The organism is Streptomyces sp. SYP-A7185, assembly GCF_046103685.1.
Lineage (GTDB): Bacteria > Actinomycetota > Actinomycetes > Streptomycetales > Streptomycetaceae > Streptomyces.
In genome coordinates this window covers 1884619-1939867 of record NZ_CP122310.1, presented here as the reverse complement: position 1 = coordinate 1939867, position 55249 = coordinate 1884619, and the positions used below count along the sequence as shown (strand labels likewise).

The 55249-nt window shown below is 73.4% G+C and carries 56 protein-coding genes and 1 pseudogene (2 of these 57 running past the window's edge); 28 read left to right on the top strand and 29 right to left on the bottom strand.

Annotated elements, in window-relative coordinates:
• Positions 1–240 carry the 3' end of an elongation factor Tu gene (gene tuf / locus QBL25_RS08345; RefSeq protein ID WP_409056383.1) on the top strand. Its footprint begins 930 nt before the window's first position, so only the last 240 of its 1170 coding nucleotides appear in the window; its start codon lies beyond the left edge, outside the window; it ends in the stop codon at positions 238–240.
• Between the two features lie 154 nt (positions 241–394).
• Positions 395–1246 (top strand): spermidine synthase, encoded by an 852-nt coding sequence (locus QBL25_RS08340; RefSeq protein ID WP_409062580.1) that lies wholly within the window; start codon positions 395–397, stop codon positions 1244–1246.
• Here the strand turns inward: QBL25_RS08340 and QBL25_RS08335 are convergent.
• The 4 genes from QBL25_RS08335 to QBL25_RS08320 form a co-directional block, all read right to left on the bottom strand.
• The gene (locus tag QBL25_RS08335; protein ID WP_409056382.1) at positions 1208–2605 is read right to left on the bottom strand and encodes an MFS transporter; all 1398 of its coding nucleotides are present in this window, start codon (positions 2603–2605) and stop codon (positions 1208–1210) included. The genes QBL25_RS08340 and QBL25_RS08335 overlap by 39 nt on opposite strands.
• A gap of 106 nt (positions 2606–2711) precedes the next feature.
• Positions 2712–3758 (bottom strand): hypothetical protein, encoded by a 1047-nt coding sequence (locus tag QBL25_RS08330; RefSeq protein WP_409056381.1) that lies wholly within the window; start codon positions 3756–3758, stop codon positions 2712–2714.
• 99 nt (positions 3759–3857) lie between these two features.
• Positions 3858–4901 carry a hypothetical protein gene (locus tag QBL25_RS08325; protein ID WP_409056380.1) on the bottom strand — a complete coding sequence of 348 codons (1044 nt, stop codon included), beginning with the start codon at positions 4899–4901 and terminating at the stop codon, positions 3858–3860.
• A 78-nt stretch (positions 4902–4979) separates the two neighbouring features.
• The gene (locus tag QBL25_RS08320) at positions 4980–5939 is read right to left on the bottom strand and encodes a hypothetical protein (RefSeq protein ID WP_409056379.1); all 960 of its coding nucleotides are present in this window, start codon (positions 5937–5939) and stop codon (positions 4980–4982) included.
• 81 nt (positions 5940–6020) lie between these two features.
• Between QBL25_RS08320 and QBL25_RS08315 the strand changes: the two genes are divergently transcribed.
• From QBL25_RS08315 to QBL25_RS08305, 3 genes are all read left to right on the top strand, one after another.
• On the top strand, positions 6021–6473 hold the full coding sequence (locus QBL25_RS08315; RefSeq protein WP_409056378.1) for a DUF4442 domain-containing protein: 453 nt from the start codon (positions 6021–6023) through the stop codon (positions 6471–6473).
• Between the two features lie 254 nt (positions 6474–6727).
• Positions 6728–8398, top strand: coding sequence for a carboxylesterase/lipase family protein (locus QBL25_RS08310; protein WP_409056377.1), 1671 nt, complete (start codon positions 6728–6730; stop codon positions 8396–8398).
• Positions 8399–8488: 90 nt separating this feature from the next.
• Positions 8489–9166, top strand: a complete 678-nt coding sequence (locus QBL25_RS08305; protein WP_409056376.1) for a DedA family protein — start codon at positions 8489–8491, stop codon at positions 9164–9166.
• A 2-nt stretch (positions 9167–9168) separates the two neighbouring features.
• On the opposite strand, the gene QBL25_RS08300 is transcribed toward QBL25_RS08305, so the two are convergent.
• Positions 9169–9699, bottom strand: coding sequence for a gamma carbonic anhydrase family protein (locus QBL25_RS08300; protein ID WP_409056375.1), 531 nt, complete (start codon positions 9697–9699; stop codon positions 9169–9171).
• A 133-nt stretch (positions 9700–9832) separates the two neighbouring features.
• Between QBL25_RS08300 and QBL25_RS08295 the strand changes: the two genes are divergently transcribed.
• Positions 9833–10570, top strand: a complete 738-nt coding sequence (locus tag QBL25_RS08295; RefSeq protein WP_409056374.1) for an acyltransferase — start codon at positions 9833–9835, stop codon at positions 10568–10570.
• A gap of 42 nt (positions 10571–10612) precedes the next feature.
• Here the strand turns inward: QBL25_RS08295 and QBL25_RS08290 are convergent, their stop codons facing one another.
• Positions 10613–11476, bottom strand: coding sequence for an EamA family transporter (locus QBL25_RS08290; RefSeq protein WP_409056373.1), 864 nt, complete (start codon positions 11474–11476; stop codon positions 10613–10615).
• 94 nt (positions 11477–11570) lie between these two features.
• Between QBL25_RS08290 and QBL25_RS08285 the strand changes: the two genes are divergently transcribed.
• Together QBL25_RS08285 and QBL25_RS08280 are read left to right on the top strand one after the other, a co-directional pair.
• A complete protein-coding gene (locus QBL25_RS08285; protein WP_409056372.1) occupies positions 11571–12155 on the top strand; it encodes an XRE family transcriptional regulator in 585 nt (194 codons plus the stop codon).
• 56 nt (positions 12156–12211) lie between these two features.
• Entirely contained in the window at positions 12212–12769 is a 558-nt protein-coding gene (locus QBL25_RS08280) for a YbaK/EbsC family protein (RefSeq protein WP_409056371.1), read from the top strand.
• A 23-nt stretch (positions 12770–12792) separates the two neighbouring features.
• Here QBL25_RS08280 and QBL25_RS08275 read toward each other — a convergent pair whose 3' ends face one another.
• From QBL25_RS08275 to QBL25_RS08265, 3 genes are all read right to left on the bottom strand, one after another.
• Positions 12793–14004 carry a CaiB/BaiF CoA transferase family protein gene (locus tag QBL25_RS08275; RefSeq protein ID WP_409056370.1) on the bottom strand — a complete coding sequence of 404 codons (1212 nt, stop codon included), beginning with the start codon at positions 14002–14004 and terminating at the stop codon, positions 12793–12795.
• 67 nt (positions 14005–14071) lie between these two features.
• The gene (locus tag QBL25_RS08270; protein WP_409056369.1) at positions 14072–15613 is read right to left on the bottom strand and encodes a histidine kinase; all 1542 of its coding nucleotides are present in this window, start codon (positions 15611–15613) and stop codon (positions 14072–14074) included.
• A gap of 117 nt (positions 15614–15730) precedes the next feature.
• Entirely contained in the window at positions 15731–16387 is a 657-nt protein-coding gene (locus QBL25_RS08265; protein WP_409056368.1) for a response regulator, read from the bottom strand.
• Positions 16388–16632: 245 nt separating this feature from the next.
• Between QBL25_RS08265 and QBL25_RS08260 the strand changes: the two genes are divergently transcribed.
• The 5 genes from QBL25_RS08260 (at position 16633) to QBL25_RS08240 (ending at position 20401) form a co-directional block, all read left to right on the top strand.
• Entirely contained in the window at positions 16633–17460 is an 828-nt protein-coding gene (locus tag QBL25_RS08260; RefSeq protein WP_409056367.1) for a GNAT family N-acetyltransferase, read from the top strand.
• Positions 17457–18248 carry a lysophospholipid acyltransferase family protein gene (locus tag QBL25_RS08255; protein ID WP_409056366.1) on the top strand — a complete coding sequence of 264 codons (792 nt, stop codon included), beginning with the start codon at positions 17457–17459 and terminating at the stop codon, positions 18246–18248. Before QBL25_RS08260 ends, QBL25_RS08255 begins: the two co-directional genes overlap by 4 nt.
• A gap of 166 nt (positions 18249–18414) precedes the next feature.
• Entirely contained in the window at positions 18415–18657 is a 243-nt protein-coding gene (locus QBL25_RS08250) for a hypothetical protein (protein WP_409056365.1), read from the top strand.
• Between the two features lie 183 nt (positions 18658–18840).
• Entirely contained in the window at positions 18841–19614 is a 774-nt protein-coding gene (locus tag QBL25_RS08245; protein WP_409056364.1) for a hypothetical protein, read from the top strand.
• Positions 19615–19807: 193 nt separating this feature from the next.
• The gene (locus tag QBL25_RS08240; RefSeq protein ID WP_409056363.1) at positions 19808–20401 is read left to right on the top strand and encodes a sigma-70 family RNA polymerase sigma factor; all 594 of its coding nucleotides are present in this window, start codon (positions 19808–19810) and stop codon (positions 20399–20401) included.
• Positions 20402–20458: 57 nt separating this feature from the next.
• On the opposite strand, the gene QBL25_RS08235 is transcribed toward QBL25_RS08240, so the two are convergent.
• Together QBL25_RS08235 and QBL25_RS08230 are read right to left on the bottom strand one after the other, a co-directional pair.
• Positions 20459–20950: a hypothetical protein gene (locus QBL25_RS08235; RefSeq protein WP_409056362.1), complete on the bottom strand. Its 492-nt coding sequence runs from the start codon at positions 20948–20950 to the stop codon at positions 20459–20461.
• A gap of 4 nt (positions 20951–20954) precedes the next feature.
• Positions 20955–21848 carry a MarR family transcriptional regulator gene (locus tag QBL25_RS08230; protein WP_409056361.1) on the bottom strand — a complete coding sequence of 298 codons (894 nt, stop codon included), beginning with the start codon at positions 21846–21848 and terminating at the stop codon, positions 20955–20957.
• Here QBL25_RS08230 and QBL25_RS08225 point away from each other — a divergent pair.
• The 3 genes from QBL25_RS08225 (at position 21829) to QBL25_RS08215 (ending at position 23849) form a co-directional block, all read left to right on the top strand.
• Positions 21829–21954 carry a hypothetical protein gene (locus QBL25_RS08225; protein WP_409056360.1) on the top strand — a complete coding sequence of 42 codons (126 nt, stop codon included), beginning with the start codon at positions 21829–21831 and terminating at the stop codon, positions 21952–21954. The genes QBL25_RS08230 and QBL25_RS08225 overlap by 20 nt on opposite strands.
• A gap of 150 nt (positions 21955–22104) precedes the next feature.
• Positions 22105–23004 carry an ABC transporter ATP-binding protein gene (locus QBL25_RS08220; protein WP_409062579.1) on the top strand — a complete coding sequence of 300 codons (900 nt, stop codon included), beginning with the start codon at positions 22105–22107 and terminating at the stop codon, positions 23002–23004.
• Entirely contained in the window at positions 23001–23849 is an 849-nt protein-coding gene (locus tag QBL25_RS08215) for an ABC transporter permease (protein ID WP_409056359.1), read from the top strand. The genes QBL25_RS08220 and QBL25_RS08215 overlap by 4 nt, the downstream gene beginning before the upstream one ends.
• 116 nt (positions 23850–23965) lie before the next feature.
• Here the strand turns inward: QBL25_RS08215 and QBL25_RS08210 are convergent, their stop codons facing one another.
• From QBL25_RS08210 to QBL25_RS08200, 3 genes are all read right to left on the bottom strand, one after another.
• Positions 23966–24370: a CoA-binding protein gene (locus tag QBL25_RS08210; protein ID WP_409056358.1), complete on the bottom strand. Its 405-nt coding sequence runs from the start codon at positions 24368–24370 to the stop codon at positions 23966–23968.
• Between the two features lie 36 nt (positions 24371–24406).
• Positions 24407–24982: a TerD family protein gene (locus QBL25_RS08205; protein WP_409056357.1), complete on the bottom strand. Its 576-nt coding sequence runs from the start codon at positions 24980–24982 to the stop codon at positions 24407–24409.
• A 238-nt stretch (positions 24983–25220) separates the two neighbouring features.
• A complete protein-coding gene (locus QBL25_RS08200; RefSeq protein WP_409056356.1) occupies positions 25221–25676 on the bottom strand; it encodes a tellurite resistance TerB family protein in 456 nt (151 codons plus the stop codon).
• Between the two features lie 92 nt (positions 25677–25768).
• Between QBL25_RS08200 and QBL25_RS08195 the strand changes: the two genes are divergently transcribed.
• The 3 genes from QBL25_RS08195 to QBL25_RS08185 are packed head-to-tail and all read left to right on the top strand — an operon-like array spanning position 25769 to position 29600.
• Positions 25769–26446 (top strand): transcriptional regulator, encoded by a 678-nt coding sequence (locus QBL25_RS08195; RefSeq protein ID WP_409056355.1) that lies wholly within the window; start codon positions 25769–25771, stop codon positions 26444–26446.
• A gap of 56 nt (positions 26447–26502) precedes the next feature.
• Positions 26503–27954 (top strand): APC family permease, encoded by a 1452-nt coding sequence (locus QBL25_RS08190; RefSeq protein WP_409056354.1) that lies wholly within the window; start codon positions 26503–26505, stop codon positions 27952–27954.
• 17 nt (positions 27955–27971) lie between these two features.
• The gene (locus tag QBL25_RS08185) at positions 27972–29600 is read left to right on the top strand and encodes an amidohydrolase (protein WP_409056353.1); all 1629 of its coding nucleotides are present in this window, start codon (positions 27972–27974) and stop codon (positions 29598–29600) included.
• Here QBL25_RS08185 and QBL25_RS08180 read toward each other — a convergent pair.
• Positions 29575–30255 (bottom strand): 4'-phosphopantetheinyl transferase, encoded by a 681-nt coding sequence (locus QBL25_RS08180; protein WP_409062578.1) that lies wholly within the window; start codon positions 30253–30255, stop codon positions 29575–29577. The two genes, QBL25_RS08185 and QBL25_RS08180, sit on opposite strands and share 26 nt — an antisense overlap.
• A gap of 99 nt (positions 30256–30354) precedes the next feature.
• Between QBL25_RS08180 and QBL25_RS08175 the strand changes: the two genes are divergently transcribed.
• From QBL25_RS08175 to QBL25_RS08165, 3 genes are all read left to right on the top strand, one after another.
• A complete protein-coding gene (locus QBL25_RS08175) occupies positions 30355–30981 on the top strand; it encodes a YigZ family protein (protein ID WP_409056352.1) in 627 nt (208 codons plus the stop codon).
• Between the two features lie 234 nt (positions 30982–31215).
• The gene (locus tag QBL25_RS08170) at positions 31216–32379 is read left to right on the top strand and encodes an exonuclease SbcCD subunit D (RefSeq protein ID WP_409056351.1); all 1164 of its coding nucleotides are present in this window, start codon (positions 31216–31218) and stop codon (positions 32377–32379) included.
• Positions 32376–35444: an AAA family ATPase gene (locus QBL25_RS08165; protein ID WP_409056350.1), complete on the top strand. Its 3069-nt coding sequence runs from the start codon at positions 32376–32378 to the stop codon at positions 35442–35444. Before QBL25_RS08170 ends, QBL25_RS08165 begins: the two co-directional genes overlap by 4 nt.
• Positions 35445–35482: 38 nt before the next feature.
• Here QBL25_RS08165 and QBL25_RS08160 read toward each other — a convergent pair whose 3' ends face one another.
• On the bottom strand, positions 35483–35929 hold the full coding sequence (locus QBL25_RS08160; RefSeq protein WP_409056349.1) for an Lrp/AsnC family transcriptional regulator: 447 nt from the start codon (positions 35927–35929) through the stop codon (positions 35483–35485).
• 94 nt (positions 35930–36023) lie between these two features.
• Here QBL25_RS08160 and QBL25_RS08155 point away from each other — a divergent pair, with 94 nt between their 5' ends.
• A complete protein-coding gene (locus tag QBL25_RS08155) occupies positions 36024–36605 on the top strand; it encodes a rhodanese-like domain-containing protein (protein WP_409056348.1) in 582 nt (193 codons plus the stop codon).
• Positions 36606–36684: 79 nt separating this feature from the next.
• Here QBL25_RS08155 and QBL25_RS08150 read toward each other — a convergent pair whose 3' ends face one another.
• Together QBL25_RS08150 and QBL25_RS08145 are read right to left on the bottom strand one after the other, a co-directional pair.
• Positions 36685–38415 (bottom strand): DUF885 domain-containing protein, encoded by a 1731-nt coding sequence (locus tag QBL25_RS08150; RefSeq protein ID WP_409056347.1) that lies wholly within the window; start codon positions 38413–38415, stop codon positions 36685–36687.
• Positions 38416–38450: 35 nt separating this feature from the next.
• Positions 38451–38963: an Lrp/AsnC family transcriptional regulator gene (locus QBL25_RS08145; protein ID WP_409056346.1), complete on the bottom strand. Its 513-nt coding sequence runs from the start codon at positions 38961–38963 to the stop codon at positions 38451–38453.
• Positions 38964–39023: 60 nt separating this feature from the next.
• Here QBL25_RS08145 and QBL25_RS08140 point away from each other — a divergent pair, with 60 nt between their 5' ends.
• On the top strand, positions 39024–40352 hold the full coding sequence (locus QBL25_RS08140; RefSeq protein ID WP_409056345.1) for a trans-sulfuration enzyme family protein: 1329 nt from the start codon (positions 39024–39026) through the stop codon (positions 40350–40352).
• On the opposite strand, the gene QBL25_RS08135 is transcribed toward QBL25_RS08140, so the two are convergent.
• Both QBL25_RS08135 and QBL25_RS08130 read right to left on the bottom strand, forming a co-directional pair.
• Positions 40273–41760, bottom strand: coding sequence for a GNAT family N-acetyltransferase (locus QBL25_RS08135; protein WP_409056344.1), 1488 nt, complete (start codon positions 41758–41760; stop codon positions 40273–40275). The two genes, QBL25_RS08140 and QBL25_RS08135, sit on opposite strands and share 80 nt — an antisense overlap.
• Before the next feature lie 153 nt (positions 41761–41913).
• Positions 41914–43497 carry an alkaline phosphatase D family protein gene (locus QBL25_RS08130; protein ID WP_409056343.1) on the bottom strand — a complete coding sequence of 528 codons (1584 nt, stop codon included), beginning with the start codon at positions 43495–43497 and terminating at the stop codon, positions 41914–41916.
• Between the two features lie 289 nt (positions 43498–43786).
• Here QBL25_RS08130 and QBL25_RS08125 point away from each other — a divergent pair, with 289 nt between their 5' ends.
• Positions 43787–44197: a VOC family protein gene (locus QBL25_RS08125; protein ID WP_409056342.1), complete on the top strand. Its 411-nt coding sequence runs from the start codon at positions 43787–43789 to the stop codon at positions 44195–44197.
• Positions 44198–44261: 64 nt separating this feature from the next.
• Here the strand turns inward: QBL25_RS08125 and QBL25_RS08120 are convergent, their stop codons facing one another.
• From QBL25_RS08120 to QBL25_RS08100, 5 genes are all read right to left on the bottom strand, one after another.
• Positions 44262–44558 carry a hypothetical protein gene (locus tag QBL25_RS08120; protein WP_409056341.1) on the bottom strand — a complete coding sequence of 99 codons (297 nt, stop codon included), beginning with the start codon at positions 44556–44558 and terminating at the stop codon, positions 44262–44264.
• Between the two features lie 15 nt (positions 44559–44573).
• Entirely contained in the window at positions 44574–44828 is a 255-nt protein-coding gene (locus QBL25_RS08115) for a hypothetical protein (RefSeq protein ID WP_361840816.1), read from the bottom strand.
• A gap of 13 nt (positions 44829–44841) precedes the next feature.
• Complete coding sequence (locus tag QBL25_RS08110; protein WP_409056340.1) at positions 44842–46557, bottom strand: S8 family peptidase; 1716 nt, start codon at positions 46555–46557, stop codon at positions 44842–44844.
• A gap of 106 nt (positions 46558–46663) precedes the next feature.
• A complete protein-coding gene (locus QBL25_RS08105; RefSeq protein WP_409056339.1) occupies positions 46664–46966 on the bottom strand; it encodes a hypothetical protein in 303 nt (100 codons plus the stop codon).
• 107 nt (positions 46967–47073) lie between these two features.
• Positions 47074–48498 carry a PLP-dependent aminotransferase family protein gene (locus QBL25_RS08100; RefSeq protein ID WP_409056338.1) on the bottom strand — a complete coding sequence of 475 codons (1425 nt, stop codon included), beginning with the start codon at positions 48496–48498 and terminating at the stop codon, positions 47074–47076.
• Between the two features lie 135 nt (positions 48499–48633).
• Between QBL25_RS08100 and QBL25_RS08095 the strand changes: the two are divergent.
• A pseudogene (locus tag QBL25_RS08095) lies at positions 48634–49422 on the top strand (EamA family transporter); the annotation flags it as partial.
• A gap of 72 nt (positions 49423–49494) precedes the next feature.
• Here QBL25_RS08095 and QBL25_RS08090 read toward each other — a convergent pair.
• Positions 49495–50340 carry an alpha/beta fold hydrolase gene (locus QBL25_RS08090; protein ID WP_409056337.1) on the bottom strand — a complete coding sequence of 282 codons (846 nt, stop codon included), beginning with the start codon at positions 50338–50340 and terminating at the stop codon, positions 49495–49497.
• Positions 50341–50522: 182 nt separating this feature from the next.
• Between QBL25_RS08090 and sigJ the strand changes: the two genes are divergently transcribed.
• Both sigJ and QBL25_RS08080 read left to right on the top strand, forming a co-directional pair.
• On the top strand, positions 50523–51413 hold the full coding sequence (gene sigJ, locus QBL25_RS08085; RefSeq protein WP_409056336.1) for an RNA polymerase sigma factor SigJ: 891 nt from the start codon (positions 50523–50525) through the stop codon (positions 51411–51413).
• A 243-nt stretch (positions 51414–51656) separates the two neighbouring features.
• Positions 51657–52418, top strand: a complete 762-nt coding sequence (locus QBL25_RS08080) for a GntR family transcriptional regulator (RefSeq protein WP_409056335.1) — start codon at positions 51657–51659, stop codon at positions 52416–52418.
• An 85-nt stretch (positions 52419–52503) separates the two neighbouring features.
• Here QBL25_RS08080 and QBL25_RS08075 read toward each other — a convergent pair whose 3' ends face one another.
• The 3 genes from QBL25_RS08075 to QBL25_RS08065 form a co-directional block, all read right to left on the bottom strand.
• The gene (locus tag QBL25_RS08075; protein ID WP_409056334.1) at positions 52504–53661 is read right to left on the bottom strand and encodes an ROK family transcriptional regulator; all 1158 of its coding nucleotides are present in this window, start codon (positions 53659–53661) and stop codon (positions 52504–52506) included.
• A 109-nt stretch (positions 53662–53770) separates the two neighbouring features.
• Positions 53771–54433: a response regulator gene (locus QBL25_RS08070; protein WP_409056333.1), complete on the bottom strand. Its 663-nt coding sequence runs from the start codon at positions 54431–54433 to the stop codon at positions 53771–53773.
• A 14-nt stretch (positions 54434–54447) separates the two neighbouring features.
• Positions 54448–55249 carry the 3' portion of a sensor histidine kinase gene (locus QBL25_RS08065; RefSeq protein ID WP_409056332.1) on the bottom strand. It continues 416 nt past the right edge of the window, so the window shows 802 of its 1218 coding nt (coding positions 417–1218); its start codon lies off the right edge, out of view; its stop codon occupies positions 54448–54450.

Here is a 55249-nt window from a genome sequence, read left to right as displayed (position 1 = left end):
ACCAAGGAGGGCGGCCGGTCGACGCCGATCGCGACCGGCTACCGGCCGCAGTTCTATCTGCGGACCGCGGACGTGGTCGGTGACGTGGACCTCGGCGAGGCCGCCGTCGCCCGGCCCGGCGACACCGTGGCGATGACGGTGGAGCTCGGCCGCGACATGCCCCTGGAGCCGGGCCTCGGCTTCGCGATCCGCGAGGGCGGGCGCACCGTCGGGGCGGGCACGGTGACCGCGGTCGGCTGACGCCCGCTGCCCGTCTCCTCCGGGGATCCACCCCGGGGGAGGCGGGCACAATGGAGCGGTGACCGAGGACGAGAAGACGGACGAGAGCGCGGACGGCGGCGCGGACGAGGCCATAGCCGTCATCAGGGACGTCGACCACGGCACCGCCAAGCTGATGCCGGACGTGGACCGGCGCCGCGCCTGGCTGCTCACGGTCGACGGGGCGCCCCAGTCCTACGTCGATCTGGACGCGCCCACCTACCTGGAGTTCGAGTACGCGCAGCGGCTCGCCCACGTCATCGACACCACCGGGACCGACACCACCGGAATCGACGCCACCGGAATCGACGCCACCGGGACCGACGCCACCGGAGACCCCGGCCGCCCGCTGGACGTGGTCCATCTCGGCGGCGGCGCGCTCACCCTGCCCCGCTACGTCGCCGCGACCCGGCCCGGCTCGCGGCAGGACGTGGTGGAGGCGGACCGGGGCCTGCTCGACCTGGTCGCCGACCGGCTGCCGCTGCCCGCGGGCTCCGGCATCACCGTGCACGGCGCCGATGCCCGGCAGTGGCTCGAACAGGCGGCCGCGGACAGCGCCGACGTACTCGTGGCCGATGTCTTCGGCGGCTCGCGGGTGCCGGCCCACCTGACGTCGGTGGCGTACGCGCGCGCGGCGGAACGGGTGCTGCGGGCGGGCGGCCTCTACGCGGCGAACCTCGCGGACGGCGCGCCCTTCGCCTTCCTGCGCTCCCAGCTCGCCACCTTCGCCGAGGTGTTCGAGGAGGTCGCGCTGATCGCCGAGCCGAGCGTGCTGCGGGGCCGCCGCTTCGGCAACGCGGTGCTCGTCGCCTCACACGGGCCGATCGAGATCGAGGCCCTGGCCCGGCGGACGGCCTCCGACGTCTTCCCGGCCCGCGTCGAGCACGGCCCGGCGCTGCGCCTGTTCATCGGCGACGCGCGCCCGGTCCACGACGAGAACGCGGTCCCGTCACCCGAACCGCCGGACGGAGCCTTCAGCATCGGCTGAGGGCTCGGCCCCCGGCTCGTCCATGGCGCCGGGCCGGTCCGGCAGGGGATCGGCCGACGGCTCCACCGGGAGGCCGGTCGCCAGCTCCGCCGAGGGTTCCACCAGGGGAGTGGCCGCCTTCGCCACCTCCGTGGAGCTCGCGCGCCGCGTCAGATTGCGCACGTCCGGCACGAACAGGACCAGCGCCGTCACCACGACCACCAGGACCGCGCAGCCCCACAGCGACGCCGAGCGGCCGAAGGCGAGCTCCGCCGGGCCCGCGAGCGCCGTGGCGAGCGGAACCATCGCGATCGAGCCGAACCAGTCGTACGCCGCGACGCGCGACAGCTTCTCCTCGGGGATCTCCTGATGCATCGCCGTCATCCACGAGACGCCGAACACCTCGATGGCGACGCCGCTGACGAACATCACCGCCGCGAGCCCCCACACCGGCAGCGGCACCGCCAGCGCCGCCGAGGGCGCGGCGAGCGGGAAGACGCAGAGGGTGCCGGCGAGCAGCAGGCGCCGCGGCTTCCAGCGCATCATCAGGAACGCGCCGCCGACGGTGCCCGCGCCGAACGCGCCGAGCGCCAGACCCCAGGGCCCCGCACCCCCCAGCTCGTCCCGGGCGACCAGCGGTCCGAAGACCGCTTCGGCCGCGCCCACCACCGCCACCACCACGGAGAACTGCGCGACGATCGCCCACAGCCACGGCCGGCCGATGAACTCCTGCCAGCCCTCCCGCAGGTCGGAGAGGAGGCCGCCGCCGGGTGCGCGTGCCGGGATGTGGCTCACGTCGAGGAACGACCGCAGGGCTCCGGCCACCGCGAACGCCGCCGCGTCCACCGCGAGCACCCAGCCGGGGCCGATCGCGGCGACCATCAGACCGCCGAGCGCCGCGCCGCCGAGCCCCGCTCCCTGCATCGCCATGCGGTACAGCGCGAAGGCGCGGCCGGCCTGTTCGCCGCTGACGGTCGACATCAGCATGCCCTCGGCCGCCGGGCCGAAGAACGCCTGCCCGGTGCCGCCCAGGGCGGTGAGCAGCATCATCGACCAGAGCGGGGGCGCGCCGGAGATCACGAGGACCGCGAAGACCGCCTGCGAGACGCAGTTGAGCGCGTTGGCCGCGACCATCACGTGGTGGCGCGGCAGACGGTCGGCGACCGCGCCGCCGATCAGCAGGAACAGCACGAGCGGCAGCGTGCGCGCCGCCGCCACCAGACCCACGTCCCCGCCGTCACCGCCCGTGTCGAGGACGGCGAACGCCGCCGCGATCAGGGCGCCGTGGCTGCCCAGATTGGTCACGATCGCGGCGGCGGTCAGCAGGCTGTAGTTGCGGCCGGCCCAGGAGGGGCGGCGCACGTCGGCGGGTGTGGTCACCAAGGGACTATGGCCGCAGGGACACCGACTTGCCAAACCGTTTCCGCGCAGGTCCGGCAGCCCGTGGAGCGTCAGCGGTCCCGTGGCCCCGCGGCGGCCCGGCGGATCAGGACTCCGAGGGGTCCCCGTGCAGCCGTACCGTGCTCAAGATCTTCTGCACCGTCGCGTCGGGGATCTCGCCCTTCACGCCCTTGGCGCCGTACAGCGACCACGCGACGTACTCACCGTCGCCGTTCTTGAAGGAGAACGTCGTGGCCTTGCCGTCCGAGTCGCACTTGTCCTCCTTGACGACGCCGGACGTCGTGGAGGTGGCGACACTGCCCTTGATGCCCGACGCGGTGGTGTACGACTTCACCTTGCCGATGTCGATCCGCTTCTTGTCGGCCTTCTTCTGGCCGGTGTAGCCGCCGAAGACCCACCACGCGGAGTCGTTGCGCGCGACGTCCTTGGTGTTCTTCGCGCCGTTCTGGCCCTTGGTGCCGACGGCGCCGAGGGCGGTGTCGTCCTTCGTGCCGTCCTTGTCGTCGTCGGAGGAGCACCACTTCGACTTGTAGTGGGCGGGCGCCGACATGCCGATGAGCACGCTGCCGTCACCCTTCTCCTCGTCCTCGAAGCCGATGAACGTGTCCGGGGTGTCGACCTCCCAGTCGGCCGGGACGTCGAAGGCGGTGCCCCACTTGGGGTTCACGACGACCTGCCAGCCCTTGATCGTCGGCTTGGGGCCGTTGCCCGTGCCACGCTCACTGCCGCCGTCGTCCGTCGCGGTGGGGCTCGGCTTCGGCGAGGCCGACTTGGCGGGGGACTTCTTGTTCGGCTTGCCGTCCGCCTCGTCGTCCTTGTCGCCGCCGAGGACCAGGAAGCCCGTCACACCGGCGGCCACCAGGACGGCCAGCGCCGCGACGATCGCGGTGATCTTCGTCTTCTTTCCGTCACCGCCCTGCCCGCCACCCGGCTGGGGCGGCATGGGCGGCTGCGTCGGCGCGGCCCACTGCGGCTGCTCGGGCTGCGAGAAGGCCCCCGAGTGCGGCGGCTGCTGCTGGTATCCCGGCTGCTGGTACGGGTTCGGCTGCTGGTACCCCGGCTGCTGGTACGGATTGGGATTCTGGTCCTGCGGGTTCTGCTCGCCCCCGGGCGGCTGCTGTCCTGGCCACATGGGCAGTAACCATAGAGGGGCTTGTGGCCGGATGTCATCGCTGCCCCCGCAGGGGGCCCGGCACATCGGGTCACAAGCCCCGGTGGGGCACGAAACGCCTCAGGACTCCGTGGGATCCCCCGAGAGACGGACCGTGTTCAGGATCTTCATCACCGTCTCCTCGGGAATCTCGTCCTTGACGCCCGTCGCCCCGTAGAGGCTCCAGGCGACGTACTCGCCGTCGGAGTTCTTGAAGCCGAAGGTGATCGCCTTGCCGTCCGAGTCGCACGTGCCGTTCTGCGGCGTGTTCTTCGACTGGGCGCGGGCGATGCTGCCCTTGACGCCGGTCTTGGTGGTGAAGGGCTTCGCCTTCTTGTCGAAGGTGAGGCTCTTGCGGTCGGGCTGGGTGTAACCGCCGAAGACCCACCAGGGCACCTGGTTCACCGCGACCTCGTCGGTGCTCTTCGCGCCGTTCGCGCCCTTGGTGCCGACGGCGCCCAGGGCGGTGTCGTCCTTCGTGCCGTCCTTGTCGTCGTCGGAGGAGCACCACTTCGACTTGTAGTAGGCGGGCGCCGACATGGTGATCAGCGGCTTCGCGTCGGCGCCCTTGGCGGCGTCCTCGAAACCGATGAAGGTGTCGGGGGTCTGCACCTCCCAGTCGGCCGGGACGTCGAAGGCGGTGCCCCACTTGGGGTTCACGACGACCTGCCAGCCCTTGACCACCGGCTTGGGGCCGTTGCCCGTGCCGCGCTCGTCCTCGCCGCCGCCGGTCGCCGGGCCGGTGCCCGGCTCCTTGGAGGCGGCGCCGGCGGGGGACTTGGACGGCTTGGCGTCCGCCGAGTCGTCCGTGTCGCCGCCCAGCACCAGGTAGCCGGTGACGCCTGCGGCCACCACGACCGCGGCGGCCGCGACAAGGGCGACCAGCTTGGTCTTGTTGCCGTTCCCGCCGTTCCCGCCGCTTCCGCCGGGCTGCTGAGGCACGCCCATCGGCGCGGTCGGAGCGCTCCACTGCCCCTGCGCCGGCTGCTGCTGGTACGGGTTGGGCTGCTGATACCCCGGCTGCTGGTAGGGGTTCGGCTGCTGGTACCCCGGCTGCTGGTACGGATTGGGATTCTGGTCCTGCGGGTTCTGCTCGCCCCCGGGCGGCTGCTGTCCTGGCCACATGGCGGGAAACGATACGGGGTCAGGAAACCGGAGCGGCGCGACAACCCCTGGTCACGGGGCCCGTGGTGGTGCGGTGGCTCAGGACGCGGAGCCGTCGTCGTACTCGCGCACGGTGCTGAGCATCTTCCTGACCGTCGCGTCGGGCACTTCGTCCTTCACGTTCTTGGCGCCGAAGAACGACCAGGAGGCGAACTTCCCCCGGGAGTCCTTGAATCCGAACGTGGTCGCCTTGCCGTCGGTCCGGCACTCGTCGGTCTTCTCGATGCCCGAGACCGAGGAGGTGGCCACGCTGCCGGTGAGGCCGGAGGCGGTGGTGTAGGGCTGCGCCGCGCTGGTCTTGACGCTCTTGCGGTCGGGCTGGGAGTACTGGCCGTACACCCACGTCGCCGAGTCCTTCACGGCGATCTGCTCGGTGCTCTTCGCGGTGCGGTTGCCCTTGCTGCCGGCCTCCGCGAGCGGCGTGTGGTCCTCGACGCCGTCCCGGTCGGGATCGCTCGCGCACCACTTCTCCTTGAGCGCGGCGGGCGCCACCATCGCGATCAGGATGCTGTCCTCGTCGTCGGCCTCCCCGACGGCGTCCACCCAGTCACGCGACTTGAGGTTCCACTCCGGGGGAGCGTCGAAGGCGATGCCGCGCTCGACGTTCACGACGGTCTTCCAGCCCTTGACCGTCGGCTTCGGACCGCCGCCCACACCGCGCCGGTCCGCGTCATCGGACCCGGAAGGGTCGGCGGACGGGCTCGCGGAAGGACTCGCGGAAGCGGAGGACCCCGCGGGCCCGGCCTGCGCGTCGTCGCCCTCGTCGCCGCCCAGGAGCAGGACGCCGGTGACGCCCGCGGCCACCACGACCGCCGCCGCGGCGACCACGGCGACGACCTTGGTCCTGTTGCCGCCGCCCCCGCCGTCCTGCGGCGCCTGGGGCGTCCCGCCGGGCAGGGTGGGTGCGTTCCACGGCGCCGGCTGCTGGTACCCCGGCTGCTGGTAGAGATTCGGCTGCTGGTTCGGTCCGCCCCCGGGCTGCTGCTCTCCTGGCCACATGGGGAGTCACCCTAGGCGACCGTGATCCAGGTCGAGCCGGCTCCTGGTCAAAGAACGCTACCCGTGGGTAACATTCCAGTCATGAGCGCTGACCAGATGTCGATCGGCGAGATGCTCGCCGCCACCGTGCCGATGGCCCGGACCCTGAACCTCGAGTTCCGCGAGGCCACGCCCGAGAAGGCCGTGGTCGCCCTGCCCGACCAGGCCGAGTACCACAACCACGTCGGCGGGCCGCACGCCGGAGCCATGTTCACCCTGGGCGAGTCGGCGAGCGGCGCGATCGTGCTCGCCGCGTTCGGCGACCAGCTGTCGAGGGCCGTCCCTCTCGCCGTCAGCGCCGACATCGCGTACAAGAAGCTCGCCATGGGGCCGGTGACCGCCACCGCGACCCTCGGGCGCCCGGCGGCCGAGGTCGTCGCCGAGCTGGACGCGGGGCAGCGCCCCGAGTTCCCGGTGGCGATCGCGATCCAGCGCGAGGACGGCGCCGTGACCGGCGAGATGACCGTCGTCTGGACCCTGCGGCCCAATAACTGAGTCGCGTACGGGCGTTCACTTCCGTACGTTCGACGAGCACACGGCATCGCGCCGGCCGGGTCACGGGGGTCCCGGCCGGCGCGGTGCCGTCTCCGTTTTTGCGGCCCCCGCCCCGACTTCGGCCCAGGCTCCGGCTCCGTGACTTTCCCGCCGTTCTCCGCGGCCTCGCGCTCAGGTCATTGACACGAGTCAACGACGGCCGTAGTTTTCCCGCCGCCAGGGGGTCGACGTCGTCCAGCCACGGGAGTCGCCGCATGAGCCGCATCAGTCGTACGAGCCGCAGGAAGAGAACGGGCCGGGGCGCCTGCGCCCTGGTCGTCATGGCCGCCGCCGCGGCCCTGCTCCCTCCGCACACCGCGCGTGCCACCCCCGAGAGCCCGCCCCGGCCGGGCGGCGGCACTCTCGTCCGTACCGACGCGGGCTGGCTGCGCGGCGAATTAACCGCAGAGGGGCGGCAGTTCCTCGGCATCCCCTACGCACGGCAGCCCGTCGGCGGCCTGCGCTGGAAGGAGCCGCGCCCCGCCGAGCCCTGGCACGGCGTACGCGGCGCGACCTCCTTCGGCAACCGCTGCGTCCAGACGGCCAGTTGGGACCCCGGCTACGAGAACCCCAGCCACACCGAGGACTGCCTCGACCTCAACGTGTACGTCCCCGAGGCGAAGGGCAAGAGCGAGCGCCGTCCCGTCATGGTCTGGCTGCACGGCGGCGGACTGACCGCGGGCGCGGGGGAGGACATCGTGCCCGACACCTTCGCCCGCCGCACCGGCACGGTGGTCGTGACCGTCAACTACCGCCTCGGGGCGATGGGTTTCCTCGCCGGGAAGGGCCTCGACGCCGAGGCCTCCGACGGCCAGGTCTCCGGCAACTACGGCATGCTCGACCAGCAGGCCGCCCTGCGCTGGGTGCGCGCCAACATCGGCGCGTTCGGCGGCGACCGGCGGCGCGTCACCGTCGCGGGCGAGTCGGCGGGCGGCCGGTCCGTCTGCACGCAGCTCGCCTCGCCCACCGCCAAGGGCCTCTACCGCGCGGGCATCGTGCAGAGCGGCGCCTACGGGGACTGCGCCGCCCGCGAGCGCGAGGAGGCGATCGCCCAGGGCGCCGCGTTCGCGAAGAAGGCCGGCTGCCCCGACCCCGCCACCGCCCTGGCCTGCCTGCGCGGGAAGCCGGCCAAGGAGATCCTCGCCGCCCAGGCCGGGTTCGACTGGGCCCCGGTGGCGGGCGGCGCCTTCCTGCCGGTCCAGCCCGAGGAGGCGTACCGGAAGGGGAGCGCGGCCCGCGTCCCGGTCCTGAACGGCGCGAACAGCGACGAGGGACGGCTCTTCGCCTACGGGCAGTTCGACGGCCAGGGCAAGCCGCTCACCGAGGCGCAGTACCCCGGCGCGCTCACCCGGGCCTACGGCGCCGAACTGGGCGCCGAGGTCCTGCGGCGCTATCCGGCGTCCGGCCACGCCTCGCCGACGCACGCGTACGCGGCGGCCCAGGGCGACCAGCTGTTCGCGTGCCCCGCGCTGCGCCTGGACCGCACGCTCGCGGGGCGCGGGCCCGTCTACGCCTATGAGTTCGCCGACCGCACCTCGCCGCCCTTCGCCTCGATCCGGGAAGCGGGCAAGACGTTCGACTTCGGGGCGACCCACGTCAACGAAGTGCAGTACCTCTTCCGGCACTTCGGGCTCGTGTCACCCCTGAACGCGCAGCAGCGGGCGCTGGCCCGCCAGATGGTCCAGTACTGGGGCTCCTTCCTCCACGGCGGCGCACCGCGCGCCGAGGGCGGGCCCGCCGCGCCCGACCAGCGCACGCGCCCCGGCCAGGTGCTGGTGCTGCGCACCGCCTCCGCGGGCGGGACCGCCCTGAGCGCGGCCGTGGCCCGTGAGCACCGATGTGATCTGTGGGACCGCGCGGACTCCGCCCCGGCCGACGCCGGGTGAGCGGGTAGGCTGCCCGGCGTGCGCGCTCCGGGGGGAACGCGCGCGCCGGGTACAGACGCACCAGCACAGCCAGCACAGGAGGAACCGGCCTTGCACGTCCAGGAATGGCTCGAGACCGTACCGGCCGTCAGTATCTACGCGCTGGTGGGCGTGGTCATCGGTCTGGAGAGCCTGGGCATCCCGCTGCCGGGTGAGATCGTCCTCGTCTCCGCCGCGCTGCTCTCCTCACAGCACGGCGAGCTCAACCCCGTCGTCCTGGGGATCTGCGCCACGGCGGGCGCCATCATCGGCGACTCCATCGGGTACGCGATCGGACGCAAGGGCGGCAGGCCGCTCCTGGCCTGGCTGGAACGGAAGTTCCCCAAGCACTTCAGCGCCGCGAACGTCGGCAGCGCCGAGCAGTCGTTCCAGAAGTGGGGCATGTGGGCGGTCTTCTTCGGCCGCTTCGTCGCGCTGCTCCGCATCTTCGCGGGACCCCTGGCCGGTGTGCTGCGCATGCCGTACTGGAAGTTCTTGATCGCCAACGTCCTGGGCGGCATCGTCTGGGCGGGCGGCACGACCGCCGTCATCTACTACATCGGCGTCGTCGCCGAGGACTGGCTCAAGCGGTTCTCGTACTTCGGTCTCGCCATCGCCGTGCTGATCGGCGTCGGCTCCATGCTGCTGGTCAAGCGCCGCGCCAAGAAGTCCGCGGCGGCACGCTCGGACGCGGAGGCCTCCGAGACGCGGACGGCGGCCGAGCCGGTCCCCGTTCCGGCCGCCGACTGACGTCACTTGGCGTGGGCGTCCCGGTGGGCCTTGGCCAGCTCGACGTACATCGTGCCGTTGAGGGTGATGCCCGCGCGCTCCTCGTCCGTGAGCGGGCGGCGGACCTTGGCCGGTACGCCCGCGACGAGGGAACCGGGCGGGACGATCATGCCCTGCGGCACGAGGGCCTGCGCCGCGACCAGCGAACCGGCGCCGATCACCGCGCCGTTGAGGACCGTGGCGCCCATGCCGATCAGGCAGTCGTCCTCGACGGTGCAGCCGTGCAGGACGGCGTTGTGGCCGACCGAGACCCGCTCGCCGATGGACATCGGGAAGCCGAGGTCGACGTGGAGGCTGCAATTGTCCTGGATGTTGCTGTCGGCGCCGACGACGATGGGCCCGCCGTCCGCGCGGAGCACCGCGCCGTACCAGGCGCTCGCTCCGGCGTGCAGGGTCACCTCGCCGATCAGGACCGAGGTGGGTGCGGTGAAGGCGTCCCGATCAATCTTCGGGTCCTTGCCGCCGATCCCGGTGATGAGTGCCTCGTGGCCCATCGGATGTCTCCATTCGTACGTGACGCGCGCCTGGCGGAACCGTACGGGACGCGGGTGGGGCCGCCGCCCCGTGGGGTGAAGATCACAGGGGCCCGGGCTCACCGCGCCGCGCCCGGCTGAGTAACGTGAGCGCGTGCCGAAGAACAGGAACACGTTCTCATCCGCGGTCGCCGAGTGGCGGCGCCGCGCGACCCAGCGCGCCGTCCACGCGGGCTGGGCCTGGGTGCAGCGGACGGGCGCGGTCACCGCGCAGCGGCCGGGACGGCTGCGGTTCGGGGCGATCGGCCACGGCACCAAGCTGTCCTTCCCGCAGGGGACCGTCTTCGGTGAGCCGTGGATCCGCATCGGCGACCACTGCATCATCGGCGAGCAGGTCACCCTCACCGCCGGGATGATGCCCGACCTCGACCTCGGCCCCGAACCGATCCTGCGCATCGGCAACGGCGTCGTGCTGGGCCGCGGCAGCCACGTCATCGCCGACACCACGGTGACGATCGGCGACGACTGCTACTTCGGACCCACGGTGTACGTGACGTCGACGAACCACTCGTACGACGATCCGCACACGCCCATCGGCAAGCAGTGGCCCCGCATGGAGCCCGTCGAGATCGGGTCGGGCTGCTGGATCGGCACGAACGCGGTGATCCTGCCGGGGGCGCGGATCGGGCGCAACGTCGTGGTGGCCGCGGGGGCGGTCGTCCGCGGTGACGTTCCCGACCATGCCGTGGTGGCCGGGGCGCCGGCCCGGGTCGTGCGGACGTGGGACGCGGAGGCGGGGTGGCAGCCGCCTCTGCGCACGCCCGCGCCCATACCCATTCCTGACGGGGTCACGCCGGAGCAGTTGCTCGCGCTGGGGGAGTTGGAGGGGTAGTCCGCTGCCTTTGCCGGCCGCGGGCGTGCTCCCGGGGTGTTGCTAGCTCGCCAGCAACACCGTGCCCACAAGGGCCAGGCCCGCCCCCGCCGCCTGCACGCCGCGCAGACGCTCCTTGAGGACCGCACGCGCCGCGATTGCCGTGATCACGGGGTACGTCGAGGAGAGCACCGCGGCCAGGGTGATCGGGCCGTTCTGCGCGGCCAGGGAGTACGTGCCGTTGGCCGCGACATCCGCCAGGCCGACGAAGGCCAGCGCCGGGAGCGCCGACCGGATCAGGCCCATGCCCGTGCCCTCGGGGAGCGCCGTGCCGCCCCGCCGCACGGAGACGAACAGCGCCGCCCCGCCCGCCGCCACGTTCGTCACGCGCTGCACGAACAGCGCGAGGAACAGGCCCGTGAGGTTGCTGGAGGCCTCGGAGATCAGGGCGAGGACCGCGCCGAAGCCGAAGGCCGCGAGGAGGGTGAGCAGGACCGCATGGCGCTGCACGGGGGCGCCCCGCAGCTCGGGGCCGCCCGCGAGCACGATGCCCACGACGGCGACGACGAGCCCGGCGAACTGCGCGACGCCCGGCCGCTCGCCGAGGAAGAGCCCCACCGCGACGGGCACGACGACACCGACGGAGGCGAGCGGCGAGACCACGCTCATCGGGCCGATGGCCAGGGCCTTATAGAAGGCGAGCATCGCCACCGGGCCGAGCAGGCCCGCGGCCACCGCGAACCACAGCTGCGGCCCCCACTCCGTCCAGCCGCCGGTGGCGACCACGATGGCGCCGAGGACGAGCACGGCGATGGTCTGCGAGGCGACGACGACGGTGAGGGCGGGGATGCGCCGGGTCAGCAGTCCGCCGCCGAAGTCGGCGAGCCCGTACATCAGGCTGGTCGCCAGAGCGAACAGTGCGGTCATCGGAGATCCTCGCAGTACAGTGTGGTGAACCATTAAGTGCACCACACCGTAGTGCACTATCGTGAACTCTGTCATCCAATACATTGGACGGAATGTGTCGGACCTCGATCAGCTCACCCAGTCGCTCGCCCGCAACCTCAAGCGCTGGCGCTCGGAACGGGGCTTCACGCTCGACGCGCTCGCGGGCCGCGCGGGCGTCAGCCGCGGCATGATCATCCAGATCGAGCAGGCCAGGACCAACCCCAGCGTCGGCATCACGGTGAAGCTCGCCGACGCCCTGGGCGTCAGCATCACCACCCTCCTCGACTACGAGCAGGGCCCGCACGTGCGGCTCGTGCCGCCGGAGCAGGCGGTGCGCATGTGGTCCACGGACGCCGGCAGCAGCACGACGCTGCTCGTCGGGACCGAGGTGCGCGGGCCCTTCGAGCTGTGGGCGTGGAAGCTGATGCCCGGCGAAGGCAGCGACTCGGACGCCCATCCGCCGGGCACCATGGAACTGCTGCACGTCGCCGCGGGCGAACTGACGCTCCTGGTCGACGGCGTGGAGCACCTCGTGCCGGCCGGATCCGCCGCCTCGTTCGAGGCCAACGTGGCCCACGGCTACCACAACAAGGGTGCCGAACCGGTCGAGATGACCATGTCGGTGTCGGTCCCGCCGGCGCACGCCTCCTCGTACTGAGCCCGCGGCCCGGGCCTCCGTACCTCGGCGCCCGGCCGGTTTGTTAGCGTGCGGCCATGCGTGCACCCATGGGCAACTTCGACGCCGTCCGGCCCGCCCCCGAGGCCCTGGACCTCCTCGTCGCGCCCGTCGCCGACGCCGTGCGCGGATGGAGCGGGTCCGTCCCCGCCGAGCAGGTCCTGCACGTCGACACCGACCCGCAGTGGGCCGACACCGCCACCTTCGTGGAGCACTACGGTCAAGACATCCTGGAGCAGTCCGCGAACTGCGTCGTCGTCGCGGGCAAGCGCGGCGGCGAGACCTCGTTCGCCGCGTGCCTGGTCCTCTCCACGACCCGCGTCGACGTGAACGGCGTCGTGCGCCGCCAACTCGGCGCGCGCAAGGCCTCCTTCGCCCCGATGGACACCGCCACCGGCGAGACAGGCATGGAGTACGGCGGCATCACCCCGATCGGCCTGCCCGCCGACTGGCCGCTGCTCGTGGACGCCGCCGTCGTCGACCTGCCCTACGTCCTGATCGGCAGCGGCAGCCGCCGGGGCAAGCTCATCGTGCCCGGCAAGGCCTTCGCCGAGCTGCCGAACGCCGTGGTGCTCGACGGGCTCGGCGCGGCCTGACCCGGGCGGCACTCACGCGCCGCTCACCGGCACACTCCCCGCGCCCGCAGCCGGGCGATGTCCTGCGGGCCGCGCCCCAGCTCGCCGAGGATGCGCTCGGTGTGCTCGCCCGCGGCCGGCACCGGATCCATCCGCGGGGCCACGCCCTTCAGGTCCGCCGGCGGCACCAGCGCCTGCACGGGCGAGCCGCCCGGGATCGCGACCTCCCGCCAGCGGTCGCGCTCGACCAGCGCGGGATGGGCGAGGAACTCGGCGACCGAATTGACGCCCGCGTTGGCGATGTTGGCACGGTCCAGGAGCTCCATGGCCTCCTCGCTGCCGAGCCCGGCGAAGCGCGCGGAGATGATCGCGTCGAGTTCGTCGCGGTGCGCGACCCGGTCGGAGCCGGTGGCGAACCGCGGATCGCCGGTCAACTCGGGCCGCCCGATGACCTGTTCGCACAGGGCGGCCCACTCGCGCTCGTTCTGCACGGACAGCAGGACGTCCTTGCCGTCGGACGCGGTGAACGGGCCGTAGGGCGCCACCGTCGCGTGCCGGGCCCCGACGCGCGGCGGCTGCGTGCCGCCGTAGCGCGTGTAGTACGCGGGCTGGCTCATCCACTCGGCGAGCGCGTCGAAGAGGGAGACCTCGACGGCCCGGGCGCGCCCGGTGGTCGCCCGGGTGAAGAGCGCGGAGAGGATGCCGCTGTAGGCGTACATCCCGCCCGCGATGTCCGCGACCGAGATCCCCGCCCGTACCGCCTCGTCGGGCGTGCCGGTCAGCGAGAGCAGCCCGGTCTGGCACTGCACGAGCAGGTCGTACGCCTTCCGGTCCGCCCAGGAGCCGCTCGTGCCGTACCCGCTGACCGTGCACGGGATCAACGAGGGGTAGCGGGCCTGGAGCGCGTCGGCACTCAGGCCCAGGCGGCCGGCGGCGCCGGGGGCGAGGTTCTGCACGAACACGTCCGCGCCCGCGAGGAGTTCGTGCAGGATCTCCCGGCCCTCGTCGGACTTCAGGTCCAGGGTGAGGGACTCCTTGGAGCGGTTGAGCCAGACGAAGTAACTGGCCTGGCCGTGCACCGTGGTGTCGTAGCGCCGGGCGAAATCGCCGCCCCCGGGACGCTCCACCTTGATCACGCGGGCGCCCAGGTCGGCGAGCTGACGCGTGGCGAAGGGGGCGGCGACGGCCTGCTCCAGGCTGACGACGGTGATGCCCTCCAGGGGGAGGGGAGCGTCCGGTTCGTGATGCGGCGCCATGACTGCCTCTCGTTCGCGGGTCCTGCCTTGGCCGTAACGATCACACAGGCCGTGGGGGCGGCCTGCGTCAATCGTCCTCGCCCACGACCGCCTTGGACGCGAGCCGTCCGTCGGCGAAGCAGACGCGGTAGCCGTCGTCCGACATCAGGCGGGTGCTGTAGTACGCGCAGTCCTGGCCGCGCGGCACCGCGGGCGCGCCGTCCGGTGGACCGTCCCTGGTGTACTGCGGCAGCCGGGACTCCACGTCGCCCCGCGGCTCCCCGACGCCCAGACCGTCGTACACGTCCCGGTCGAGCACCGAGAGGGACGAGCTGATCAGGCCGAGGGGCAGCATGAGCAGCAGGATTCCGGCGAGTACCGCGAGCGGGGCGACGACCGTCTGCGTGAGCCGGCGCCTGACCTGCCGCCGCGCCAGCTCCAGTTCACGTGCGGAGGTGGTGGGGCGGGGCGTGTCGGCCGCGCGCGGCGCCGCTCCCGCCGCGGGCAGCTCGGCGGTCACCGCGAAGCCGCCGTCGTCCGTCGGATCGGCGCTGAGGGTGCCGCCCGCAAGGCGCACGCGTTCGTCGAGGCCGATAAGACCGCTGCCGCCGGACGCCACCCCGGCCAGGCGGCCCGCGGCCGGGGCCGGGCCGTTCACCACCGTCAGGCGCAGCGTGGTGCCGTCGCGCGCGACGCGGGCCCGGACCGGGGCGCCGGGCGCGTGTTTGGCGGCGTTCGTCAGGGCCTCCTGGAGCACGCGGTGGGCGGCGAGAGCGACCATCGGCGCCAGGTCGTCCGTCGCACCCGACCGTTCGAGCGTGACCTCGACCCCGGACGCCCGTGCGCGCTCGACCACGGCCTCAGGGCTCTCCTCCGACGGCGCCCGGGGCGCCGGTTCGTCGTCGGCCCGCAGCACGCCGATGATCTCCCGCAGCCGTTCGGTCGCCGCGCCCGCGGCAGCGCGCAGTTCACCGACGGCCGCCTGCTGCCGGGCATCGAGAGCGGGATCGACCTCCAGCACCCCCGCCTGGAGCGCGATGAGGGTCAGCTCGTGGCCGAGCGAGTCGTGCATGTCACCCGCGATCCTGGCCCGTTCCCTGATCCTGGTGCGGTCCGCGACGGCCTGCTGCTCGTGTTCCATGCGCTCGGCGAGCCGCCACCCGGCGGCCGTCAGATCCGCGTACTGGCGGCGGCAGCGGCCGAGCAGCCAGGGCAGCACCACGGCGATGAGCAGCGTCAGGAGCATCGTGGGCCAGGCCCACAGATCGCTGGACACGACCGCGCACAGCACCAGACCGGCCGTCGCGACCCCGCCGAAGAACCACAGGGCCGGACGCGCGGTGCCGGCGCGGCTGCCCGCGAGCCAGCCGAAAAGGGCGAGAGCCCCCCAGTACGCGGGCGCAGGCAGCTCCGCGTCCGTCATCAGGCTCAGCGCGACCGGCACCGCGAGCGCAGCCAGCGGCCGGCGCCTGCGGAAGGCCACCGCGACCCCGAGGAGCGGGACACCCGCGGCCGCCACGACCGCGTCGCGTCCGTCGGGACCGAGGGCGACCGAGACCGGTGGCGCGCACACCACGAGCCACAGCCCGATGTCGAGGAGCCGGGGAAACCAGCCGGGTATGCCGCGCATCGCCCCAGCATCTCCGATCACCCCTGGCCCGTTCACCCCTGACCCGTGCCCCTGCCGAGCCCCCGCATCACCTGAACCCCCCTCAGACTCGGGCATCCCGGATGTCATGCGGTGCCCTCACTCCTGGGTGACGAGCCCCGCCTCGTACGCGAGGATCGCGGCCTGCACCCGGTTCTTGAACCCCAGCCGGGCGAGGACCTGGCTGACGTACGCCTTCACCGTGCCCTCGACCACATGCAGCCGCCCGGCGATCTCCGCGTTCGACAGACCGGCGCCGACCAGGGCGAGGACCTCGCGCTCGCGTGCCGTCAGGTCCTCGACGCGGGCCCGGGCGGTGGCCTGCCTGCCGAGCTGTCCGGCGCCGAGGTGGGAGATGACCCGCCGGGCGACCGACGGGGAGAGGTAGGCGCCGCCCTCGGCGACGGCCCGGACCCCGGCTATCAGCTCGCGCGGATTGCCGGACTTGAGGAGGAAACCGGCCGCTCCCGAACCGAGCGCGCTCGCGACGTACTCGTCCTCGGAGAACGTGGTGAGCATCGCCACCGCCGTCCCGGGGGCTGCCCTGTGCAGTTCGGCCGCCGCCTGAAGGCCGTCGAGCCGGGGCATCCGGATGTCCAGGAGGCAGACGTCCGGGCGGTGCCTGAGCGTGAGGTCGACGGCCTCACGGCCGTCCGCCGCCTCGGCGACGACCTCGATGTCGTCGGCCGTGCCGAGGATCGCCCGCACCCCGGCCCTGATCATCAACTCGTCGTCGGCAAGCAGCACTCGGATCATGCGGGCACGCTACCCCGGCCCTCGGCCGGCCTCGACGGCCTTCGGTCCTGTGGCCGCGCCCGCCGTTCACCTGATGCTCATGAGGGTCGTGACCATCGGTCTCGCGGTCATCGTGCGCAGTTCAGCCGGGGCCATCACCGTGCTGGTGGTGCTGCTGTTCACCGTGACGCATCTCTGACCCCGGCCACGGCGGCCGTCCCACGTCGCCGCACGGCCGTCCCTCCCCGAACGGAGCCGGATCTGTCATGCCCTCGACATCGGCCACACCGACACCCGTCACCCCCACCGCCCTCACCGCCCCCACCGTCCCCTCCGCCCGCTCGACGCCCCTCGCCGCCTCGACACCCGCCGCGCCCGGCTCGTACGTCACCTCCATCGCCGACTCCGACGAGCAGATCCGGGCCGCGCAGCGGCTGCGGTACCGCGTCTTCGGCCAGGAGCTGGGCGCCACGCTCCCCACCTCCGTGCCCGGACACGACGTGGACGCCTTCGACGCCCTCGTGGACCACCTGATCGTCACCGACACCACCACCGGCGAGGTCGTCGGCACCTATCGCCTGCTGCCGCCGGGGCGGGCCGAACGGTCCTACTCGGACGGCGAGTTCGACCTCAGCGCCCTGGCGGGCCTCCGGTCCGCCACCATCGAGGCGGGCCGCTCCTGCGTACACCCCCACCACCGCTCCGGCGCGGTGATCAACCTGATGTGGTCGGCGCTCGCCCGCTACGTCCTGCTCTCCGGTCACCGCTACCTCGCCGGCTGCGCCTCGGTGCCGCTGTCCGACGGCGGCCGGGCGGCGTCCAGCGCCTGGCTGCTGGGCACCTCCAAGCACGCGTCGCCGCCGGAGCTGCGGGTGCAGCCCCGACGCCCCTGGGTGCCCACCGGCCCGCCGGTGGAGAGCCCCTCGTACGCCGATCTGCCACCACTCCTGCGGGGGTACCTCCGGCTCGGCGCGTGGATGTGCGGGGCGCCCGCGCACGACCCCGAGTTCGACGTCGCCGACTTCTTCGTCCTGCTCGACATGGACCGGCTCGGTGACCGCTACCGCCGCTATTTCCTGGGGGAGACGCCATGAGCCCGGCGGGGGCGCCGGCGGCGGCGTGCACCCCGGCCTGCGTCGCGCGCTCGGCGGCGGAGGTACCGCCGGCCGAACTGGCCCGCCGGTACGCCGCGTTGACGTACGAGATCGGTCTCGCCGTGGCCCAGGGCGACCGGCTGGCGCGGCCGGGCGCCGTGCGGGCGCGGGCCCGGGGCATCCTGGACGCGCTCGGCGTACGGCTCGACGCGGGCCAGGAGCGGCTGACGGTGGCCGGTCCGGGACCCGGCACCCTGATCGTCGCCAATCACATCTCCTGGCTCGACGTCGTCAGCCTGCTCGCCGTCGAGCCGGTGACGGTCCTCGCCAAGCGGGAGGTGGGCCGGTGGCCGGTGGTCGGCACGCTCGCCAGACGGGCGGGCTCCCAGTTCATCGACCGCGACGGACTGCGCCAACTTCCCCGTGCGGTGGCCGAGCTGGCGTCGACCCTGCGCTCGGGGCAGTCGGTCCTCGTCTTCCCGCAGGCCACGACCTGGTGTTCGGTGGCGGGCGGCCGCTTCCGCCGTGCGACCTTCCAGGCGGCGGCCGACGCGGGCGCGCCCGTCCGCCCGGTGGCCATCCGCTACTACCGGCACGGCGTCCCGAGCACCACGGCCGCGTTCCTCGGCGAGGAGACCTTCGGGGCCTCCCTGCACCGCGTGGTCCGCGCCCGGGGGCTGGCCGTCCGCGTCACCGCGCACGCCCCGCTGCACGGCTCCGACCGCAGGGAACTGGCCGCCGAGGCGCAGGCGGTGATCGGGGCCCGGGAGGCGCCGGCTCATGTCTGAGCGGCCGGACGGTTTGGACGGTCCGGGCGGTCCGGGCGGTTCGCACGACATCTCCCGGACCGGGAACTCGCGGCCCTGCGCGGCCGACTCCTGAACAGGCGCGGGTACGACGGTTCCGCGCCCCGCGCCCACGAAGGTCAGGTCCACCGGTGTCAGGAGAGCCGCGATGAGCGATCGCCCCCCACTGCAACTGCTCTGCGGTTTCCTCGCACTGCTCGCGGTGGTCTTCGCGGTGTCGTACGGCGTGGGGGCGGCCGTCGGCCCGGGCGCACCCGAGACGACCCGGCGGACGGGGACGGACGGGCGGACCGGCCCGGCGACCGGGGAGGACCCCGGTGCGGAGCCCGGCGCGGACATGGAGGACATGCACCCGGGCGGCGACATGGGAGACATGCACTCCGGGCGCTAGCTCTTCGCCAGGAGTCGTGGCGCTCCGGGCGCGAGGTCTCCCCCAGGAGTCGGGCCGCGGGGCCGTCCAGTTCCCCGGGGGCGCTGTGCCGTGGCTCACATGACCGGTGAGGGTGAGCGGTCGGGGTTCATTTCGCGTACCCGTCGGTGAAACGAGTGGCGCGAATGCAAGGATGGCCCCGCCATGACTGCTGGGTGGTGTTCTCGCGCGGTACGGGCTGCGGTGTTCGCGGCCGCCTGTGTGCTGCTCGCTGCCCTGGGGCACGTCCTGATGTCGGGGGCGTCCGTGCCCGGGTGGACGCTGGGCGCCGGGGCCGTCGGAGTCGGCGGCACGGCATGGCTGCTGGCCGGACGCGAGCGGGGGCTCCCCCTGGTCGTCTCCCTGGCGGTGGCCGCCCAGACCGCCCTGCACTCGGGGTTCTCCCTGGCCCAGGCCGCCGCGCAGCCGTCGGGCGGGGTCTCGCTCGGGCGCCGGTGGGTGCAGCACGTGCTCTGTGCCACGCCGATGGGCTCCGGCCCGAGCGGCGGCAGAGCGCAGGGCTCGGTCATGTCGGCGCCGATGCCGGGGTCGGGCGCGACGACGTCCATGCCCGCGATGCCGTCGATGTCTTCCATGTCTTCCCCGTCCTCCATGTCGTCGATGGAGCACATGGATCACATGGGCGGGGGGCATGACATGGGCGGCATGTCGCCAGCGGGCATGCTCGCCGCCCACCTTCTCGCCGCGCTCCTGTGCGGGCTCTGGCTCGCCCACGGCGAACGCGCCGCCTTTCGTGTCGCGCGCGCCTTCGCCGGGTGGCTCGTCGCCCCGCTGCGGGTTCCGCTCGCGCTGCCGACGCCCGTACACCGTCCCCGCATCCGGCCCCACCGGCACCGTCCGGCGAGCCGGCTGCGGCAGTTGCTTCTCGTGCACGCCCTCACCTCTCGGGGTCCGCCCGCCGGGACCGCTGTCGCCTGACAGCCGGTTCCCCGACGCCCTTTCGACGCGCCACGCCGCGCGTCTCGACGGCTCGCGCATCGGCCGTACGCACTCGCGCACGGCCGTACCCCCCTCACCGGACCTCACCGGACCACCGGACCCGCGGACGCACTGAACGCGTCCGCGTACGTACGGGGTGGTCCGGGACCCGGATTCCCGAGAAGGACACCAGGTGATCATTCCTGCCCTGCCCAGCTCACCCGACGAGTCGATAACGGCCTGGGCGCTCGCCGCCCGCGCCGGAGACCCCGAAGCGGTCGAGCACTTCGTACGCGCCCTCCACCGGGACGTCCGCCGGTACGTGACGTACCTCGGCGGCGACCCGCAGGCCGCCGACGACCTGACGCAGGACACGTTCCTGCGGGCCCTCGGCAGCCTGCACCGCTTCGAAGGCCGCTCGTCCGCCCGTACGTGGCTGCTCTCCATCGCCCGGCGCGCGGTGATCGACAGCCTGCGGTACGCCGCGGCCCGGCCCCGCCTCTGCGACACGGACGACTGGCAGTCCGCCGCCGAGCGGGCCCAGCCCAGGGGCCTGCCGGGCTTCGACGACGGCGTGGTCCTCGCCGACCTGCTGGCGACGCTGCCCGACGAGCGGCGTGAGGCCTTCGTCCTCACCCAGCTCCTCGGGCTGCCGTACGCGGAGGCCGCGCTGCTCACCGGCTGCCCGGTGGGCACGGTCCGCTCGCGCGTCGCGCGGGCCCGGCTCTCGCTGATGGAGCGCCTGCGGGAGGCCGAACGCCCCGCGCTGGTGGGCGCCGCGGCCTGACGCACCGCATGGCCGCCCGGCTGCGACGCCGGGCGGCCGTCGGCCCACGCGGGCGGCTCAGCCGTGGCAGAACACGCAGCCTTCCCAGTGCGGAAGGGCGCTCAGGACGCGGTGCCGTACGCACGACGCGACGGCGCCCTCGTCAGGGCCGGGGAAGCAGCGACCGGGACGGGGCCGGGCGTCGGACGGATCGAAGGCGTCGACGATCTCCCGGTACTGCCGGAGGTAGCTTTCGGCGTAGGGCGGGTGGTAGTCCAGCGCGTCCCAACGGTGGCGTGTCAGGGCGAGATCGAGCACCTTCAGGACGAAGTCCTTCGCGGCGGAGCGCTGTTGCGGGGAGGGACCCCAGTCGATGTCCTCCAGGTCGAACCCGACGACCCCACGGCCCATGACGTTCTGGTCCTGAAGCGCCAGCAGGGCGGCGAAACGGTACTCCCAGGGGCTGCGGGCGAGGTCGGACACGGCGAGCATCAGCACGTCGATGAAGACGGCCGTGCCCCCGTTGGACAGGCCGAGCGTGCGGCCACCGCCATGGAACAGGTTCCCCATGACGTCACGTCACCGACCCGGAGTGCGACGCCAGCGGCCCGGCGGCTGCCCCAAGGGCCACGAGCTGCGCCGGAGCCAGGCGTTCCGGTCCGGCGCGGCGCAGGGCATCGCTCACCCGGGCCGGCGGCCAGCCCAGCGCGGCGGCGAGTTCGTCCGCGGGGAGGGGTGCGCCCGCGTGCCGCAGTGCGGCCAGCACGGTCAGGGCGTCGTCGACGACTGCGGAGTCGCCGCTCATGTCGTCGCTGAGCGTCGCGAAGAACCGGCTCATGTGGGCCAGCCTGGCCCCCGCAGGCGTCGCCGCGTCGAGCACCTCGACCCCGAGCCGCGCGACCTGCGCCCACATCGCGTGCTTCCGGGCGCTCGTCAGCCAGGCCTGGAGCCAGACGTCGTCGTCGATGACGTACCGCTGGCGGCGGTGGCCGGGCTCCCGTACGCGGCGGATCACTTCGAGGCTCTCCAGATAGCCGACGGCCAGGGACACCGACGCGGGGCTGACCCGCAGCCGCTGGACCAGGTCCGCGGCGGTGAGGCTGCCGGTGTCGTCGGTGATCAGACGGGCGAGCACCCGCGCCGCCATGCGCGGAACCCCCGTCCTGACCATGAGCGCCGCGAGCTCATCGGCGAAGTCGCGTACGGCGTCGGGATCGCGTCCGTACGCGTCGGGAGGCGCGGCCGGGTCGCGGTGCGGGACCCGCCTGCGGCGGCGGGCCCGCCGTCCGGTGGCGAGATGGGCGTGCTCGACGCGATACCCCTCGGGCCCGCCGTTGCGGGACACCTCGCGGCTGACGGTCGAGGTGGGCCGGTCGATGCGCCGGGCGATCTCGGCGTAGCCGAGCCCCTCGGCGAGGCCCGCGCCGATGTCCCGGCGGTCCTGGTGGGTGAGCCTGTTCCCCGGCACGGGCGCCGACCTCCTCGCGTTCAACGGCAATGGCGCGTTCAAAGGCAATCTCGCGTTCGACGGCAATCTTGCGTTCAACGGCAAGTCCATTGCAATGAATCCTTGAATCTCCCTACATGGGAGGCTCGTTCGGCCAGTTATCCATTGAAGCCGGATTGAACGCAATCTAGCTTCGCCGGTATCCACACGGACCGGGGGAGGAGTCGACGTGACGACGACGGGTGAGGAACTCGTGCTCGATGTCGAGGGACTGCGCATGCGCTACGGCACGGCCGACGTGCTGCACGACGTGACGTTCCGGGCGCGGCGCGGCGAGGTGGTCGCCCTGCTCGGGCCGAACGGGGCGGGCAAGACCACCACCATCGAGATCATGGAAGGGTTCCGCATGCGCTCGGCTGGCCGCGTCCGGGTGCTCGGCACGGACCCGGCGTTCGGCCCCGAGGCGTGGCGTGCGCGCATCGGGGTCGTCCTGCAATCGTGGCGCGACCACGGCAAGTGGCGGGTGCGGGAGCTGCTCGCGCACCTCGGGACGTACTACGCGCCCTACTCCAGCAGCACGGTCCGGCGGCCCTGGGACCCCGACGAGCTGATGGCCGCGGTCGGTCTGACCGCGTACGCCGGCCAGAAGATCAAGACGTTGTCCGGGGGACAGCGGCGCAGGCTGGACGTGGCGATCGGCATCGTGGGCCGTCCCGAGGTGCTGTTCCTGGACGAGCCGACCGCGGGCTTCGATCCGCGGGCCAGACAGGAGTTCCACGCGCTCGTACGTCGTCTGGCCGACGATCACGCGACCACAGTCCTGCTCACGACGCACGACCTGGACGAGGCGGGCAAGCTCGCCGACCGCATGGTGATCCTCGCCGGGGGGCGGATCGTCGCCGACGGTTCGCCGGACGACCTGTCGCGCCGGATCGCGGGGCAGGACGAGGTGCGCTGGACGTGCGGCGGCCGCCGCTTCGTGAGGTCGACGGCCGAATCGACGGCTTTCGTACGCGAGTTGTTCCGCGAGTACGGCGACGCCGTGCGCGAACTGGAGGTCCGCAGGGCCTCCTTGGAGGACACCTACCTGGCGCTGGTCGGGCGCCAGGGCGAGGCAGGGACGGACCGCATCCCGGGCGCGGCCGCGAGCGACTCCACGACGGCGGTGGCCCGGTGAACGCGACGGGCAGGGCACTGAGGGCGGGCTGGGCCCGCGGCCTGATCGAACTGCGGCAGTCGTTCACCAACGGCGGTGACGTGCTGTCCCATCTGCTGTGGCCGGTGCTGATGCTGACCGTCCTGTTCTTCCTGCGGGACACGGCGTTCGGCACGAGCGGACTGCTGCTCGGCACCCTGGCCCTGCCGAGCATCCTCGGCATGAACGCGGCGATGGGCATGGTCAGCATGAGCCAGGCGCTCACCGCCGAACGCGAGGACGGCACCTTGCTGCGGGCCAAGGCCACGCCGAACGGCATGCCGGGCTATCTCGTCGGCAAGGTCGTCGCCGTGGCCGGCGGCCTCCTCGCCGACCTCGCGATCCTGCTGATCCCCGGCATCCTGCTCATCACAGGCCTCGCGATCGGCGGCCCCGGCTCCTGGCTGACGCTGGGCTGGGTGCTGGTGCTCGGCATGGTCGCGACGCTGCCGATCGGCGCGATCCTGGGCTCGGTGTTCACCAGCGCGCGCAGCCAGGGCCTGATCCAGCTGCCGATCCTGGGCATGATCGCGATCTCCGGCATCTTCTACCCGGTCACCGCCCTGCCGGACTGGCTGCAAGGGGTGGCTCAGGCGCTCCCGGTCTACTGGCTCGGCCTCGGCATGCGCTCGGCACTGCTGCCGGACGGCGCGGCGGCCATCGAGATCGCCGGCTCCTGGCGGCACTGGGAGACGGCCGGAGTGCTGGGGGCGTGGGCCGTGGCCGGCCTCATCGTCGCTCCGGTCGTGCTGCGCCGGATGGCACGCGGAGAGTCGGGTTCCAGTGTCGCCGAGCGCCGGGACAGAGCCCTCCGCAGAGTCGGCTGACGTCCGTACGGGGGCGCCCCGCAAGGGGCGCGGGGAGCTGCGCGCCCAATTCCCTCCGGATCCGCGGGAATCCACGGACCCGAGGCACGCCCCCCGGCCACCCCCCGGCGGGAGCGCTAGAGCATCGGCAGTTCGATCGCCGGGCAGCGGTCCATCACCATGTCGAGGCCCGCTGCCCGCGTCCGCTCGTACGCCGCCTCGTCGATGACGCCCAGCTGGAACCAGACCGCCTGCGCGCCGATCGCGACGGCTTCGTCGGCCGCCTGGCCCGCCAGGGCGCTGTTGAGGAAGACGTCGACGACGTCGATCTTGAAGGGCACGGCGGAGAGGGACGGGTAGCCCTTCTCGCCGTGCACCGTCTCGGCCTTCGGGTGGATCGGGACGACGCGCTTCCCGTACCGCTGCAGGACCCCCGCGACCCCGTACGCCGCTCGCTCCTCGTTCGTGGACAGGCCCACGACCGCCCAGGTGTCACCGAGCTCCGTCAGGATCTTGCGCACTGTTGCCGGATCGCCGTACACGTCCTGCTCCTTCTGCCGCCGACGGTGGGACGGCTGTCAGACGTTCACGCCGAAGTCCGACGCGATGCCTCGCAGCCCACTGGCATAACCCTGGCCGACCGCGCGGAATTTCCACTCCGTGCCGTGCCGGTAGAGCTCGCCGAAGACCATGGCGGTCTCCGTCGACGCGTCCTCGGAGAGGTCGTACCGGGCGATCTCCGCGTTGTCGGCCTGGTTGACCACGCGGATGAAGGCGTTGCGGACCTGGCCGAAGCTCTGGCCGCGGTTCTCCGCGTCGTGGATGGAGACGGGGAAGACGATCTTCGTGATGTCGGCCGGGACCCCGGCGAGGTTCACCTTCACGGCCTCGTCGTCGCCCTCGCCCTCGCCGGTGAGGTTGTCGCCGGTGTGCTCGACGGAACCGTCGGGGCTCTTGAGGTTGTTGTAGAAGATGAAGTGCTGGTCGGAGACGACCTTCCCCGAGTCGTCGCAGAGCAGGGCGCTGGCGTCCAGGTCGTAGTCCGTGCCGGTGGTCGTGCGGACGTCCCAGCCCAGGCCCACCAGGACGGCGGTGAGGCCGGGGGCCTCCTTGCTGAGCGAGACATTGCCGCCCTTGGCCAGGGAAACTCCCACGATGTCCTCCTGAAGTCCTGAGGTGAAGTGCGTACCGGCCGTGGTCAGGGCCGGCGGTTAAAATCTACAACACTGTAGAAATAGAGGTGCCCGGGGTGCCGCGCCCCCTCTATCGCGTCCCGTTACGATGTGGCGCCCCGCGACGAGCCGTCAAGAGAGCGGCCGGGGCGCCCCGGGGGCGGATGGCGCCCCCGAGGTGACCCGTGCGTGGTCGACGGCTGTCGCGCGGCGCGCGTGCTCAGAGGTCGAACTCGTGCGGCGGCAGGTCGAGCGCGAAGCACGCCTCGCGTACGACGGCCCGCTCCGTGGCGTCGAAGTCGCCGTCCGCGCCGCCGATGACGATGCCGATCTGTACGACGGCGCGCGCCTCCGCGGGCTTCTTCTTCGCCTTGGCGACCTCCTGCAAGACGCTGACCTTGCCGAACTCGAAGTCGGCGGTCAGCTTGTCGAGGCAGGCGTCGAAGCGGCGCCGCAGGTCGTCGGCGGGGAAGTTCTGCAACACCTCGTTGGTGGCGATCAGCTGGGCCACGCGCCGGCGTTCCGAGGGATCGATGGTGCCGTCCGCGGCCGCCACGAGGGCGCACATCGCCATACTGGAATCACGGAAGGCGCCGCTCTTGAGGTCGTTCTTCTTCGCCACGAGCTGGGTCTGCATCGTCGATGCGGATTCCTTGACGCGGTCCCACAGGGCCATGAGAGCTCCGTACGTTGACAGTTAGTTTCTACAGCACTGTAGAAACTAGCAGCAGTGCCGAGAAGTTCCGCGGAAGGCAGGGAGGACGGACGATGACACGGACCGCACGGGAACTGCTCGACGACGTGGTGGCGCGGCTCGCGCCGGACCCGGCGGCCAATCCGCTCGTCCCGCGCATCGCGGACGGCACCGCGAACCCGTCCGTGATCACCGCTCTCGCACTGGAGCAGCGCTCCGTGATCCCGGCGGACCGCCGCTCCTTCCTGCACCTGGCCCAGCGCTCGGCCGACGGGGGAGAGGCGGAGTGCGCGGCCTTCTTCCGCACCCTCGCCGAGGGCGAGACGCTCGCGCTCGACCGGCTCGGGGTTCTCGTCGCGGCGTGCGGCGTGGACAAGGCCGACGCCGACGCCTACGAACCGCGCGCGGGCTGCCAGGCCTATCCGGCGTACGTGGCCTGGCTCGCCCTGAACGCCGCCCCCGTGGACGTCGTCCTCGCCCTGACCGCCAACTTCGCCTGCTGGGGCGCCTACTGCGCGGCGCTCGCCGAAGCGCTGCCGACGCACTACGGCTTCAGCGAGGAGGCCTGCGGCTTCTTCGCCTTCTTCGCCGAGCCCGCGCCCGACCTGGAGCGCCAGGCCCTCGCCGCGGTGCGCGCGGGCCTGGGCCGGGGCCTGGACGCGACCGGGTCCGCCCTGCGCCACGGGAAGCTCCTCCAGCGCTACGAGACGATGTTCTGGGAGACGCTCGCCGACCCGGCGCGCGGCCTCTGACCAGCCGCCCGCCCGACTGCCGCCCGGAACCCGAACCCGATCTCGGGAGCGCCCGCGTGACCGCACCCCCCTCCTCCCGTGCCGCCAAAGGCCTCAGCGGCGGCGCCGTCGGCACCGGCGACCTCGTCTTCTTCGTCGTGGCGGCCGCCGCCCCGCTGACCGTGATGGCCGCGGTGGCCCCGCTCGCGATCGGCATGGCGGGCCGGGCGGCACCGCTCGGCTACCTCGTCTCGGGGCTGCTGCTGATCGTCTTCGCGGCCGGATTCACCGCGATGAGCCGCTTCGTGCGCAACGCGGGCGCCTTCTACGCCTACATCGGCCGCGGACTCGGCCGCCCCGCGGGAGCCGGGTCCGCGTACGTCGCGCTGTTCTCGTACAACGCCATCGAGGTCGGACTGCTCGTCGCCTTCGGGTGGTTCACCGAATCCGGGGTCGCGGATCTGACCGGGGTCCGGGTGGCCTGGTGGATCTGGGCGCTCGCGGGGCTCGTCGCGATCGGCGTCCTCGGCTATCGGAAGGTCACCTTCAGCGCCAAGGTCCTCGGTGTCGCCCTGGCCCTCGAAGTGCTCGTCCTCCTGGTGTTCGAGGCCGGGTTGGTCGCGCACGGCGGCGGGCCGCGGGGCTTCGACCTCGGCACGCTCTCGCCGGCACACCTGGGCGGCGAGGGGGTGGGCGGCATGTTCGTGCTCGCCGTCGGCGCGTTCGTCGGGTTCGAGGCGACCGCCATCTACGCGGAGGAGGCGCGCGAGCCCGCACGCACGGTGCCCCGCGCCACGTACATCGCCGTGGCGTTCCTCGCGCTCTTCTACACCGTCACCGTGTGGGCGGTCATCAGCGCGTACGGATCGGACCGCGCCCAGGCCGTCGCCGCCGGCGAGGGCGGAGCCGACATGGTCTTCGCGGCCACCGAACGGTTCGCGGGCGCCTGGGCCGCGGACTCCATGCACGTCCTCGTCATCACCAGCGCCTTCGCCGCCACCCTCGCCTTCCACAACGGCGCCGCCCGCTACTTCTACGCCCTGGGCCGCGAAGGGCTGCTGCCCCGCCGCCTGGGCACCGTCTCCGCGACGACCCGGGCGCCCGCCACGGCGGTCGTCACGCAGTCCGCCCTCGCCCTGGCCGTGGTCGCCGTGACCCTCCTGAGCGGCGCCGATCCGTACACCGTCATGTTCCTGTGGACCAACGGATCCGGCATCCTCGGCGTCATGCTGATGCAGGCGCTCGCCGCGCTCGCGGTGTACGGCTTCTTCCGCCGCGAGCGCAGGGGCATGCCCGCCTGGCGGGTGGTCGCCGCCCCGCTGACCGCCTGCGCGGGCCTCACGGTCCTGATCGGCCTGGTGTGTGCCAACCTCGATCTCCTGACCGGTGCTTCGGGCCGCGTGAACGCGGCACTGATCGCCCCGCTGCCCGCCTTGTTCGTGACGGGAGCGGTGGTGGCCCTGCGGATCCGGCGGCGCGATCGGCGGGCGTACGAACGGCTGACGACGACAGACGCGGAGCACGGATGAGAAAGGCGCGGGAGAGCATGGCGGAGGGGACGGGAACGCAGGTCTTTCTGGGGGCGGTCCGCACCGGGAGCGAGAACCACGCGGACACCACGGCACTCGCCGTACGCGACGGACGCGTCATCGCGCTCGGGGACGAGGCCCGCGCCCACGCCGAAGGGGCCGACGAGGTGGTCGAGTTGGGGGACGGGCTGCTCCAGCCCGCCTTCGGCGACGGCCACGCCCACCCCCTCTTCGGGGGCCTGGAGAGCTTCGGCCCGCAGATCAAGGACCTCACGTCGGTCGAGGCGATCGTCGCGGAGGTCGGGCGCTGGGCCGCCGCGCACCCGGACGCGGAGTGGATCGTCGGCGCGTCCTACGACCCCGCGCTCGCACCCGGCGGCGAGTTCGACGCCCGGTGGCTGGACGCGGCGGTGCCCGACCGACCCGTCGTGCTGCGCGCCCACGACTACCACACGGTGTGGTGCAACTCGCGGGCGCTGCGCAGGGCGGGGGTGCGCGACGCGACACCGGACCCGCGCCTCGGCTGGATCGTCCGGCGCCCCGACGGCTCACCCATGGGCACCCTGCGCGAGTGGCACGCCTGCGACCTGGTCCTCGACCAGGTGCCCGCACGCGCGGAGGCCGAACTGGTCGAAGCGGTCCGCCGCGCGAGCCGGTCGTACGCACGCGCGGGCCTCACCTGGGTGCAGGACGCCTGGGTGGAGCCGGAGATGGTCGAGGCCTATCTCGCGGCGGCCCGGCACGGGGCGCTGAGCGTGCGCGTCGACCTGGCCCAGCGCGCCGATCCGGACCGCTGGCGCGAGCAGCGCAAGCAGTTCGACGCGGCGCGCGGGCGCGTGGCAGCCGAGGGCGGCCCGCTGCTGTCCGCGCGCACGGTGAAGTACTTCAGCGACGGCGTGATCGAGGGCGGTACGGCCGCCCTGCTCGACCCCTATCTGGACGCGCCGCACAGCTGCGGCATGCCCGTGTGGGAGCCGCGCGCGCTCGCCGAAGCGGTGTGCGCCTTCGACGCGGACGGCTTCCAGACGCACGTCCACGCCATCGGCGACGCGGGCGTACGGGCCGCGCTCGACGCGGTGGAAGCCGCGGTCCGCGCCAACCCCGCGTGGGACCGGCGGCCCGTCATCACCCACGTCCAGCTCGTCGACCCGGCCGACCTGCCGCGGTTCGCCGCACTCGGCGTCATCGCCAACTTCGAGCCCCTGTGGGCGCAGCCCGACCCGCTCCAGACCGAGCTCTCGCTGCCGCGGATCGGCGCCGAGCGCGCCGGCCGGCAGTACCCGATGGGGGAGTTGGCGCGGGACGGAGTGCGCCTGTCCTTCGGCAGCGACTGGCCCGTCAGCTCGTACGAACCGCTGGAAGGCATCCAGGTGGCGGTCACCCGGCGCACCTTCGACGGGGACCCGGCCGAGGGCTGGATTCCGCACCAGCGGCTGACCGTGGAGCAGGCGCTCGCCGCGGCCACCAGCGGTGTCGCCCACCAGGCGGGCGCGGACGACCGGATCGCGCTCGTACCGGGGGCGCCCGCGGACCTGGCCTGGCTCTCCGCGGATCCACGGACCGTGGACCCGATGGCCATCCGGCACGTACGGGTGCTCGGCACGTGGCTGGGCGGAGTTCCTACGTACCGGGCGGGGGAGGGGTGAGGGGCAGCACGATGGCGGTGACGGCTATGCCGTCCCGTATCCGCCAGGTGCCCGCGAAGCCCGTCAGTTCGCGCCCCGACACCGTCGGCCCGGGAACCAGGAGCGCCGCGGTGAACGTGCCGTCCGGGTCCAGCTCCACCCGTGCCTCCTCGAAGCCGAGCCAGCGGCCCGTGAGCGGGAACCACGTCTTGTAGACGGATTCCTTCGCGCTGAACAGGAGCCGGTCCCAGGGGACGTCCGGGCGCCGGACGGCCAGCTCGGCGAGGGCCGCGCGCTCCGTCTCGTCCGACACCATCCGCAGGACGTCGGGGTCGGCGAGCGGAGCGGCCGGCTCCGCGTCGATGCCGAGGGAGCGGACCGTGCCGGCGCGGGCCACCGCGGCGGCGCGGTAGCCCGCGCAGTGCGTCATGCTGCCGACGATGCCCTCGGGCCAGCGCGGCGCGCCCTTGGGCCCGGGCAGGATCGGCGCGGGCGCCACGCCCAGCTCGGCGAGGGCGGCGCGGGCGCACTGCCGGACCGTGGCGAACTCGCGGCGGCGCTTGTCCACCGCCCGCGCCACGGCGGCCGCCTCCTCGGGAAACAGGAAGGGGTCGGGCGGATCCTCGACGGTCTCCACGACCGTGACGGGCGCCGGGGCGAGCAGCGACTCCAGCACGTCGGTACCACCGAGGACGTGCCGTACGGGATGCGAGGGTGACGTCACAACGGATCACCGTACCGGGGGCGGGCCCGCCCGGGGGCCTACTCTGGCGGGATGCACGACGAGTACCGCACCGTGGCCCGCGAGGCCGTGCACGAGACCGAGATCAACCGCTCGCGCTTCCTGTGCGCTCTCGCGCCCGCGGCCACCGAGGAGGAGGCCCAGGACTTCGTCGCGCGCATCCGCAAGGAGCACCCGTCCGCCTCGCACAACTGCTTCGCCTACGTCATCGGGGCCGACGCCGGGGTGCAGAAGGCGAGCGACGACGGGGAGCCGGGCGGCACCGCCGGTGTGCCGATGCTCCAGATGCTGCTGCGCCGCGACATGCGGTACGTCGTCGCGGTGGTGACCCGCTACTACGGCGGGGTCAAGCTCGGCGCCGGCGGGCTCATCCGGGCCTACGGCGGAGCGGTCGGCGAGGCCCTGGACGCGGTGGGCACGCTGACCCGCAGGCGCTTCAGGCTGGCCACGGTCACGGTCGACCACCAGCGCGCGGGCAAGATACAGAACGATCTGCGCTCGGCGGGACGGGCGGTCCGCGACGTGCGTTACGGGGACGCGGTGACCATCGAGATCGGCCTGCCAGACGCCGACGTCGAGGCCTTCACGGCCTGGCTCGCGGACGCGACCGCGGGCAGCGCGGTCTTCGAGCTCGGCGGAGAGGCGTACGGGGACGCCTGAGCCGGCCTTGGACGAGGCCGCCCGAACGTGACAAAGGCGACACCTGTGCCGATGTGCGAAAGCCCGGACACCGGTGCGTGAGCCGCCTCTCCCGCCGTGACGGACCGAGGTTCGTGATCGGGCAGGGGCCCGCAGGCGCTAGCGTGGTGGGTGCTGTCGGCGAGGCCCGTGCTGGGGCGGTGCTGGATCCGGGGCACAGGAGGGGAGAGCGACCATGTGGGCCGGAGCGGCGTCTTGAGAATTCTGCACACGTCCGACTGGCATCTGGGCCGGGCGTTCCACCGCGTGAACATGCTCGGCGCCCAGGCCGACTTCATCGGCCACCTCGTCGCCACCGCGCGTGAGCGCGAGGTGGACGCCGTCGTCGTGTCCGGTGACGTGTACGACAGGGCCGTGCCGCCGCTGGCCGCCGTGGAGCTCTTCGACGACGCGCTGCACCGGCTCGCGGACCTCGGCGTCCCGACCGTGATGATCTCCGGCAACCACGATTCGGCCCGCCGTCTCGGCGTCGGCGCCGGACTCATCGGCCGCGCGGGCATCCATCTGCGCACCGCGCCCGCCGCCTGCGCGGACCCGGTGGTCCTGGCCGACACCCATGGGGACGTGGCGTTCTACGGCCTGCCCTATCTGGAACCGGCCCTGGTCAAGGGGGAGTTCGGCGTGGACCGGGCCGGACACGAGGCGGTGCTCGGCGCCGCCATGGACCGGGTGCGCGCCGACCTGGCCGACCGCGCCCCCGGCACCCGTTCCGTCGTCCTCGCCCACGCCTTCGTGACCGGCGGCGAGGCCAGCGACAGCGAGCGGGACATCACGGTCGGCGGGGTCGCCGCCGTGCCGTCCGGCGTCTTCGACGGCGTCGACTACGTGGCGCTCGGCCATCTGCACGGCAGCCAGGTCATCAGTGAGCGCGTGCGCTACTCCGGCTCCCCGCTGCCGTACTCCTTCTCCGAGTCCACGCACCGCAAGACCCTGTGGCTCGTCGATCTCGGAGCCGGCGGCGAGATCGAGGCCGAGCGGATCGACTGCCCGGTGCCCCGGCCGCTCGCCCGCGTCCGCGGCGACCTCGAGACGCTGCTCGCCGACCCGGACCTCGCCCGCCACGAGGACGCCTGGGTCGAGGCGACCCTCACCGACCCGGTCCGCCCCGACGAGCCCATGGCCCGTCTCTGCGCGCGCTTCCCGCACACCCTCAGCCTGGTCTTCGACCCGGAGCGCGCCCCCGAGGACCCGGACGTCTCCTACGCCCAGCGGCTGAAGGGCCGCAGCGACCAGCAGATCGCGGAGGACTTCGTGACCCATGTGCGGGGCGCGGGGCCCGACACGCGCGAACAGGCCGTGCTGCGGGCGGCGTTCGACACCGTCCGTACCGACGACACGCTGCGCGAGGTCGCCCGATGAGGCTGCACCGGCTCCGGATCACCGCGTTCGGCCCCTTCGGCACCACCCAGGACATCGACTTCGACGACCTCTCCGCCGCCGGACTCTTCCTGCTGCACGGCCCGACCGGCGCGGGCAAGACGTCCGTCCTGGACGCCGTCTGCTACGGCCTGTACGGCTCGGTGCCGGGTCCCCGGCAGGGCAGCGGCCAGGGGGCGACGCTGCGCAGCGACCACGCGCGGCCCGGCGTGCGCACCGAAGTGTGCCTCGAACTCACCGTCGCCGGGCGCCGGTTGGAGGTCACCCGGCAGCCGCCCCACGAGCGCCCGAAGAAGCGCGGCACCGGCACGACCACGGAGAAGGCGCAGAGCTGGCTCCGGGAGCACGAAACCGGTGACCAGGGCAGCACGTGGAAGGACCTCAGCCGCTCCCACCAGGAGATCGGCGAGGAGATCACACAGCTGCTCGGCATGAGCAAGGAGCAGTTCTGCCAGGTGGTCCTGCTGCCCCAGGGCGACTTCGCGCGCTTTCTGCGGGCCGACGCCGAGGCCCGCGGCAAGCTGCTCGGGCGGCTCTTCGACACCCGCAGGTTCGCCGCGGTCGAGGCAAGGCTGGCCGAGCAGCGGCGCGACGCCGAGGGCGCGGTACGGGAGGGGGACCGCGAGCTCCTCGCCGACGCGCACCGGATGCAGCAGGCCGCCGAGGGCGTTCTCGTGGACGGCGAGTCGCCGCTGCCCGACCTGTCGCCGGGCGATCCGGGGCTCGCCGAGGCCGTCCTGGCCTGGGCCGCCGTCGCCCGTACCGGCGCCCGCGAACGGCACGCGATCGCCGGGAGCGCCCTCACGGCCGCCGAGTCCGCGCAGGCCGCGGCGGCCCGCCGCCTCGACGACGTACGGGAACTCGACCGGTTGCAGACGCGGTTCGCCCAGGCGCGGGAGCGGGCCGGACGTCTCCAGGAGCGCGCCGACGAGCACCGGCGGCACCAGACCCGGATGGAACGCGCCCGCAAGGGCGAGTCGGTCGCCCCCGCGCTCGGCCTGCGCCGGGCCACCGAGGAGGAGCACCGCCGCGCGACCGCCGAGGAGACACGCACCCGCGGACACCTGCCCGCCCCGTTCGCCGACTCCGGCGCGTCGGGACTCGCCGCCGCCGCGCGCAAGGCCGCCGAAGAACTCGGCGGCCTCGCGTCCGCCCGCCGCGCCGAGCAGCGCCTCGCCGAACTCGGCTCGGAGCGCGCGTCCCTGGAGCGCGAGGAGCGGTCCGACGACGAGCTGCTGCGCGAGGCCGCGGGCTGGCTCGACGGCTGGGACACCACCCGGGCCACGCTCCAGGAGCGCATCGATTCCGCCCAGGAGGCGGCGACCCGCGCGGAACATCTCGCCGGGCAACTGGATCCCACGCAGAGCCGGTTGGACGCGGCCCGGCGCCGCGACCGGCTCGCCCGGGAGGCGACCGCCGCGCACGAACGCGCCCTCGCCGCCCGTGAGCGGTCCACCGCGGCCCACGAACACTGGCTCACCCTGAAGGAGCAGCGGCTCACCGGCATCGCCGCGGAGCTCGCCGCGGGCCTGAGCGACGGCGCCCCCTGTGCGGTCTGCGGAGCCCTCGAACACCCCGCGCCCGCACCGAAGACCGCCGGTCACGTCGACCGGGCCACGGAGGAGTCGGCGCTCGCCGCCTACCGCCGGGCGGAGGAGCTGCGCACCCAGGAGGACCGGCACCTCGGTGAGGTGCGCGAGTCGCTGGCGGCGGCCCGCGCGGCGGCGCTCGGTTCCTCCGGCGGGGGCGATGCCTCCGAAGACCCGGACGCCGCGTCGCGGCAGCCCTCGGTCGATGAACTCGCCTCCCTGGTCGAGGAGTTGCGCGCGGAACACGCCGACGCGCGCACCCGCGCCTCCGGGCTGCACGCCGCCCGCGAAGCCTTCGCCCAGGCCGAGCGCGAGTACGACCGCAGGCTCGCCGTGCGGCAGGAGGCCGCCGTACGGGCCGCGTCCCGTGCCACGCTGCGGGACACCCTCGACCGCGAACAAGCGCTCCTGGACGAGGAGTTGACCCGGGCGCGGGGTGCAAGCGGCAGCGTCGCCGCCCGGGCCGCCCAGCTGGAGCGGCAGGCCGCGCTCCTCACCGACGCGGCGGAGGCCGCCCGCGCGGCCGACGACACCGCCCAGCGGCTCAAGGACGCCGACGCGCGACTCGCCGACGCCGCCTTCCGCGCCGGGTTCGACACGCCGGGGGACGCGGCCGACGCCCTGCTCGACGACGCGCGCCACCGCGAGCTTCAGCACCGCATCGACGAGTGGCGCAACGAAGAGGCCGCGGTGCGCTCGCTGCTCGCCGAGCCGGAAGCGGCCGCCGCCGCACAGCAGCCGCAGGCCGACGTCAGGGCCGCGCAGGACGCTGCCGAACACGCCGACCGGCGGGCCCGCGCGGCCGCCTCCGCGCTCGACGCGGCCGCGGGGCGCTGCGCCGAACTCGACCGGCTCTCCGCACGGTCGGCCGCCGGGGCCCGGCGGCTCGCGCCGCTGCGCGGCGACTACGACCGCGTGGCACGCCTGGCGGGTCTGGCGGCGGGCACCTCGGCGGACAACGAACGCAAGATGCGCCTGGAGTCCTACGTCCTCGCGGCGCGCCTCGAACAGGTCGCGGCCGCGGCGACCGCACGGCTGCGGCGCATGTCGTCGGGGCGCTACACCCTCGTCCACTCCGACGACCGGACGGGGCGCGGCCGTTCGGGCCTCGGCCTGCACGTGGTCGACGCGTGGACGGGCCGCGAACGCGACACGTCCACGCTGTCGGGCGGCGAGACGTTCTTCGCCTCGCTCGCCCTCGCGCTCGGCCTCGCGGACGTCGTCACCGACGAGGCCGGCGGCGTACGGCTCGACACGCTCTTCATCGACGAGGGCTTCGGCAGCCTCGACGACCAGACCCTCGACGAGGTCCTGGACGTCCTGGACTCGCTGCGCGAGCGGGACCGCAGCGTCGGCATCGTGAGCCATGTCGCGGACCTGCGCCGCCGCGTCCACGCACAGCTGGAGGTCGAGAAGGGGCGCGCGGGGTCGGTCGTACGGCAGCGGGGCGGGGCGTGAGGGGCCGAGGGTGAGGGGCCGGGGGTGAAGGGCCGGGTTCAGCGGCCCAGCGGGCGCCTGGGCAGGGGCGAGGAGTAGACGATGCTCGTGGTCACGGAGCCCAGGGCGCCGATCTTCCCGGCGACCTCCTCCAGGTGAGTCATGGAGCGTGCGGCGACCTTGATCACGAAGCAGTCGTCGCCGGTGACGTGGTGCGCCTCCAGGATTTCGGGGGTCACCTCGACCAGGTCGTGGAACGGCTTGTAATGGCCGTTCGGATAGCGCAGGCGCACGAACGCCAGGATGGGCAGGCCGAGCCGCTCCGGGTCGACCACGGCCGCGTACCCCTGGATGACGCCCGCCTCCTCCAGGCGCCGGACCCGCTCGGTGACGGCGCTCGCGGACATGGAGACGGCGCGGGCCAGCTCGGCGTAGCTGGCGCGGCCCTCCCGCTGGAGGACGTCGAGGATGCGCCAGTCGGTGGCGTCCGTGGAATAACCGGTCATACCTGAGAGGTAACAGGGGAATCCCCGGCTGATCAAGAGGTAGGCCGGGGATCGCTTCTTCTGGGACGGGGGTCACGCCCGTAGATTTCTGGCCATGAGCACAGTGACGAACACCGAGCAGCCGACCGCCCCGAGCACCGCACACGCCCTCGCGGGCGCCGCCGAGACCACTCCGGACGCCTCCGCGAGCACTCCGGGTGCCTCCGTGAGCGCCTGGAATCCCGTCCTGCGGGTGGCGCCCGCGTCCCCGGCTGCCGCCGCCGCGTACTTCGGCGCGAGCCTCGCCTTCCACGCCGACGTGTCCGACGTGGCCTCCGCGCTGGCCGCCGACGGCGACCCCGGCTTCGTCGTGGTCGACTCCCGCTCGACGGCGTCGTGGGACCAGGGCCACATCCCCGGTGCGGTCCACCTGCCCACCGCCCTCATCCCCGAGCAGGCCGAGCGTCTCCTCGACCCGTCCGTCCCGGTCGTCACCTACTGCTGGGGCCCGGGCTGCAACGGCGCCACTCGCGCCGCCCTCGCCCTCGCCCAACTCGGCTTCCAGGTCAAGGAGATGCTGGGCGGCTTCGAGTACTGGGCCCGCGAGGGCTTCGCGTTCGAGACCTGGGAGGGCACGCAGCGGCACACCCCCGACGCCCTGACGGCCCCGGTGGACGCGGAGGACTGCGGCTGCTGAACCGCGGGGAGCGCTTCCGTGCGGCCCTCCCCGGTCACGGCGCCCGCCGAGCACGCCGTGACCGTGGGCACGAGGGTCCCTAGAGCGCGGACAGCTCGTCGACCAGGTCGTCGAGGCCCAGCGATCCCTGCGACAGCGCGGCCATGTGCCACGCCTTCGCGTCGAAGGCCTCGCCGAGGCGCCGCCGCGCGTTCTCGCGGCCCAGGAGCCAGGCCCGCTCACCCAGCTTGTAGCCGATGGCCTGACCCGGGATGGAGAGGTAGCGGGTCATCTCGCTCGCCACGTACTCCGTCGGTCGGCTGCAGTGCGCGTCGTAGAACTCCTGCGCCAGGTCGGGCGTCCAGCGCTCGCCCGGGCGGAAGGGCGAGTCCGCCGGGATCTCCAGCTCCAGGTGCATGCCGATGTCGACGATGACGCGCAGCGCCCGCATCATCTGGGCGTCCAGATAACCGAGCCTGCGCTCGGGGTCCGTGAGGAAGCCGAGCTCGTCCATGAGCCGCTCCGCGTACAGCGCCCAGCCCTCCGCGTTGGCGCTGACGATGCCGATGGTCGCCTGGTAGCGCGAGAGGCTCCGCGCGACGTGCGCCCACTGCGCCAGCTGGAGGTGATGGCCGGGCACGCCCTCGTGGTACCAGGTGGAGACCAGGTCGTACACGGGGAAGCGGGTCTCGCCCATCGTCGGCAGCCAGGTCCGGCCGGGGCGCGAGAAGTCCTCGGAGGGCCCCGAGTAGTACGGGGCCGCGGCGCCGCCCGGCGGAGCGATGCGGGACTCCACCTTCCGTACTCGCTCGGCGAGTTCGAAGTGCGTGCCGTCCAGGGCCTCGATCGCCTCGTCCATCAGCTCCTGGAGCCAGACCCGCACCTCCTCCACGCCCTCGATGTGCGTGCCGTGCTCGTCGAGGTGCGCGAGCGCCACCCACGGGGTGGCCGCGCCGGGCAGGACCTTCTCGGCCTCGGCGCGCATCTCGCCGAGCAGCCGGTGGAACTCGGACCAGCCGTACGCGTACGCCTCGTCGAGGTCCAGGTCGGTGCCGTTGAAGTAGCGGGACCAGCGGGCGTAGCGCTCGCGGCCCACCGTCTCGGGGGCGCCCTCGATCGCGGGCGCGTACACGTCGCGCATCCAGTCGCGCAGCGCCACGACCGAAGCGGTGGCGGCGCGGGCCGCGTCGTCCAGCTCGGCGCGCAGCGAGTCCGGGCCGTCCGCGGCGAACTCCTCGAACCAGCCGCGGCCCTCGCCTGCGCCGGGGCCCGCCCACTCGCCGAGCTGCTCGATGAAGGTGGCCGTGGGCCGGGGCGCCGCGAACAGCTTGCGCTCAAGGCCGAGTTCGAGCGAGGCGCGATATCCCTGGTAGGCGGCGGGCACGGCCCGCAGCCGCTCGGCGATCACCGCCCAGTCCTCCTCGGTCTCCGTCGGCGTCACGGTGAAGATCTCCCGCACGGCGTGCGGGACCGTGTGCAGGTTGCCGACCGCGCGCAGCCCCTCGTCGGCCTCGTGCACGGCGAGTTCGGCGGTGAGCCGCTCCCGCAGGAGCCGCGCGCACCGGCGTTCGACGTCGGTGTCGGCACCGGGCCGCAGCTCCGCGTCGTCGAGCCGGGCGAGCGTCGTGCGGGCCAGGTCCGCGACGGCCTCCTGGCCCGCGGGCGAGGTGTCCGGGAGCTTGCCGTGGCTCTCCTTGACGCCGAGGAACGTTCCGTTGATGGGGTCGAGGGCGATGAGCTCGTCCACGTAGGCGTCGGCTACCTGGCGCGGCAGCGGGCCGCCGTCCGTACCGCCCGTGCCGCTCGTGTGCGGGATCTTGGTGTCTGACATGCGGACATCCTCGTACGCGGGACGCGTCCGCGTCATCATGATTGGCCGGAGGTCTCCCCCGGGACGTCGGCCCCCGGACCCGGCGGCAGGAGCGGACCGCACTCCCACTGCTGGAAGATCAACCGGGTCTCCACGCGGGCCACCTCGCGCCGTGCCGTGAACTCGTCGAGGACGAGGCGCTGGAGGTCCGCGGTGTCGGCCACCGCCACGTGCACCAGATAGTCGTCGGGCCCCGCGAGATGGAACACCGACCGGGATTCCGGCAGCGCCCTGATCCGCTCCACGAACGGCCCCACCAGCTCCCGCCGGTGCGGACGCACCTGCACCGAAAGGAGCGCTTGAAGGCCGCGCCCGAGCTTCGCCGGATCGAGCCGCAGCTGGTGTCCGAGGATCACCCCCGAGCGGCGCAGCCGTGAGATACGGTCCAGGCAGGTGGAGGGCGCGACCCCGACCTGGGACGCGAGATCGCGATAGGTGATCCGGGCATCGTTCTGCAACAGCCGCAGTATGCGCAGATCCACCGGGTCGAGTACGACAGAATCGGCCACTCGCCGAACGTAACACGGGTTTCAACGACCGGGCACCGGCCTTTGTTCAGGCTGTGGGGCATGGACACGAACACGGAAGCCCGCACCGGATCAGGCCACCGGGCCCCGATGCCGCAGACGCCGCCGGCCACCCCGGCGCCGACCGTACCGCCCGCATCCCGGGCCCTCGCCACCGAGGCGGTGCACGCCGGACGCGACGACCTCGCCGGACTCGGCCTGCACGCGGCCCCGATCGACCTGTCCACCACCTACCCCTCGTACGACACCCGTGGTGAGGCCGCGCGCATCGACGCCTTCGCCGCCGACGGCGTCCTGGACGACGGGCCGCCCGTCTACGCCCGCCTCGCGAACCCGACCGTGGCCCGCTTCGAGACCGCCCTGGCCCGGCTCGAAGGCACCGAGAGCGCGGTCGCGTTCGCCAGCGGCATGGCCGCGCTGACCGCGGTCCTCCTCGCGCGGACAGCGGCGGGCCTGCGCCATGTCGTCGCGGTCCGCCCGCTGTACGGCTGTAGCGACCACCTGCTCACGGCGGGGCTCCTGGGCTCCGAGGTGACCTGGGTCGACCCCGCGGGGATCGCCGACGCGATATGCCCCGACACGGGCCTGGTCCTCGTCGAGTCGCCGGCCAATCCGACGCTGGCCGAACTCGACCTGCGCGCGGTGGCGCACGCCTGCGGTACGGTGCCGCTCCTCGCCGACAACACCTTCGCGACGCCCGTGCTCCAGCGGCCGGTGGAGAGCGGGGCGCGCCTCGTGCTGCACAGCGCCACCAAGTACCTCGGCGGGCACGGGGACGTCCTGGGCGGAGTGGTCGCGTGCGACGAGGAGTTCGCGCGGCAGCTGCGGCAGATCAGGTTCGCCACCGGCGGGGTGCTGCATCCGCTCGCGGGCTATCTGCTGCTGCGCGGTCTGTCCACGCTGCCGGTACGGGTGCGTGCCGCCTCCGCGAACGCGGCGGAGCTTGCCGGGCGCCTGGCCGCGGACCCGCGCGTGGAGCGCGTGCACTATCCGAGGCTCGGCGGCGCCATGGTCGCCTTCGAGGTCGCCGGTGACCCGCACGAGGTGACCGCCGGGGTGCGGCTGATCACCCCGGCGGTCAGCCTCGGCAGCGTCGACACGCTCATCCAGCACCCGGCGTCCATCAGCCACCGTGTCGTGGACCCGGCGGACCGGCGGTCGTCGGGCGTGAGCGACAAGCTGCTGCGCCTCTCGGCTGGCCTTGAGGACGTCGAGGACCTGTGGCAGGACCTGGACCGCGCCCTCGGCCCCCGGCCGTCCGGCGCCGCCACGGGCGCCGGACGGACCGGGATCAGTGCCGCTCCGCCCGCCCCCGCGGCCGGTCGTACGGCAGCCGTGAACTCACCGGCGTCGCTTCCAGGCGCGCGGTGATGACCAGTGTGCCCTCCTCGATCTGGTAGTCGAGGGGCAGCCCGAGCCCGCGCATCGCGGCGACCATGCCGGTGTTGGACGCCTGCGTCACCGCGTACACGCTCTCGCAGCCGGCCTCGATCGCCAGGGTCACCAGGCGGCCGAGCAGTTCGCCGCCGATGCCCCGGCGCTGCCAGTCGTCCTCGACGAGCAGCGCGATCTCGGTCTCGTCGCCGTCCCACAGCAGGTGGCCGATGCCGACGATGCGCCCGGACGCGGTCTGCACCGCCAGGGTGCGGCCGAACCGCGGGCTGAGCAGGTGGTTGAGGTAGCGGTCGGCGTCCCGCACGGGCCCGTGGTAGCGCATGCCGAGGGTGCGCTGCGAGCAGCGTTCGTGCATGGCCTTGGCCGCCGCGACGTCGGAGGTGTCGGCCCGGCGCACGGTGATGGAGTTGCCCTCGGCGAGGGTCAGTACGTCCTTGCTGCGGGGGATGCGCGGGCCCAGCCGGGTGTCCAGCTCGACCAGGGCACGCGCGCGGGCGAACTCGGTGGGCGTGAACGGCAGGTACGGCCGCTCCACGGTGATCACTTCGCCCTCCGGGGCGCGCAGCCGCAGCACCGTCCCCTCGCCTTCGAGCGCGCCCTCGACGGGTGCGCCGTCGGCCGGCGCGTCCGTCCGCGGTCCGGACGCGCCCGGCGCCTTCGCGGGCAGCGACCTGATCGTGCAGCGGCCCAGCAACTGGCGCAGGGCGAGCGGGAGTTCCGCGGCGTCCAGGGCGGTGCGGGTGGCGAGGCCGAGGATGCGGGTGGGGGCGTCCACCAGGTCGTGGGCGTCCGCGCGCTCGATCCAGGTGCCCGAGCCGCCCGCGTGCGCGACACCCCGGGTGATCTCGGCCGCGGGCAGGTCGGCGGGGGCGCGCAGCAGGAACTCGTCGACGGTGCCTTCGGCCAGCGGGTGCGCCTGGAGGCTCAGGATGTCGACCCTGCCGTGCGCCAGGGCCGTGCACAGGGCTGCGAGCGACCCCGGCTCGTCCCGCACGGTGGTGCGCATCCGCCACAGCGCGGTCGCCCCCGCGGACGTCTCGGTGGCGAGGGCCCCGGCCTGCTCCATGGCCGTCAGGGGCGCCATGGAGGGCACGGACGTCCCGGGCCCGGTCCGCCGCCCGGTGGCGTGCGGCCGGGCGCCGGTATCGTCCGCCGTCGGGGGCGCGTGGTTGTGGCGGCGTGCCCACCATGTGTGGAACCCGACCGTGGCGAGCAGCGCCACGGCCGAGACCACGAGCAGGGTGGGGCCGTCGGGGCCGTGCCCGATCATGTTCGCCACCGCGTCCGCCACGGCCACTGCCGTGAAGAGGGCGGCGAGCTCCACCAGATCCCGCCGCCAGTGGTGCACGGGACGGCCGTGTTTGGTTCGTGTCACATCAGACATGTCAGCACTCATGCAGTCACTGTGGATGAAGGGTGTTGCGTGATCGCGAACGTTTTGTGACTGACGAGTTAAGATGCCTTCTGTCCGTTTAGTTCATTTTTGGTCTTTCCCGATGTCCGGGCGTGATCTCCCGGTGTGCGTTCGGGGCCGAAATCACTGCTGTCCCACGCGTCCCGGCTGGAGGACCTTCGTGAACAGCACTCCGCCGCCCTCCTGACGCAGCCGTACGGTCAGCTCCCCGCTGCCGCCGTCGATGTCGACCTCGCCGAAGTACTGGGGGGTCTCGGCCGGCGAGGTGTTGGAGCGGTTCGGCGCCTTGATGAACCGCTGCTCGGCGCCGAAGGTCCCGTCGAGCTTGAGGGCCTGGAAGCCGCCCGCCGCCAGCGGCCCCGACACGAACTCCCAGAACGGCGCGAAGTCGCCGAACGCGGCGCGTGAGGGGTCGTAGTGCTGGGCCGAGGTGTAGTGCACGTCCGCGGTCAGCCACACCGTGCCGGTGATCTTGCGGTGCTTGATGTGCCGCAGCAGCTCGGCGATCTGCAACTCGCGGCCGAGCGGTGCGCCCGGGTCGCCCTGGGCGACCGCCTCGAAGTTCGTCGCCCCGTCGGGCACCACCAGGCCCAGCGGCATGTCGGAGGCGATGACCTTCCAGGTGGCGCGGGAGCGCGACAACTCGCGCTTGAGCCAGCGCAGTTGGCGGGCGCCCAGGATGCCGGTGGCGTCATCGGGCTGGCGGCCGGGCGAGTTGGCGTTGCGGTACGAGCGCATGTCCAGGACGAACACGTCCAGGAGCGGCCCGTGGCGCAGGACGCGGTACACCCGGCCGTCCTCGTCGCCGGGCGGGAGCGTCGAGACCGGGAAGTACTCGCTGAACGCGCGCAGGGACCGCCCGGCGAGCACGTCCACGTTCTTCTCGGTGTACCGGGGGTCGGTCAGGATCTGCCCCGGGTACCAGTTGTTGCGCACCTCGTGGTCGTCCCACTGCACGATGGAGGGCACCTGGGCGTTGAAGCGCCGCAGGTTCTCGTCGAGCAGGTTGTAGCGGAAGGCGCCGCGGAACTCCGCGAGCGACTCGGCGACCTTGGACTTCTCCTCCGTGGTCACGTTCCGCCACACCGTGCCGTCGGGCAGGGTGACGCTCGGCAGGATCGGCCCGTCGGCGTAGATGGTGTCGCCGCTGCACAGGAAGAAGTCCGGGTTCCTGCGGCGCATCTCGTCGAAGACGCGCCATCCGCCGCGGTCCGGGTTGATGCCCCACCCCTGGCCCGCGACGTCCCCCGACCACAGGAAACGCACGCCGTCCTTGCGCCCCTTCGGTGTCGTACGGAAGGTGCCGGTGACCGGCTCTCCGGTGCGTCTGGGGTCGTCCGGGTCGGCCAGGACCACGCGGTAGTGGATCTGCTCGCCCGCGGGCAGCCCGCGCAGCCGGGTCGTCCCCGTGAAGTCGGTGTCCGGGCCGAGGACCGGTCCTTTCCAGCGGGTGGGGTTGCGGAAGGACTCCGTGGCGGAGGTCTCCACGATCATGCGGGCCGGACGGTCGGAACGCACCCACACCAAACCCGCGTGCGACGTCACGTCACCGGCCTGCACGCCCCACTCGGCCCGCGGGCGTCCCGACCGGGCGAAGGCCGGAGCGGCTCCGGCCAGGGACGGCACGGCCAGCGCCGCCGGCACGGCGAGCGAGCCGCGCAGGACGCTGCGGCGGCGAGGGGACGGGCTCGGCTCGGGGTGTGACATGGATGCGCCTCCAGTGACGGGTCCGACCAGTGTGCAGGGCCACAACTAGTGGTGCGCGGCGGCGCACACACGAATCCCAAGTGAACAACTGCCCATGGGCACAAGGGAACCAGTGTGCGAACGCCTTGTCGCCCGGACCGTCGAGGCTCGGCCCCTGGGCGCAGGTCTTCAGACGTAGGCACCGGTCGCAGGTCCGAGGTCCGACGGCCGATGCCGCAAGATCGCAGCCTGGCTACGCTCGGCGGCACAGGCGCGCGGCCGGGCGCGCCGGTTCCGGAGGGGGAGCCCCATGCCTGTCAACGGTCAGAGTCACATCCGTATCGCCCGCCCGTCCCGCGACCTCGCGGCGGCGGAGCGCTTCTGGGTGTCGGGCCTCGGCCTGGACGTCGTGTGGCGTTCGCAGGGTGGTCACGCTCACGGCGAGCACGACTTGCTGATGGCCGGCTGGCCGGACGCCTCCTGGCACCTGGAACTCGTCCACGAGCCGGACGAGCCGGTTCAGCCCCGCCCCACGGAGGAGGACCTGCTCGTGGTCTACCTCGACGAACCGGTACCGGACGACCTGGTGGCCCGTCTTGAGGCGCACGGCGGCACGCGCGTCCCCTCGCCCAACCCGTACTGGAACGAGTGGGGCGTCACGGTCGAGGACCCGGACGGCTACCGCCTGGTGCTGTGCACGCGCGCGTGGTCCAACTCCTGACGCCGACGGGGCCGTCACGCGACGCGTGACGACCCCGCTGTTCCGGCAGGGGAAACGTGACCGCTCAGCCCGGAGCCGGCGCCGCGCTCCCGGCGTCCGTGGCCCCCGCCTCGCCGGGGCGCGCGATCTCCCCGGCGTCGGCGAGCCGGACGAGTTCGCTGAGCCACTGCGGTGCCGCGCCGCCGTCGATGACACCTTCCGCCGCGGACGGCGCTCCTGCTCCCGTGCCCGTCCCGGCACCCGCCGCGGCAGCCGCACCGGCGTCGACCGCGCCCGTACCGTCCGTGCCGCGCGGCCTTCCCTGGGGCGACGCCCCCGGAGCCGCGCCCGCGTCCTCCGCGATCGTGATGTGCACGTCCATGGCCGTTCCTCCCGCCTAGTTGAGGACCGCGTACCGGCCTTCGAAGTTCATCTGGGTGCTGCCGATGTTCTTCACCGTCAGCCAGTACGTGACCGTCGTGGACGAGGCGCGCTCGACCTCGGTCTCCCACTCGATCTGCGGGCTGCCCGTTTGGGGCGTCGTCGGCATGAAGTACCAGATGACGTGCCAGCCCTGCGGCCAGTTGAAGGTGAACCAGCGCCCGGTCTGCCCGGGGTTGAGTGTTCCGGTGAACTGTGTGCCTACTCGCATCGTCGTTTTCCTCTCACCAGCCGAGAACCGCGAACCGGGCCTCGAAGTCGACCGGGTCGGCCACGAGGTTGCTCACGTCGATCCAGTACGTCGCGTAGGTGTCGTTGGCCCGCTCGACGCGGACCTTCCAGCCGATCTGCGGGGCGCCGGTGCGCGGACTGGTCGGGACGACCGTCCACACCACGTGCCAGTGGGCGGGCCAGTTGAAGGTGAACCAGCGGCCGGTGCGGTGCCCGGCGAGGGTGCCCCGGAACTGGACGCCGACCCAGCTGCTCGTCTGCAGCGCGGCCGGGATGAGCTGGCGCAGATCGGGCCGCCTGCCGATGCGCTGCGTGGCCGGGCGGCCGGGTGCGTCCTGCTGCGGTGAGCCGGTGGCGCGCAGCAGCTGCCGGGACCGCGAGGGCGACAGCGGGATGCGCCCGGCGGCGCGCAGGGCGCCCTGGGTGCTCGCGAGGGCGCCCACGACGATCGGTGACGCGCTGGACGTACCGCTGAACTGGTCCGTGTACCAGGCGTCCTGATCGGCGCCCGCCTGAAGGTCGCCGTACCCGGTGGTGGTCACCTCGCGCCCCCAGCCCTGCGCGTCCACACAGGCCCCGTAGTTGGAGAAGTCGAGGCGGGAGCGGTCGGGTCCGTGCTGGCGGCCGTGGGTGCCCGGCGGCGGCGCCCCGGCGCCCACGATCACGGCACCGGCGTCCAGCGCGGTGCGCCGGAAGGGGTTGCGCCACCAGGACGGGAAGCCCGCCCTCGGCGTGTCGTAGTCGGCGTGGTCCAGGTCCTCCGCCCCGTTGCCCGCGGCCTCGACGACGGTGATGCCCTTGTTGACGGCGTAACGGATGGCCAGGTAGTCGTCGGGCCACCACTCCACGGCGATGTATCCCACCTGGCCCACGCCGGTCGCGTGCGGACCCGCGCGGTGGATCTCCAGAAGGATGATGTCGCCGGGGCCCAGGCGGTCCGCCGCGTTCCGGATCGCCGTGGCCGTGGGGAGGGAGAACGCGGACGCGCTGGTCACCGCGTCCGGGGCGATCCCCGTGATCCCGTACGTGTTGACGTCGCCGCCGATCTCGCCGAGCACCGCGGTGCCGTGATGGGTGTCGGTGCTGCCGGTGCCCGAGACGATGCCGCCCTGGTTGAGCCGCAGGTCCTCGTGCGTGAAGCGCCAGCCCCACTCGCAGTCGATCACCCGGACGCCGGCGCCGCGGCCGCCCGCCACGGTCCACGCGTACCGGGCGTCGACGCCGCCCGGGGCCGCGTCGAGATAGCCCTGCCGGGCGGTGAAGTCCGGGGTCACGGGCGGTGCGTCGGTGCCCGTGGGCAGCATCGTGTTGAGCGGCGGGTACTCCGCCTCGTCGCCCTTCTTCCGCGTCTTGCCCTCCGGCTTGTTCTCCGTGGGGACGGTGGCGGCGGGCTTGACGTAGGCGCCCTCCACGGCGTCCGACGCGCGGAGCCGCTCGGCCAGCTCCTCCAACCGGTCCTCCGGGGCGTCGACGTGGAAGAAGAGCGCCATCCGGTCGAGCAGCTCCGGTGAGGTGTCCTCGGCCCCGGCCGGTCGGGCGGGCGCGCCCGCCTGGGCGCGCAGCCTCTCCCGGTCCGTGCCGAAGAGGGGCCTGATGGTGACGTCCTCCAGGGACGCCACGGCGTCCAGACCGCTCACGGAGATGTCCGCCGCGGCGGTCGCGCCGGTCGAGGTGATCTGTACCCCGGCGTCGGCGCGCGTGACGCACACCAGCTCAGGGCGTCCGAAGAGTGGTCCGAATTCTGGCGCCGGGCGGCTGTTCCCCCGGCTGTTCCCCGCACCTGATCGCTGTGGCACAGCTGACTCCTTCACCACGTTACGGAAGGTCCGCCGGTGGTTTCACATAGGCGGCCTCGACTGCCGGGTGGCCGCGCAGGGCCGTGGCGACGGCCTCGGCGTCCGTGCCGGCGGGGACGGCGACCCGGTGCCATCCGATGAGCGCCGGGTCGTCGGTGCCGGGGTGCAACGGCTCCGCCGTGACGTCGAACCGCCGCTCCAAAAACCCCCGGACGTCCGGAAGACCGGCGGGGCCCGCAGCCGTGGGACCGGCTGTCGCAGGGCCCGCCGTCGCGGGACGCGGTGCGGTACGGAGCTGGAGGATGACTTCGGCGTCGGTCATGGATCTGCCCCCGGACACTCCGGTGACCGCGTCCGAGCGGCTCGCTCGCGGTCACCGGGCCCGCCCGACCCTAGGGAAGCCCTGTCACCGGATCGTCGCAGCCGGCGTCACCGGTCCCGGGAGCCGGCCGTTTCGCCGAGCAGCCGCACGCCCTCGGCGATCCGGGCGGGCGTGAGATGGGCGTAGCCGAGCACCAGCCCTACCCCGGGCCCCGCCGCCGATGCGTAGTCGCTCAGCGGGCGGACCGCCACTCCGGCCGCGGCGGCTCGCCGCAGGAAGTCCTCCTGCGGCCCCAGGTGCGCGGGCAGCCGGGCGATGACGTGCAGACCGGCGGCGATGCCGGTCACCTCCGTACCGGGAAAGTGCTCGTCGAGGGCCGCGACGAGCGCGTCCCGCCGCTCGCGGTAGGCGCGCTGGCAGCGGCGCAACTGGCGGTCGTAGTCGCCGCGTTCGACGAACCGCGCGAGGAGTGCCTGGTCGAGCGCCGGATTGCCCAGGTCCATCATGCGCTTGCGGGCGACCACCTCGTCGGTCATCGCCGACGGCACCAGCAGCCAGCCGAGCCGCAGCCCCGGAGCGAGGGACTTGCTGACCGAGCCGGTGTACGCCACGTGCTCGGGGTCGAGTCCCTGGAGCGCGCCCACCGGGGCGCGGTCGTAGCGGAAGTCGCCGTCGTAGTCGTCCTCGACGACCACTCCGTCCACGTCCCGGGCCCAGTCCAGGAGTTCGGCGCGCCGCCGCGCCGAGTAGCCGATGCCCAGCGGGAACTGATGGGCGGGCGTGGTGACGACCGCCCGCAGGCCGCGCTCCCTCAGTGCGCCGGTGAGGACGCCCTCGTCGTCGAGGGGCACCGGCACCGTGGCGACGTCCGCCGAGGCGAACAGCTCGCCGTGCTGCGGGCTTCCGGGGTCCTCGACGCCGACGGCGCGCACCCCGCGCGCGTGCAGGACGAAACCGAGCAGCGCCATGGCCTGCGCGACGCCGGAACAGACGACGACGGACTCGGGATCCGCGACCACGCCCCGGCGGCGTACGAGCAGCTCGGCGAGGGCGGTCCGCAGCCGGGGCAGGCCCCGCGGGTCCGGGTAGCCGAGGACGTGGTGGGGGAGTTCGGCCAGGACGCCCCGGTGCGCGGCGGCCCACGCGGCGCGCGGGAACAGGGACAGGTCGGGGGTCCCCGCGATGAAGTCCACGCGCGCGTGGACGGGGCGCGGCGCCAGATCGCGGGCCCCTGCCGGCGCCTTCCGTGCCGCGCCGCCCACCCAGGTCCCCGCCCCGCGGTCGCTGCGCAGATAGCCCTCGGCCGTCAGCTGCTCGTACGCCTCCGTGATGAGCCCGCGCGAGACGCCCAGGTCGGCGGCGAGTTCACGGCTCGACGGCAGCCGTGTCCCCGGCGCGAGGCGGCCGGACCTGACGGCCTCGCGCAGCGCGGAGCGGAGGCTGCGGCCACGGCTGCGGGCGGGGGCGGACGCGGCCGGGACCAGCAGCTCCCAGGCGGCGGTCCCGGGAGCCCGGCCCGAACCTGATGTCACCGGGATGCGCCTCCTGAGCGTGTGCCTGATCGTGCGGGGGAGAGGGACCGGCGGGCCGGGTGCGTGAAGTGGTCCCCGAACCGGCCCCGGAAGTGGACCTTAAACCGGGCCGCGTCCGTTCCTAACGTCAGGGACATGAACGCCGACCTCACGCGCGGATCCCTCCTCGCCGCCTTCGCCTGCCTCCTCGTCGGAGGCTCCTTCACCGCCAACAGCCTTCTCGGCGACTACCCGTACGCGGGCGGCCAGTTCCTCCGGTACGGCCTGGCCTGCCTGCTGCTCCTGCCGCTGCTCGGGCGCGGCGGGCTTGCTCCGCTCGGCCGCCTGACGCGGCGCCAGTGGGCGCGGCTCGCGGTCCTCGCCGCGGTCGGCATGGTCGGGTTCAACCTGGCGATCCTCGCCGCCGAACGCACGGCGGAACCCGCCGTGCCGGGTGTCTTCGTGGGATGCGCCCCGGTCGTCGTGGCGGTCCTCGTGCCGCTCCTGGAGGGCCGCAGGCCGCAACGCGCGGTCATGTACGGGGCGTTGACCGTGGCCGCCGGGGCGTTCACCGTGCAGGGGTGGGGGCGTACGGACGTGTCCGGCATCCTCTTCTCGGTGGGCGCGCTCGCGGGCGAGGTCGGCTTCGCGGTCGTCGCCGTGCCCGTGTTGCGGCCGCTGGGCCCGAAGCTGCTCTCCGCGACGGTGTGCGGGATCGCCGCCGTGGAGTCCGCCGTGATCGGTGCCGCCGTCGACGGCGGGCAGTGGCTGCGGATGCCCGGCGCCACCGAGGCGGCGGCCCTGCTGTGGCAGGCGGCGATCGTCACCGTCATCGGGTTCGTCTGCTGGTACTCGGGCATCCAGCGCATCGGCGCCGAGCGGGCCACGCTCTTCTCCGGTCTGATCCCGGTGGCGGCTGCCTGCACCGCCCCCTTGGTCGGCACCGGTGCCTACGGCCTCCCGCAGGCCGTGGGCAGCGCGCTCGTCGGCGCCGGGGTGGCCCTGGGCTCCGGCGTGCTACGCGGCAGGCGCGCGGCGGCAGGTGTCGAGGACGACGCGGGCGACGAGCGCCGGGTCGTCGTTCATCGGGACGTGACCGCAGCCGGGCAGGCGCACCAGCCGGGCGTCGGGGACGGCGTGCTTGGCCCGCACGCCCTGGCGCCGGAGCAGGATCCGGTCGCGCGAGCCCCACGCGACGGTGACCGCGAGCCCGGGCAGGTCGTCGCCGAAGCGCACGTCACGCCCGGCGGCGAGGGTCTGCTCGAACCCCTTGGCGTCGCGCAGCGCGAGCGTCTCGGCGACCACGGCCTCGGGTGAACGGCGCCCGGGGCGGGCGTAGATGGTGCTGGTGAGTGCCGCGCGCCCGGCCGAGCTGCGGGCGAGCCGTTCGATGACCGGCAGCGGAAGGAGCCGTGCCCCGTGCCGCATCGCGAGCAGGGTGTTGAACGCGTACCGCCGCTCCCCGGGCGTCCAGAAGCCCGCGGGGGACAGCGCGGTGACCGAGCGCACGAGCTTCTCCCGGCCGAGTTCCAGGGCGAGCAGTCCGCCCAGGGAGTTGCCCGCCACGTGCGGCCGCTCGATCTCCAGGGCCTCGCACAGCCCGCCGAGCACGGCCACCACCGTGGCGACGTCGTACGGGAACCCTTCGGGCAGGGCGGGGGACTCCCCGAAGCCCGGCAGGTCCACGGCTATCACGTCGTACTCGGCGGCCAGGATGCCGAACACCGGGTCCCACGCCTGGCGGTGGTGCCCGATGCCGTGCAGCAGGAGCAGCGGTTCGCCCTCGCCCGCGCGCTCGTACGCGACGGACAGCGTGCGCGGGCCGCCGGGTGATTCGACGCTGAAGGACACCTCTGCGGCCATTGCTGCTCCAGTCCCCGTCGCCCTGCGACGGTCCTCAGACACCTTAGACACGTTGTCAGCAACAATTACCGCTCAGTAGCCTCCAGTTCAAGAGGGTGGGCGGGCCGGCTTCCCCGCCGGTGTGGGGCGCGCCGCACCCGATGTGCCTGGACACCAGGTGGCGCGTCGGCTGGGATGGAGAGGTGGCGACCGACACCCTGACCGACGTCTTCGAAGAGCACCGGCCCGTCCTGATGGGTGTGGCCTACCGCATGCTCGGCCGGGTGGCCGACGCGGAGGACGTCGTCCAGGAGTCCTGGCTGCGCTGGTCGGCGGCCGACCGGTCGTCGGTGCGCGAACCGCGCGCCTATCTGGTGCGCGTCACCACCCGGCTCGCCATCGACCGGCTGCGCCACGTGCAGTCGCGGCGCGAGTCCTACGTGGGCCAGTGGCTGCCCGAACCCCTGGTCACGGATTACGGGCCGACCGTGCCCGACACCGCCGAGCGTGCCGTGCTCGCCGACTCCGTGTCCCTGGCCGTCCTGGTCGTCCTGGAGTCCCTCTCGCCCCTGGAGCGCGCGGTGTTCGTGCTGCGCGAGGCCTTCGGATTCCCGTTCTCCGAGATCGCCCTCACGCTGGACCGCGGTGAGCCCGCCGTCCGGCAGCTCGCGGCGCGCGCCCGCAAGCACGTCGAGGAGAAGAGGCCGCGTTACGCGGTGGACCCCGGCGAGCGCCGGGACCTGACCGAGCGGTTCCTCGCCGCGGCGGCCGACGGCGACCTGGACGGCCTGATGTCCCTGCTCGCCCCGGACGTGCGCCTCGTCGGCGACGGCGGCGGCAAGGCCAAGGCCCCGCTGCGCGTCATCGAATCGGCCGACAAGGTGGGCCGCTTCCTCGGCGGCGCCGCCCGCAAGGGCGTCCCAGAAGGGGCGGAGCTGGAAGCCAGGTTCCTGGAGATCAACGGCGCGCCGTCCCTCTTCTTCCTGGCCGACGGCAAGCCGCACTCCCTCTTCCAACTGGACGTCGCCGACGGGCGGATCACGGCCGTCTACATCATCCGCAACCCGGACAAGCTGGTCACACTCGCCTCCTAGACCACGGACGAACGGACCCCCGCCCCACAAGGCGGGGGTCCTGTCTTGTTCGCGACGTGTGCGTGACCTGGTGCCAACAACGCGTGAATGCTCTGTGGCATCGTCCCTGTGCGGGCTGTAACGGATCGAGGATTGGTCTTGACCAAGGGTGGGTGCCGCTCTATCGTCGCAGAGATAGTGCAAGGACCTTTAATAAACAAGGCGCTGAAAAGCCGCCGGCACTCGGCGATTGCGGAGGACAGGGTGGGGACCACGCAGCTGGAAACGGCGCCGGAGCCGAAGTACTGGCACCTCAAGACCGTGCTCAGCGAGGCACTCGACTCCGAGTTCGCCGTCGGCGAGATCCTGCCCAACGAACGTGACCTGGCGGCCCGCTTCGGCGTCGCCCGCGCCACGCTCCGGCAGGCACTCGAACAACTGGAGCTGGAAGGCAGGCTGCAACGCCGCCGCGGGGTCGGCACGACCGTCGCCCCACCGCGGGTGGGCGTGGCCGTCGGATCCGCACAAGGCACCTGGCCGGGCGAGGTCGGCGACGCCTGGCAGCCGGCCGACTGCGCCCCGGCGGTCCCGCCCGCCGAGGTGGCCCGCATGCTGGAGGCCGACCCGGACGAGCAACTGCACGTCGTGCGGCGTACCCGCGTCTCGCACGGCCAGCCCGTAGCGGCCGAACTGCTCTACGTCCCCGTGTCCTCCGTCGCGGAGCTCTCCGGGATCGACGCCCCGTCCGGACCGGCACGCGCGCGTGCCGTGCTGCGCGAGCTGCACCGCCTCGGCCTCGAAGGACAGGACCGCGCCGTCGAGCTCGGCTCGGCCCGCGCGGACGACGCCAAGGCGCTCGACCGGCTCCCCGGAGCCCCGGTCCTCGTCGTGACGACCCGCTTCTTCGCCGAGGGACGCACCGCGGCGGTGTCCGTGGCGACGTACCGCGCGGACACCTGCCGCCTCACGTTCGGCGACGCGGGCGGCGTCGAGATCCACCACGGCCCGGAGCGCCAGGCCTCCTGACGGCGGCTTCCCGCCGCTCGCAAACACCCGCGCACCGCCCGCCCGGGCCTCCGACACGGAGGTCCGGGCGGGCGTCGTGCGTCGCTCAGCGCCGCGCCGTGACCGTTCCCTCGACCGCGAACAGCTGCTCCTCGACGTGGTCGAGGGCCAGCCGCAGGGCGCCCGTCGAGATGGCGGCCTGGCCGAGCACCGACAGGGCGACCCGGGGCGGCCGCAGGCAGTAGCGGGCCAACTCGCGGCGCAGCGGCTCCAGCACGCCGTCCAGACCCGCGGCCCAGCCGCCCACGACGACCAGCTCGGGGTCCAGGGCGAGCACGAGGGCCGCCACGTCGTGCACCAGGCGCTGGATGAACCGCTCGACGGCCTGCGACGCCCGCTCGTCGCCCTCGCGCGCGTGGGCGAACACCTCCGCCACCGCCTGCTCGTCCAGTGGGTGCAGCGGCTCGTCGGTGGTCGACAGGAGCGTCTCCGGGGTCACGTCACGGCCCAGCAGATGCAGGGCGCCGATCTCCCCGGCGGCGCCGCCGTACCCCCGGTGCAGGCGTCCGCCGATCAGGGCCCCGGCTCCCGGGCTGAGTCCCGCGAGGACCATCACCACGTCGTCGGAGTCGGTCGCGGCGCCCTTCCAGTGCTCGGCCACGGCCGCCGTGTTCGCGTCGTTCTCCACCAGGACCGGGCACCTGAAGGAGCGGCGCAGGCGCTCGCCCAGGGCCAGTCCCGTCCACTCGGGCAGCGCGGTGCCGAGCCGGACCGTGCCGTCCGCCTCCACGATGCCGGGGCTGCCGACGCCGACCGCGCGCAGCGAGCTGCGGGCGATCCCGCCGCGGCGCAGCAAATCGGCGACCGTCGTGCGCAGCCGCTCGATGCGCTCGTCCGCCGATGCCGTCTCGTCCACGTCCTTGGCGGCCGTGCCGAGGACCCGGCCGTCCAGGTCCGAGAGGATGGCGGCGACCCGGTGCGGACCGATCTCCAGGCCGAGCAGATGCCCCGCCTCGGCGCGGAAGCGGAACCTCCGCGCGGGCCGTCCCTGGCGTCTGGCCGCGCCCTCCTCGGCGGCGGTCTCCACCACGAGCCCGGCCTCGATGAGCCCTTCGACCACGCCCTCGACGGTCGGTCGCGAAAGGCCCGTCACCCGGGTGACCTCGGTGAGTGTCGCGAAGTCCGCCCCACGCAGCGCGTGCAGCACCACCGCGGAGTTGATCCGCCGCAGCAGAGAGGGATCCCCGCCGGTCAGCCGCCCCAACGTCCGTCCTCCCAGCTCGTGCGCATGATGGGCGGATCGTACTCGCCGGGGCCCACCGCTGCGAGTGCCGGGCCCACCTGTGACGCAGAGTGCCGATCGGCCGTCGTGTTCACCCCGGGGCCACGAAACCGGATTCGTACGCGGCGATGACCGCCTGCGTCCGGTCACGGGCCCCCAGCTTCGCGAGGACCGAGCTCACGTGCGACTTCACGGTCTCGGCGCCGACGGTCAGCTCCGCCGCGACCTCCGCGTTCGACAGACCGCGCGCCATCAGGCGCAGCACGTCCGCCTCGCGGTCGGTCAGCGCGGCCCGCTCCAGGGCGTCCCTGGCCGCCGCGTTGCCGGGCCGCTGCCCGTACTCCCCGGCCAGCTGCCGCACCGCCGCGGGGAACAGGAGCGACTCGCCCTCCGCGACCAGGCGGACAGCGTTCACGATCTCCGCGGGGCGGGCGCGCTTCAGGAGGAAGCCGTCGGCGCCCGCGCGCAGCGCCTCGTACACGTACTCGTCGTTCTCGAAGGTCGTCACGACGAGGATCTTCGGCGGGTCCTGCACGGTGCGCAGGACCGCGCGGGTGGCCTCGATGCCGTCCAGGAGCGGCATGCGGACATCCATGGCGACCACGTCGGGCCGCAACCGCCGCACGAGCGGAATCACCGCGGCGCCGTCGGCCGCCTCGCCGACCACCTCGATGTCGGGCTGCGCCTCCAGGACGGCGCGCAGGCCCGCGCGGACGAGGGGCTCGTCGTCGACGAGCAGGACGGTGACCGGCATCCGGCCAGCGTAGATCACCCGAGGGGCAGTTGGACGTGCACCTGCCACTCGCCGTCCCGCGGGCCCGTGGTCGCCCGGCCACCCAGCAGCGTGGCCCGCTCCCGGATGCCGCGCAGCCCGCTGCCGCCGCGCCCGGTGACCTCGCCGCCCGTGGGCAGCGCGTTGCGCACGTCGATCTCCAGGGCCCTCTCGTCGACCGCGAGCCGCACCTGTACCGGCACCGGTCCGGAGTGGCGCAGGACGTTCGTCAGGGCCTCCTGGAGCATGCGGTAGGCCTCACGGGACACCGGCCCCGGCAGCCGCTCCAAGGGGCCCGTCACGTCGGTGTCGACCTTGGCGCCCGACGCCCGCGCGGAGTCCAGGAGTTGGCTCGCCTCGGCGAGCGTGGGGCGCCGGCTCGCGGGCCGACCGTCCTCGCGCAGCACGCGCAGGACCCGCTCCAGATCCTCCAGGGCCGCCCGGCCCGTCTCCTCGATCGCGCCCAGCGCCCGGTCGGTGAAGGCGGGGTCGCCCGCGGCCCGCGCGGCGCCCGCCTGGACGACGGCGACGGTCAGCGCGTGCCCGATGGAGTCGTGCAGTTCGCGGGCGATGCGGTTGCGTTCCAGGAGCTGCTCGGTGCGCTCCTCCAGGGCGGCCAGACGCTCCTTGGGGGAGGGGCCGAGCAACTGCCGGGCGGCCGACGTCATCAGCCGGCCCGCGACCACCATCAGCCCCAGGAGCAGCAGCACCGGGACCGGTACGAGCAGCGCGTTCGCCGGATGCGGCCCCGGCACCGGCAGCAGCAGTCCCGGCTCCTCGTCGCGCTGCGACGACGCC

Excerpts from the sequence above, each read along its gene's own strand:
- QBL25_RS08340 (WP_409062580.1), top strand. The coding sequence starts at position 395 with ATGCCGGACGTGGACCGGCGCCGCGCCTGGCTGCTCACGGTCGACGGG.
- QBL25_RS08330 (WP_409056381.1), bottom strand. The coding sequence starts at position 3,758 with ATGTGGCCAGGACAGCAGCCGCCCGGGGGCGAGCAGAACCCGCAGGAC.
- QBL25_RS08325 (WP_409056380.1), bottom strand. The coding sequence starts at position 4,901 with ATGTGGCCAGGACAGCAGCCGCCCGGGGGCGAGCAGAACCCGCAGGAC.
- QBL25_RS08320 (WP_409056379.1), bottom strand. The coding sequence starts at position 5,939 with ATGTGGCCAGGAGAGCAGCAGCCCGGGGGCGGACCGAACCAGCAGCCG.
- QBL25_RS08315 (WP_409056378.1), top strand. The coding sequence starts at position 6,021 with ATGAGCGCTGACCAGATGTCGATCGGCGAGATGCTCGCCGCCACCGTG.
- QBL25_RS08310 (WP_409056377.1), top strand. The coding sequence starts at position 6,728 with ATGAGCCGCATCAGTCGTACGAGCCGCAGGAAGAGAACGGGCCGGGGC.
- QBL25_RS08300 (WP_409056375.1), bottom strand. The coding sequence starts at position 9,699 with ATGGGCCACGAGGCACTCATCACCGGGATCGGCGGCAAGGACCCGAAG.
- QBL25_RS08290 (WP_409056373.1), bottom strand. The coding sequence starts at position 11,476 with ATGACCGCACTGTTCGCTCTGGCGACCAGCCTGATGTACGGGCTCGCC.
- QBL25_RS08280 (WP_409056371.1), top strand. The coding sequence starts at position 12,212 with ATGCGTGCACCCATGGGCAACTTCGACGCCGTCCGGCCCGCCCCCGAG.
- QBL25_RS08275 (WP_409056370.1), bottom strand. The coding sequence starts at position 14,004 with ATGGCGCCGCATCACGAACCGGACGCTCCCCTCCCCCTGGAGGGCATC.
- QBL25_RS08270 (WP_409056369.1), bottom strand. The coding sequence starts at position 15,613 with ATGCGCGGCATACCCGGCTGGTTTCCCCGGCTCCTCGACATCGGGCTG.
- QBL25_RS08265 (WP_409056368.1), bottom strand. The coding sequence starts at position 16,387 with ATGATCCGAGTGCTGCTTGCCGACGACGAGTTGATGATCAGGGCCGGG.
- QBL25_RS08260 (WP_409056367.1), top strand. The coding sequence starts at position 16,633 with ATGCCCTCGACATCGGCCACACCGACACCCGTCACCCCCACCGCCCTC.
- QBL25_RS08255 (WP_409056366.1), top strand. The coding sequence starts at position 17,457 with ATGAGCCCGGCGGGGGCGCCGGCGGCGGCGTGCACCCCGGCCTGCGTC.
- QBL25_RS08250 (WP_409056365.1), top strand. The coding sequence starts at position 18,415 with ATGAGCGATCGCCCCCCACTGCAACTGCTCTGCGGTTTCCTCGCACTG.
- QBL25_RS08245 (WP_409056364.1), top strand. The coding sequence starts at position 18,841 with ATGACTGCTGGGTGGTGTTCTCGCGCGGTACGGGCTGCGGTGTTCGCG.
- QBL25_RS08235 (WP_409056362.1), bottom strand. The coding sequence starts at position 20,950 with ATGGGGAACCTGTTCCATGGCGGTGGCCGCACGCTCGGCCTGTCCAAC.
- QBL25_RS08220 (WP_409062579.1), top strand. The coding sequence starts at position 22,105 with ATGCGCTACGGCACGGCCGACGTGCTGCACGACGTGACGTTCCGGGCG.
- QBL25_RS08200 (WP_409056356.1), bottom strand. The coding sequence starts at position 25,676 with ATGGCCCTGTGGGACCGCGTCAAGGAATCCGCATCGACGATGCAGACC.
- QBL25_RS08195 (WP_409056355.1), top strand. The coding sequence starts at position 25,769 with ATGACACGGACCGCACGGGAACTGCTCGACGACGTGGTGGCGCGGCTC.
- QBL25_RS08185 (WP_409056353.1), top strand. The coding sequence starts at position 27,972 with ATGGCGGAGGGGACGGGAACGCAGGTCTTTCTGGGGGCGGTCCGCACC.
- QBL25_RS08175 (WP_409056352.1), top strand. The coding sequence starts at position 30,355 with ATGCACGACGAGTACCGCACCGTGGCCCGCGAGGCCGTGCACGAGACC.
- QBL25_RS08165 (WP_409056350.1), top strand. The coding sequence starts at position 32,376 with ATGAGGCTGCACCGGCTCCGGATCACCGCGTTCGGCCCCTTCGGCACC.
- QBL25_RS08160 (WP_409056349.1), bottom strand. The coding sequence starts at position 35,929 with ATGACCGGTTATTCCACGGACGCCACCGACTGGCGCATCCTCGACGTC.
- QBL25_RS08155 (WP_409056348.1), top strand. The coding sequence starts at position 36,024 with ATGAGCACAGTGACGAACACCGAGCAGCCGACCGCCCCGAGCACCGCA.
- QBL25_RS08150 (WP_409056347.1), bottom strand. The coding sequence starts at position 38,415 with ATGTCAGACACCAAGATCCCGCACACGAGCGGCACGGGCGGTACGGAC.
- QBL25_RS08140 (WP_409056345.1), top strand. The coding sequence starts at position 39,024 with ATGGACACGAACACGGAAGCCCGCACCGGATCAGGCCACCGGGCCCCG.
- QBL25_RS08135 (WP_409056344.1), bottom strand. The coding sequence starts at position 41,760 with ATGTCTGATGTGACACGAACCAAACACGGCCGTCCCGTGCACCACTGG.
- QBL25_RS08130 (WP_409056343.1), bottom strand. The coding sequence starts at position 43,497 with ATGTCACACCCCGAGCCGAGCCCGTCCCCTCGCCGCCGCAGCGTCCTG.
- QBL25_RS08125 (WP_409056342.1), top strand. The coding sequence starts at position 43,787 with ATGCCTGTCAACGGTCAGAGTCACATCCGTATCGCCCGCCCGTCCCGC.
- QBL25_RS08120 (WP_409056341.1), bottom strand. The coding sequence starts at position 44,558 with ATGGACGTGCACATCACGATCGCGGAGGACGCGGGCGCGGCTCCGGGG.
- QBL25_RS08115 (WP_361840816.1), bottom strand. The coding sequence starts at position 44,828 with ATGCGAGTAGGCACACAGTTCACCGGAACACTCAACCCCGGGCAGACC.
- QBL25_RS08105 (WP_409056339.1), bottom strand. The coding sequence starts at position 46,966 with ATGACCGACGCCGAAGTCATCCTCCAGCTCCGTACCGCACCGCGTCCC.
- QBL25_RS08090 (WP_409056337.1), bottom strand. The coding sequence starts at position 50,340 with ATGGCCGCAGAGGTGTCCTTCAGCGTCGAATCACCCGGCGGCCCGCGC.
- QBL25_RS08070 (WP_409056333.1), bottom strand. The coding sequence starts at position 54,433 with ATGCCGGTCACCGTCCTGCTCGTCGACGACGAGCCCCTCGTCCGCGCG.